The sequence below is a fragment of the Candidatus Kryptonium thompsonii genome (assembly GCF_001535985.1).
GTDB classification, from domain to species: Bacteria; Bacteroidota; Ignavibacteria; order Kryptoniales; family Kryptoniaceae; genus Kryptonium; species Kryptonium thompsonii.
This window is the reverse complement of sequence record NZ_CZVS01000001.1, coordinates 1-49,967: the sequence shown is the minus strand read 5'-3', so window position 1 is coordinate 49,967 and position 49,967 is coordinate 1. Positions and strand designations below refer to the sequence as shown.

46 protein-coding genes, 2 tRNA genes and 2 pseudogenes are annotated in these 49,967 nt (G+C 36.5%); 25 read left to right on the top strand and 25 right to left on the bottom strand.

The window, feature by feature from the left end:
- Together AWW78_RS00245 and AWW78_RS00240 are read left to right on the top strand one after the other, a co-directional pair.
- On the top strand, positions 1 to 685 hold a 685-nt coding region (locus AWW78_RS00245; protein ID WP_047133692.1), incomplete at its 5' end, for an NAD(P)/FAD-dependent oxidoreductase.
- On the top strand, positions 682 to 1,635 hold the full coding sequence (locus tag AWW78_RS00240; RefSeq protein WP_047133686.1) for a D-2-hydroxyacid dehydrogenase: 954 nt from the start codon (positions 682 to 684) through the stop codon (positions 1,633 to 1,635). The genes AWW78_RS00245 and AWW78_RS00240, both read left to right, overlap by 4 nt.
- An 11-nt stretch (positions 1,636 to 1,646) precedes the next feature.
- Here AWW78_RS00240 and holA read toward each other — a convergent pair whose 3' ends face one another.
- From holA to AWW78_RS00215, 6 genes and pseudogenes are all read right to left on the bottom strand, one after another.
- Positions 1,647 to 2,708 carry a DNA polymerase III subunit delta gene (holA, locus tag AWW78_RS00235; protein ID WP_047133685.1) on the bottom strand — a complete coding sequence of 354 codons (1,062 nt, stop codon included), beginning with the start codon at positions 2,706 to 2,708 and terminating at the stop codon, positions 1,647 to 1,649.
- Complete coding sequence (locus AWW78_RS10820; RefSeq protein WP_276325938.1) at positions 2,709 to 3,356, bottom strand: APC family permease; 648 nt, start codon at positions 3,354 to 3,356, stop codon at positions 2,709 to 2,711.
- A gap of 4 nt (positions 3,357 to 3,360) precedes the next feature.
- Positions 3,361 to 4,143, bottom strand: coding sequence for an amino acid permease (locus AWW78_RS10815; RefSeq protein ID WP_276325937.1), 783 nt, complete (start codon positions 4,141 to 4,143; stop codon positions 3,361 to 3,363).
- Positions 4,144 to 4,164: 21 nt separating this feature from the next.
- A pseudogene (locus AWW78_RS00225) lies at positions 4,165 to 4,738 on the bottom strand (peptidylprolyl isomerase).
- 15 nt (positions 4,739 to 4,753) lie between these two features.
- Positions 4,754 to 5,566: an undecaprenyl-diphosphate phosphatase gene (locus AWW78_RS00220; protein ID WP_047133684.1), complete on the bottom strand. Its 813-nt coding sequence runs from the start codon at positions 5,564 to 5,566 to the stop codon at positions 4,754 to 4,756.
- 17 nt (positions 5,567 to 5,583) lie between these two features.
- Complete coding sequence (locus AWW78_RS00215; RefSeq protein WP_141653866.1) at positions 5,584 to 6,297, bottom strand: hypothetical protein; 714 nt, start codon at positions 6,295 to 6,297, stop codon at positions 5,584 to 5,586.
- 141 nt (positions 6,298 to 6,438) lie between these two features.
- Between AWW78_RS00215 and mtaB the strand changes: the two genes are divergently transcribed.
- The 3 genes from mtaB (at position 6,439) to AWW78_RS00200 (ending at position 8,910) form a co-directional block, all read left to right on the top strand.
- On the top strand, positions 6,439 to 7,737 hold the full coding sequence (gene mtaB / locus AWW78_RS00210) for a tRNA (N(6)-L-threonylcarbamoyladenosine(37)-C(2))-methylthiotransferase MtaB (protein WP_047133682.1): 1,299 nt from the start codon (positions 6,439 to 6,441) through the stop codon (positions 7,735 to 7,737).
- Between the two features lie 30 nt (positions 7,738 to 7,767).
- Complete coding sequence (locus AWW78_RS00205) at positions 7,768 to 8,442, top strand: hypothetical protein (protein ID WP_047133681.1); 675 nt, start codon at positions 7,768 to 7,770, stop codon at positions 8,440 to 8,442.
- Between the two features lie 96 nt (positions 8,443 to 8,538).
- The gene (locus AWW78_RS00200) at positions 8,539 to 8,910 is read left to right on the top strand and encodes a Spy/CpxP family protein refolding chaperone (protein ID WP_047133680.1); all 372 of its coding nucleotides are present in this window, start codon (positions 8,539 to 8,541) and stop codon (positions 8,908 to 8,910) included.
- Here AWW78_RS00200 and AWW78_RS00195 read toward each other — a convergent pair.
- The 12 genes from AWW78_RS00195 to AWW78_RS00140 all read right to left on the bottom strand — a co-directional run bounded on the left by AWW78_RS00195 (position 8,907) and on the right by AWW78_RS00140 (position 21,828).
- Entirely contained in the window at positions 8,907 to 9,728 is an 822-nt protein-coding gene (locus tag AWW78_RS00195) for a TIGR02757 family protein (protein ID WP_047133679.1), read from the bottom strand. The two genes, AWW78_RS00200 and AWW78_RS00195, sit on opposite strands and share 4 nt — an antisense overlap.
- Complete coding sequence (locus AWW78_RS00190) at positions 9,725 to 11,275, bottom strand: FAD-dependent thymidylate synthase (RefSeq protein ID WP_082349134.1); 1,551 nt, start codon at positions 11,273 to 11,275, stop codon at positions 9,725 to 9,727. Before AWW78_RS00190 ends, AWW78_RS00195 begins: the two co-directional genes overlap by 4 nt.
- A gap of 149 nt (positions 11,276 to 11,424) precedes the next feature.
- Positions 11,425 to 11,808 carry a carbonic anhydrase gene (locus AWW78_RS00185; protein ID WP_047133678.1) on the bottom strand — a complete coding sequence of 128 codons (384 nt, stop codon included), beginning with the start codon at positions 11,806 to 11,808 and terminating at the stop codon, positions 11,425 to 11,427.
- 24 nt (positions 11,809 to 11,832) lie between these two features.
- Positions 11,833 to 14,040, bottom strand: a complete 2,208-nt coding sequence (locus AWW78_RS00180; RefSeq protein WP_047133677.1) for a bifunctional alpha,alpha-trehalose-phosphate synthase (UDP-forming)/trehalose-phosphatase — start codon at positions 14,038 to 14,040, stop codon at positions 11,833 to 11,835.
- A 183-nt stretch (positions 14,041 to 14,223) separates the two neighbouring features.
- Complete coding sequence (locus AWW78_RS00175; protein WP_047133676.1) at positions 14,224 to 15,375, bottom strand: hypothetical protein; 1,152 nt, start codon at positions 15,373 to 15,375, stop codon at positions 14,224 to 14,226.
- On the bottom strand, positions 15,356 to 16,042 hold the full coding sequence (locus tag AWW78_RS00170; protein ID WP_047133675.1) for an ABC transporter ATP-binding protein: 687 nt from the start codon (positions 16,040 to 16,042) through the stop codon (positions 15,356 to 15,358). The genes AWW78_RS00175 and AWW78_RS00170 overlap by 20 nt, the downstream gene beginning before the upstream one ends.
- 7 nt (positions 16,043 to 16,049) lie before the next feature.
- Entirely contained in the window at positions 16,050 to 17,261 is a 1,212-nt protein-coding gene (locus AWW78_RS00165) for an ABC transporter permease (RefSeq protein WP_047133674.1), read from the bottom strand.
- On the bottom strand, positions 17,258 to 18,532 hold the full coding sequence (locus AWW78_RS00160; RefSeq protein WP_082349133.1) for an ABC transporter permease: 1,275 nt from the start codon (positions 18,530 to 18,532) through the stop codon (positions 17,258 to 17,260). Before AWW78_RS00160 ends, AWW78_RS00165 begins: the two co-directional genes overlap by 4 nt.
- Entirely contained in the window at positions 18,489 to 19,238 is a 750-nt protein-coding gene (locus AWW78_RS00155; RefSeq protein ID WP_047133673.1) for an outer membrane lipoprotein-sorting protein, read from the bottom strand. The genes AWW78_RS00160 and AWW78_RS00155 overlap by 44 nt, the downstream gene beginning before the upstream one ends.
- 67 nt (positions 19,239 to 19,305) lie before the next feature.
- Complete coding sequence (locus AWW78_RS00150; RefSeq protein WP_047133672.1) at positions 19,306 to 19,563, bottom strand: hypothetical protein; 258 nt, start codon at positions 19,561 to 19,563, stop codon at positions 19,306 to 19,308.
- A 20-nt stretch (positions 19,564 to 19,583) separates the two neighbouring features.
- Positions 19,584 to 20,300: a DUF4013 domain-containing protein gene (locus tag AWW78_RS00145; protein WP_047133671.1), complete on the bottom strand. Its 717-nt coding sequence runs from the start codon at positions 20,298 to 20,300 to the stop codon at positions 19,584 to 19,586.
- Positions 20,290 to 21,828, bottom strand: a complete 1,539-nt coding sequence (locus tag AWW78_RS00140; protein ID WP_047133670.1) for a bifunctional metallophosphatase/5'-nucleotidase — start codon at positions 21,826 to 21,828, stop codon at positions 20,290 to 20,292. The genes AWW78_RS00145 and AWW78_RS00140 overlap by 11 nt, the downstream gene beginning before the upstream one ends.
- A 135-nt stretch (positions 21,829 to 21,963) precedes the next feature.
- Here AWW78_RS00140 and AWW78_RS00135 point away from each other — a divergent pair, with 135 nt between their 5' ends.
- Together AWW78_RS00135 and AWW78_RS00130 are read left to right on the top strand one after the other, a co-directional pair.
- On the top strand, positions 21,964 to 22,563 hold the full coding sequence (locus AWW78_RS00135) for a DJ-1/PfpI family protein (protein ID WP_047133669.1): 600 nt from the start codon (positions 21,964 to 21,966) through the stop codon (positions 22,561 to 22,563).
- An 84-nt stretch (positions 22,564 to 22,647) separates the two neighbouring features.
- A tRNA-Pro gene (locus tag AWW78_RS00130) sits at positions 22,648 to 22,721 on the top strand.
- A gap of 5 nt (positions 22,722 to 22,726) precedes the next feature.
- Here AWW78_RS00130 and AWW78_RS00125 read toward each other — a convergent pair.
- The gene (locus AWW78_RS00125; protein ID WP_047133668.1) at positions 22,727 to 26,152 is read right to left on the bottom strand and encodes a hypothetical protein; all 3,426 of its coding nucleotides are present in this window, start codon (positions 26,150 to 26,152) and stop codon (positions 22,727 to 22,729) included.
- A gap of 181 nt (positions 26,153 to 26,333) precedes the next feature.
- On the opposite strand from AWW78_RS00125, the gene rfbB reads away from it, so the two are divergent.
- The 5 genes from rfbB to mnmA are packed head-to-tail and all read left to right on the top strand — an operon-like array spanning position 26,334 to position 32,483.
- Positions 26,334 to 27,356 (top strand): dTDP-glucose 4,6-dehydratase, encoded by a 1,023-nt coding sequence (gene rfbB, locus AWW78_RS00120; RefSeq protein ID WP_047133667.1) that lies wholly within the window; start codon positions 26,334 to 26,336, stop codon positions 27,354 to 27,356.
- Between the two features lie 6 nt (positions 27,357 to 27,362).
- Positions 27,363 to 28,715, top strand: coding sequence for a nucleotide sugar dehydrogenase (locus AWW78_RS00115; RefSeq protein WP_047133666.1), 1,353 nt, complete (start codon positions 27,363 to 27,365; stop codon positions 28,713 to 28,715).
- 8 nt (positions 28,716 to 28,723) lie between these two features.
- Positions 28,724 to 30,394, top strand: a complete 1,671-nt coding sequence (locus tag AWW78_RS00110) for an SLBB domain-containing protein (protein ID WP_047133665.1) — start codon at positions 28,724 to 28,726, stop codon at positions 30,392 to 30,394.
- 17 nt (positions 30,395 to 30,411) lie between these two features.
- Positions 30,412 to 31,332 (top strand): DMT family transporter, encoded by a 921-nt coding sequence (locus AWW78_RS00105; RefSeq protein WP_047133664.1) that lies wholly within the window; start codon positions 30,412 to 30,414, stop codon positions 31,330 to 31,332.
- A 44-nt stretch (positions 31,333 to 31,376) separates the two neighbouring features.
- A complete protein-coding gene (mnmA, locus tag AWW78_RS00100) occupies positions 31,377 to 32,483 on the top strand; it encodes a tRNA 2-thiouridine(34) synthase MnmA (RefSeq protein WP_047133663.1) in 1,107 nt (368 codons plus the stop codon).
- Here the strand turns inward: mnmA and lptB are convergent.
- From lptB to AWW78_RS00075, 5 genes are read right to left on the bottom strand one after another with little or no spacing between them, the layout of a single operon-like run.
- A complete protein-coding gene (gene lptB, locus AWW78_RS00095) occupies positions 32,480 to 33,271 on the bottom strand; it encodes an LPS export ABC transporter ATP-binding protein (RefSeq protein WP_082349131.1) in 792 nt (263 codons plus the stop codon). The two genes, mnmA and lptB, sit on opposite strands and share 4 nt — an antisense overlap.
- Complete coding sequence (locus AWW78_RS00090) at positions 33,240 to 34,547, bottom strand: OstA-like protein (protein WP_047133662.1); 1,308 nt, start codon at positions 34,545 to 34,547, stop codon at positions 33,240 to 33,242. The genes lptB and AWW78_RS00090 overlap by 32 nt, the downstream gene beginning before the upstream one ends.
- Positions 34,548 to 35,087: an LPS export ABC transporter periplasmic protein LptC gene (lptC, locus tag AWW78_RS00085; RefSeq protein WP_047133661.1), complete on the bottom strand. Its 540-nt coding sequence runs from the start codon at positions 35,085 to 35,087 to the stop codon at positions 34,548 to 34,550. It lies immediately after the preceding gene.
- Positions 35,077 to 36,102, bottom strand: a complete 1,026-nt coding sequence (locus AWW78_RS00080) for a KpsF/GutQ family sugar-phosphate isomerase (RefSeq protein WP_047133660.1) — start codon at positions 36,100 to 36,102, stop codon at positions 35,077 to 35,079. The genes lptC and AWW78_RS00080 overlap by 11 nt, the downstream gene beginning before the upstream one ends.
- A 14-nt stretch (positions 36,103 to 36,116) precedes the next feature.
- Complete coding sequence (locus AWW78_RS00075; RefSeq protein ID WP_047133659.1) at positions 36,117 to 36,872, bottom strand: hypothetical protein; 756 nt, start codon at positions 36,870 to 36,872, stop codon at positions 36,117 to 36,119.
- A gap of 131 nt (positions 36,873 to 37,003) precedes the next feature.
- Here AWW78_RS00075 and AWW78_RS00070 point away from each other — a divergent pair.
- The 8 genes from AWW78_RS00070 (at position 37,004) to AWW78_RS00035 (ending at position 42,648) form a co-directional block, all read left to right on the top strand.
- Positions 37,004 to 37,093 (top strand) — tRNA-Ser (locus AWW78_RS00070).
- A 47-nt stretch (positions 37,094 to 37,140) separates the two neighbouring features.
- A complete protein-coding gene (bcp, locus tag AWW78_RS00065; RefSeq protein ID WP_047133658.1) occupies positions 37,141 to 37,683 on the top strand; it encodes a thioredoxin-dependent thiol peroxidase in 543 nt (180 codons plus the stop codon).
- A gap of 14 nt (positions 37,684 to 37,697) precedes the next feature.
- On the top strand, positions 37,698 to 38,894 hold the full coding sequence (locus AWW78_RS00060) for a small ribosomal subunit Rsm22 family protein (protein WP_047133657.1): 1,197 nt from the start codon (positions 37,698 to 37,700) through the stop codon (positions 38,892 to 38,894).
- A gap of 17 nt (positions 38,895 to 38,911) precedes the next feature.
- A complete protein-coding gene (locus AWW78_RS00055; RefSeq protein WP_047133656.1) occupies positions 38,912 to 39,553 on the top strand; it encodes a MotA/TolQ/ExbB proton channel family protein in 642 nt (213 codons plus the stop codon).
- Positions 39,550 to 39,948 (top strand): ExbD/TolR family protein, encoded by a 399-nt coding sequence (locus AWW78_RS00050; RefSeq protein WP_047133655.1) that lies wholly within the window; start codon positions 39,550 to 39,552, stop codon positions 39,946 to 39,948. Before AWW78_RS00055 ends, AWW78_RS00050 begins: the two co-directional genes overlap by 4 nt.
- Positions 39,949 to 39,951: 3 nt before the next feature.
- Positions 39,952 to 40,704, top strand: coding sequence for an energy transducer TonB family protein (locus AWW78_RS00045; protein ID WP_075426601.1), 753 nt, complete (start codon positions 39,952 to 39,954; stop codon positions 40,702 to 40,704).
- Positions 40,705 to 40,733: 29 nt separating this feature from the next.
- Positions 40,734 to 42,212: a DUF92 domain-containing protein gene (locus AWW78_RS00040; RefSeq protein ID WP_075426602.1), complete on the top strand. Its 1,479-nt coding sequence runs from the start codon at positions 40,734 to 40,736 to the stop codon at positions 42,210 to 42,212.
- Between the two features lie 19 nt (positions 42,213 to 42,231).
- Complete coding sequence (locus tag AWW78_RS00035) at positions 42,232 to 42,648, top strand: archease (protein ID WP_047133652.1); 417 nt, start codon at positions 42,232 to 42,234, stop codon at positions 42,646 to 42,648.
- Between the two features lie 47 nt (positions 42,649 to 42,695).
- Here AWW78_RS00035 and AWW78_RS00030 read toward each other — a convergent pair whose 3' ends face one another.
- Entirely contained in the window at positions 42,696 to 43,550 is an 855-nt protein-coding gene (locus AWW78_RS00030) for a transglycosylase SLT domain-containing protein (protein WP_047133651.1), read from the bottom strand.
- A 314-nt stretch (positions 43,551 to 43,864) separates the two neighbouring features.
- Between AWW78_RS00030 and dnaN the strand changes: the two genes are divergently transcribed.
- From dnaN to AWW78_RS00005, 5 genes and pseudogenes are all read left to right on the top strand, one after another.
- Entirely contained in the window at positions 43,865 to 45,010 is a 1,146-nt protein-coding gene (dnaN, locus tag AWW78_RS00025; protein ID WP_047133650.1) for a DNA polymerase III subunit beta, read from the top strand.
- Positions 45,003 to 46,151: a DNA replication/repair protein RecF gene (recF, locus tag AWW78_RS00020; RefSeq protein ID WP_075435859.1), complete on the top strand. Its 1,149-nt coding sequence runs from the start codon at positions 45,003 to 45,005 to the stop codon at positions 46,149 to 46,151. The genes dnaN and recF overlap by 8 nt, the downstream gene beginning before the upstream one ends.
- Positions 46,144 to 46,461, top strand: coding sequence for a DciA family protein (locus AWW78_RS00015; RefSeq protein ID WP_075425981.1), 318 nt, complete (start codon positions 46,144 to 46,146; stop codon positions 46,459 to 46,461). The genes recF and AWW78_RS00015 overlap by 8 nt, the downstream gene beginning before the upstream one ends.
- Before the next feature lie 131 nt (positions 46,462 to 46,592).
- A pseudogene (gene gyrB / locus AWW78_RS00010) lies at positions 46,593 to 48,526 on the top strand (DNA topoisomerase (ATP-hydrolyzing) subunit B).
- Positions 48,527 to 48,565: 39 nt separating this feature from the next.
- On the top strand, positions 48,566 to 49,967 hold a 1,402-nt coding region (locus AWW78_RS00005), incomplete at its 3' end, for a DNA topoisomerase (ATP-hydrolyzing) (RefSeq protein WP_047133649.1).

Sequence of the window (49,967 nt, the reverse complement as noted above, 5' to 3'; positions counted from 1 at the left end):
TCACCTCTCGAAAAGTGTGGTTTTAACACTTGGAATAGGAGCTTTCGTCCCAAGAAAGCTTGATATACCCGATGTGCAAAGGCTTGAAGGTCGCGGAATTCATTACATCATTAAAGATAAATCAATCTTCAAGGGTAAAAATATTCTCATCGTTGGAGGTGGGGATTCCGCGGTTGATTGGGCTTTAAATCTTGAGGGCATAGCAAAAAATATAACCTTGATCCATAGGCGTGATGTTTTTAAAGCTCATGAAGATAGCTTGAAAAAACTTTTAAATTCAACTGTTCATGTGAAAACATTTTATGAACTAAAACGTGTCCATGGGGATGAACATGTTGAAGGTGCTACAATTTTTGATAATCGAAATGGTGAAGAAACTTATCTTGAGGTTGAGCATATAATTTTATCTCTCGGTTTTCTCGCAAATCTTGAATTTATCCAGGGCTGGGGACTTGAAATTGATAAAAACGCGATAAAGGTAAACTCAAAAATGGAAACAAATATCCCCGGCATTTATGCGGCTGGAGATATAGCAGGCTATTTTGGTAAATTAAAATTAATTTCAACCGGCTTTGGTGAAGCAGCTATTGCGGTAAACAGCGCAAAAAATTATATTGATCCATCTTCAAAATTCTTCCCTGGTCATAGCAGCGATTTCGTTCCAAAAAAGATTAAGCCTGGATGAAGAGAAAAGTCCTTATAACCCACCGAATCCGAAGTTCACATCTTGATAAAATTATCAAAGAAATTGGAAGCGAAGCTGAAATAATTTTTGAGCCTGACAAAAGCAAAGTTGATGAATTTATTAAAGATGTTGAGATAATTTTTGGGGATTTTGAGAGAGAGCATGTTCAAAAGGCGAAAAATTTGCGTTGGGTTCATCTTGGATATGCTGGTGTTGATATGATCTTGTATCCCGAAATTGTAAACTCGGATGTTATTGTCACCTGCTCAAAAGGAATTCACCAATATCATATGACCGAGTTCTTGTTTGGAATGATCTTGACTTTGACGAGAGGGTTTAAAAAAATTTACGCCAACCAAAGGTTGAAGGTGTGGGATAAACAAGTGGCGAAGGAATTTGAATCTCTTTATGGAAAAACCATGGGAATTCTTGGGCTTGGCAATATTGGAAGGCAAGTTGCAAAAGTTGCTAAGGCATTCGGGATGTATGTGATTGGTATGAAGAGAACAAAGACAAAAGTTGAATATGTTGATGAAGTGGTGACAAGGGCGGAGATGCAACATCTTCTTGAAAATTCTGATTTTATAGTTGTAGTTTTACCGTTGACTGATGAAACACATCATTTGATAGGGGAGAAGGAATTTAATATGATGAAGAAAAAACCATATTTTTTCAACATTGGTCGTGGAGCTGTTGTTGATGAAAAAGCATTAATAAATGCCTTGAAAGAGGGAAAAATTCGTGGTGCTGGAATTGATGTCTTCGAAGATGAACCGTTGCCTTCTGATTCGCCATTGTGGGAGATGGAGAATGTCCTTGTAACCCCACACATCGCTGGTCTTTTCCCAAATTACTGGGAAGAGCCGACAAATCTTTTCATTGAAAATTTTAAACGATATATTAATGGCAAAGAACTTATCAATGTTGTCGATAAGTTGGCTGGATATTGAGAATCAGATTTTTAATTTTGATTTTGTGCTACAATTTTGTAAACCATCTGAGTTAGGACAATTCTACTGTCAATTGGGCTTGTTTTAATCAATTCATCAGCTTCAATTAGATACTTGAAAGCATTTTTTATTTCGCTTTCTTTAAACTTGTCTAATTGATTCAAATACTCCCGAATGTGATAGGGGCTAAGTTGGAGTGAATTTGCAAGTTTTTTAGGATCTTTTTCGGTTTTCCTAAGCTCATAAAGTTTCCAAAGGGTCGAAAAATATCTTGTGAGCATTGTCAATATAACTGGTGGGAATTCACCCGCTTGAAGCATTTTTTCAACTATAGTAATTGAAAGTTGTAAATTTCTTTCCCCAATTGATCTTTGAAGGTCAAACACCGTGAAATTTCTTGACATTCCAACGGCTTGTTTTATATCTTCAACATCAATAATTTTTTTCTCGCCCGTGAAAATGAAAAGTTTGGTTATCTCATTGTCAATTTCACGAAGGGAATTACCTACATAGGCTTGAAGAAGTTTACACGCTTCATTTGTTATCTCTTTCCCTTTCCACGGCGGGAGCATCCCTCGTTCTTTAACTCTCCTGGCAATCCAGCTCGGAATCTGCCAATCGTAAGGTGCTTTAAGCTCGACTACCTCAGCAAGTTCAAAAAGTTTTTTATAAATTTCCTTCTCAGAATCCACCTCGTTTAAAACAATTATTAAAATTGTGTCAGGGTTTGGCTTTTTTAAATAGTTGATAAATAGCGTCGCATCTTTTTCTTTTTTAGATCTCGATAGTTTATTTAAAAACTTCTCTGAATTTCTCATTACAACAACTCGCTTTTGACTCATCACTGGAAGCAAAAGTAAAAGCGAGAGCAAACCTTGTATATCAATTTCATTTCCATAGACGGTATCAAAGTTAAATTCGCGCAAGCCATCGTCGATGGCATTTTCAACAACTGTTTTAATCGATTCCTCAATTAAAAATTCCTCATTGCCATAAAAGACATATACTGGGGCAAACTTTTTATGCTTAACCGCAAGATGTAAAGCATCAAAGTCAAGATTTTCCTTTCCCATTTACGACGCATTATTTTTTGTTTTCGACCAATAAACATAAGCGGGAACTCCAATCAATACAAGCAATAACCCAAGCCCTGAACTTTTCGGATCGCCAATTATAATGTAAACGATAAAAAAGACAGCGACAAGTATATAGAAAATTGGAATTATGGGATAGCCCCATGCTTTATATGGTCTTTCACGATCAGGATATTTTTTCCGTAAGATGAATAAGCCAATAACTGTTAACACATTAAAAAGAAGGGATGTAAAGGCGGTATAAGTTAGAAGCGCAGAGTATGTTCCACTTAGAGTTAACACACTTGACCATATTCCTTGAAGTATAAGCGAGTTTACTGGGGTTTTATATTTTGGATGAAGTTTTCCTGCACCCTTGAAAAATAACCCATCTTTTGCCATTGCGTAATATACCCTTGGTGCTGCAAGGATCATTCCATTGTCACAGCCGAATGTTGAAATCATTATCGCTATTGCGATCAATTGTGCTCCAATTGTACCGAAAATTTTTTCAGCTACAGCTGCAGCAACCCTGTTATCTGGAACAAGCGCCATTTCTTTTATTGGCAAGATGTAAAGGTAAGCCATATTTGCAAGAACATAAACAAGCATAACACCGATCGTTCCAAGGACGAGCGAACGAGGCACAGTTTTATGCGGGTTTTTTAACTTCTTCTGCAGCAAATGTGACGGAATTCCAAGCATCGTAAGCAAATAAAGCTTTTGACATCGCGACAGCAAGCGCAGCTAAAAATCCCATTGATAAAGCTTCTGGTGGAGCGATTGGTTTGAAATCTTTAAGTGAAAAACTTGAGGAAAAGTTCGACCAATCCCCGTTCCCAATTGTAAATGCGATAAATACAAGCAAAGCTATAGCTGCTATTTTGGAGACGGTGAATAAATTTTGAACTAATGCTCCGAAAACAACTCCAAAACAATTTATACAGGTCAAAAAGGCAATCACAGCAACCCCCACAAGTTGAGCGCTGTTAAGAGTAAAATTCCAGCCGAATATATTTAGAGTTAAAATCACATTATTTTCCGAAAGAGCAGGGATAAAAACTCCAAGATATTTTGCAAATGCAATCGCAACAGCCGCTATAAATCCGCTTTGAATTACAAAGAAAAGCGTCCATCCATAGAGAAATCCAAGCAGTGGGTTATACGCTTCGCGTAAGAAAACATATTGTCCTCCAGCTTTTGGCATCATCCCAGCAAGTTCACCATACGCGATAGCTCCGAATGCTGTTAGAATTCCTCCCAAAACCCACAACAAAATCAGAAACAACGGAATGGGCATATACCCAGCCATTATTGATGGGGCTATGAAAATTCCTGAGCCGATCATTGAGCCCATTACTATCATCGTTGCATCAAAAAGCCCAAGCTTTGCTTCAAATTTTACCTCTTTTTGAGCTTCGACCGCTTGAGCCATAAATCCTCCGTTTTTGTTTTATTATTTCACTTGGAGCTTCTTAAGATAAACTTTTTTCATTTCTACTTTTTCAATTGGGTTATCTCTTTTATCTCTTGGGACTTGGGCTATTTTATCGACCACATCCATTCCCTCAATTACTCTTCCAAAAACTGTGTAGTTTCCATCAAGATGTGGCAAATCTTTTAAACAAATATAAAATTGACTTCCATTTGACCTCTTTTCTGGGTTTACATTATCTGGCTGTCTTGCTGCTCCTACGAATCCTCTTTTGTGTGGCATCTTTATCTCTGCTGGAAGTGTATATCCTGGACCTCCTCGACCATCGTTATTTCTGTCTTTATCCTTTGAAAGGGGATCACCGCCTTGAATGACAAAGTCGGGTATCACTCTATGAAAGGTTGTACCATTATAAAAACCTTCACGCGCTAACTTTTTTGAAATTTTCCGCATGTTTCGGTGCAACATCATCAAAAAGTTCGATAACTATGTTCCCAAATTTTGTTTCAATTACAACCACTTCTTTTTCTTTTGTTTTTTCCTGTGGATTTGGGATTAAAAAAAGTAGTGATAAGATAATTGTTATGGTTTTCATTTTTTCAGGGCAATTTTATTTTAGAAAGATTAGTCCAATTAAGCCAATGGTTAAGCAATAGTATGCGAATAAACTAAAGTTGCCACGGGAGATCACTTTGAGCAAAAATTTTATTGCTATGTATCCCGTGATAAATGAAATTAACGCTGAAAACAAAAGCAATGGAACTTTGTCAAACAGTGAAAATTCAAAAATCTCTTTCGTTTTTAGAATTGTAGCCCCAAGAATTGCTGGAAGCGAGAGCAGGAATGAAAATCTTGCACTTTTAACACCATTTATCCCAGCAAGCATCCCCGCACTTATGGTTGATCCAGACCTTGATATCCCTGGAAGAATTGCAAATGCTTGTGCAACTCCAACAAGAAAAGATGAAACGAAATTAAAATCTTTTTCAGGATTGTTCTTAGCAAAGCGTGTCGAAATTAAAATTAATCCTGTCACCATCAGAAATATCGATGTCAATTTCGGACTTTGAAAAACGGTTTCAATTTTATCTTCAAATAAAATTCCAATCACACCAGCTGGTATCGATGCCCAAATGATTAAAACGGCAAGCTTAAAGTTTTCATCTGCTTTTAAATTTGTTCCTAATTCGCTCACCTTAAAAATTTTTGTGAAGAACGATTTTAAAATTGCACTTATATCTTTCCAGAAGATAGCCAAAACACTTAACATCGTTCCAAAGTGGACGAAAACCTCAAATTCAATTCCACTTTTTTTCACTCCCAGCAGATGTTGAGCAAGCACAAGATGTCCTGAACTACTTATCGGGAGAAATTCCGTTAGTCCTTGCAAAATTGATAAAATCAAACTTTCAAGATAGTTCATCGGCGTTTGCGAATTTTTTAAAAATAATAACTAAATCCAAAGCGAATTGCAACACCCGTAAAATTTAATCTTAAATTTCTATCTTCTTCAAATGGTTTGCGGATTATCAATTTGTTTCCATTTGCATCTCTTGCTTCATCAGTTAGACCAATTTTAACATCAGTTGAAAGGTGGACATATACCTTTTCGCCAAGTCGAGATGAAAATATTGCTTCAAGTTTTAAAATTCCTCCGTTTGTCCCGTAAGTTACCTCTTTCCCTGAAAGTGGTAAAAATTGTGAAAAATATCCCTTGGTAAAGCCAAGCCCAGCTCCGAATTTGACGATGTAAATTTCTTGCTCCTGAAAAAGCAGATAGTTTAAAGTTAAAACTGGGTTATGAACTTTGTATGTAAATATATAATTCAACGAAACACCAGTCGATGTTTCTTCAATATTGTATTGCTTTGAGATATAAGAATAGTCAATTTTTATCGCTATATCTCTGCCGATTTTAAATTCAGTTGATGCCCAAAATTCTGGGGCGCCGTCAAATTCTTTTGTTCTTTTTCCAGTAATTGATGTTATATAATCAGAGACATCAGGGAAGTTAATATAGTTAGCACCCAATCCAGCGGATAGACATACATAGTTTCTATTTTTCAGATTTAAATTTTGCGTAGTTAAGGTATGAGTTAATATCAGCGATAGAATTGTTATAACAAGCCACAGTTTTAATTTCACTTGATGCATCGTTTTCATTTTGATATTGTAAAGATAAAAAAGGCATTTAAAATTTCAAATTAGCTTATGTTTGCGTTTTTGATTTTAATTTTGCAATTTTTACTGCAAAAGGTGAAAGGTAAAATTGAAAATTAATTATTTTCTCGATAGATGAAGAAGGTCTCATTTTACACGGTTGGATGTAAATTAAATTTTGCAGAGACATCGACGATAGGTGAGGAGTTTAAAAAGCGTGGTTTTGAAATAGTCGAATTCGGTGAGCCTTCAGATGTTTGCGTTATAAATACATGCTCCGTTACTGAGTATGCAGATAGGGATTGCCGTCGTGCTGTGAGGAAAGCCTTAAAAGTATCACCCAATGCTTTTATAATTGTCACGGGTTGCTACGCTCAGCTTCGTCCTGACGAAATAGCCCAGATTGAAGGGGTTGATTTGATCCTTGGTTCAAATGAGAAATTTAAAATTTTTGATTATGTTGGGGATTTCCAGAAAAATTATCACACCCAGATTTTTATCTCACCTGTAACTGAAACAAATGAGTTTTACATCGCAAGTTCAACCCCTGCATCTGACAGGACAAGAGCATTTTTGAAGGTTCAAGACGGGTGTGATTATAATTGTTCATATTGCACAATTCCACTTGCCCGTGGTGGGAGCAGAAGCCCTGAAATTGCTGTTGTAGTTGAAAGAGCGAAGACGCTCGCACAACTTGGTTATAAAGAAATAGTTTTAAGTGGGGTAAATGTTGGGGATTACGGTAGAAAGATTGGGACAAATCTTTTTGAACTTGTTAAGGAACTTGAAAAGATTGATGGCATAGAAAGAATAAGGATTAGTTCAATTGAGCCAAACCTTTTAAGCGAAGAAATGATTGATTACTTCGTAAATTCCGAAAAAATTTGCAACCATTTTCACATCCCTTTGCAAAGCGGTAGCGATGAAATTTTGCGCAAGATGAGAAGAAGATATAATACGACGCTTTACAGAAAAAGGATTGAGTATATAAAAGAAAAGGACCCGGAGGCGTGTATTGGAGCTGATGTGATCGTGGGGTTCCCAGGAGAAACAAGAGAACATTTTGAAACGACTTACAATTTTATAAATGACCTGCCAATTTCATACCTTCATGTGTTTACATATTCAGAGAGACCAAATACCGATGCGGTAAACCTACCTGATAAAGTTTCTATGGATGAGAGGCACAGGAGAAGCGAAATGTTAAGAAACCTTAGTTTGAAAAAGAAAAACTCTTTCTACAGGCAGATGATTGGAAAGGTCTTTGATGTTTTATGGGAGAGTGAGGTTAAGGATGGGATGATGTTTGGTTTTACGAAAAACTATGTCAAGGTTAAGATAAAATATGAACCTTCGCTTGTTAATAAAATCACACCAGTAAAAATTGTTGATGTTGAAGATTTGGTTGCAGTCGGGGAAATTGTAAAAGATTAAATTTTTTAAAATCAAAAACGGAGGTGTGCTATGGCTGGCAAAATTTTAAAAATCGTAGTTTTGTTTTTATTTATCTTTATGGTAGGTTGTGGTCCGACTTATCTGCCTGCTATTTGGGATTCTTCACCACCGATGTTAGCTCCGACTGAAGTTAAAAAAGAATCTACATTTTTAAGTGCATATTACAATAATGCTGGTGGATTTAATGGAGGGGATGAAAACAATTTTTTCAGAACAAATTTAGTGAGGACAACTGGTGGAAGTTGGTATAGACTTTCAGGTGGTGGTTTTGCATATTTTGGTAGTTATAATGTGCAAAATAAGCAAGAGATAGAGACAAATAGGGGAGAAAAATCATATTTTGGTATTGGCGCTGATATTGATGTGAATATATTTATCCCTCTTTATTTCTTTAATGTTGGAATTGGAACATATGATGGGGTAGCTGGTGAATTTGGAAACTATACTTCTTTCAGAAAGAGCAAGGGGAAAAGTGAAATTTCACCAATTTATGATGAAATTGTTCCTTTTTTTTCTGGATATACATTTTTACAGTTCAATTTTTCAAAGAGTGATAAACTTTCATTTAAAGTTGGCATGGGTTTGCCTGGGTTTGTTTTCGTGAATATTGGTTATTATAACATAAATTACGGGGGATTCTGGATAGGATGGTCATCTACAAAAAAAGGAAGAAGAGGGAGATGAGCTTCGCGCTACTTCAGTAGGCTTTTCAATTAAGATAAAATAAGATGCAACCATAGTTTACCTTAGTGCGTCAAAAAAGAAAAAAGATATTTTATCATGTCTAGAAAAGTATTCATACTTGCTTTGCCGATTTTATTTTCGTTTATTTTTATTGGTTTTGCGCTTTCTCAAGACAGAGGTAGAGGTTATGGTGGATTCCTTGAGAGGTTGAAACAGGAACTCAATTTGACGCCTGAACAAGTTACAAAGATTCAAAAAATTCTTGATTCAGCTCAAAAACAAGCCGAGATCGACAGAGAAAAATATCAGGGCAACAGGGAAGCGATGATGAAAGCAATGCGTGAAAGGTGGGAAAAGATCGATAAGGAAATTGAAGCTGTTTTAACGAAAGAACAGAAGAAAAAATATGAAGCGATAAAAAAGGAACGACAGGAAAGGATGCGCGAATGGCGCGGAAGACCAAGTTAGTATCCATGTTTTAGTTCTATCCCAAGCCCAAATATAGCAAAATCATATTTCACGGGGTCTTCGGGATCAAATTTTTTCAAGTTGTTTGTAATTTCCTCCGCTGTTTTCCATGTATCTGTTTTCCTTTGAGTAAGCCCAAGACCCCGTGAAATTTTCGAAACATGCGTATCAAGTGGTATTATCAACTTTGATTTATCAACTTCACTCCATAGTCCCACATCGACATTGTCTTTCCTTACCATCCATCTCAAAAACATGTTAATTCGTTTGCAGGGGCTATTTTTCTCTGGATCTGGTATAAGACCGCCAACGCTTTCAGGAATGCCATTAAATTTGGGCGGGGGATCAAAAGACAAAAGTTCTTTAACAAATCCTGACAGTGCCTGCTTTATTGTTGGATGTTTTTCATCGTAATGCTTTAAAAAGAGGTTTTTTAAAGTACCATATTTTTCAAGGGCTTGTTTCAAAAGGTAAAAAACCACGAGCAAGTCCTTTCCTTCAATGTTTCTGTATGCGAAGTGAACGAAATTGTTTAAAATTTTTTCATACCAGAACGGATCAAAATTTAAAACAAACTCATAAGGTTTATCCTCCATAATATTGAAAAGTCGTTCACTACTTAGCAATATTATCTTTCTGTTCCCCATGGCGAGAAGAGACGCAATAAATCCAGCTATTTCCATATCTTTTGGATTTGAAAAACGATGCACGAACTTTACCGGATCGGAATTTATGAATTCGGGAGTGTTATATTTTTTGAAAAGCCAATCAAGGTAATCCTTAAGGGTTGGGAACTCATCCGGGATTTTTATGCTCATATCAGCCTTGAATATTCGTTTAATTTTAATCTCCAAACCTTCACGCCGCAAAATCTTGGTCCTTCGGGACAGATTGGTTTTATATTTGCAAGATTTCTAATTGAGCATGGGGGCAGAAGGAAATTTCCAATTTTCGGATGGACTTCTGAAATTTGTTGGACTTCTTCAAATGAAGCCCGCCATATTTCCTCTTGCGCATTAAAGCAAAGTCGCATCGCATATTTATGGTGAAGGTTTAGAAGATCGCCCGATTCAGTAAATCTTATGCTGACGGCATTTGGCAAGAGATAAAGCGCAAATTCAGATGGAACGCCCAACTTTTTCAACTTCCCAATGCTTTCCCAAATTCTTTCCATGGTTTCAGTGTAAAGTTTAAGCGCTGAATCACTTTGCAAAATTAAACTTGGGGTTATAAAATCCGGTTCATCGGAAATTTGGCGCATTAAAATAGGTCTTGACCCTGGGGTCATTCGATGTCTTTGATCTTGCGAATCAGCTGTGTGACTTAATTTCTTTTTAAAGGTATACGAGACGTGGAACATCGCCCTTGATATTTTGCTGTGCGTTGTTAGGACAAGTGATTCGGCGAGGATTTTGTTTATAGCGGGATTCAACACGAGATTTATTGCTTCATCATCGCTTAAGGCGGTGGATGGCAAGCCGAATATTTCCCTGACGGAGTCGGCGAGAATTTTTTCCGCATTTGGTTTGTAGTCAACCAAAAGTGATATCTTTCCATTCAGTGACTTATCAAATTCATCAGCGAATTCTTTTGATAAATTATCATCGTTTAAATTTTGAACAAAGTTAAATTCGACAAGTTCATGCTCATCGATCGGTTTTTCAAGAACAATTTTATAATTTGGATCAACCCTTAAAATTTCATCAATTAACTTGTTGGCAACTATTCTTTGTTCAAGGGGGATGTCAAATTGATTACACAGTTTATAATATCTTAAAATTGTGATTGCGCTGACCGTGTGATAAAGATAGGCAAATGTTGCAATTGGAAGAACATATCGTGCGATCTCTTGAGCTTTTCGTTTTATATCCTTTTTGTATTTTTCTGAATTAAATCTTCGTGCTGGAAACCTTAGATAATATTCGTTCTCTACAACTGGTAGAAGCAGTTCTGTTAGTTTTTTATATGATTCATTTTGGAATTCAATGGTTGATATATAGATTTCAAGCGCTTTTCCTTCAAGCGGTGGTATAAAATAATTACCCGGTTTAACCTCTACATATCTTTGTGAGACTTGCTCTGAATTGTAGAAGGGGTGACTGTGAAGAAATGACCAAATGAAGTACCTTGAAACATTTTCAATAGCAAATTGAAAATATGCATGTTGAAAAGTCGTGTGATGCCCGGCTTCGTAGATGCTTTTGGCTAAATCAATGTATTTGTTTATGTCAATTTCTTCATCTTTTATAATACCCTTTGAAGAATAACAAGTTCTTGCCGTTGCTATCACATTTTTAAAGGGCTCAGGGAAATACTTTACAACTTTTACAACTGGCTCTGGTGAAAGTGGTTTATCTATCATCATTTTTGAAATTCGTTTTGAAAACTTTGAATTAATTTATCAAGACAAGGTAAAAAATCAAATTTTGAAAAAGTATCAACCTTGCCCTTGCATGATATTATTGATGTTTTAATGGCTGGATTAGTTTGATCGTTTCCCTAACTACTATAAATTCACTCAACTTTATGAACTTTCCAATTTTCATCAACCCACAGCCCTATTATATCGACATCAAGATTCCACATTTTAATTGTCTCAATAGCGGATGAAATTTGTTTCAAGTGTGTTTCTTTTTCTACTGGATTACCCGCACAATTATGATGCCCAACAATTGCGACAAGCTTTGAAGCATGCTTACTAATTGAGATTTCAACTTTTCTTTTTATTTCTTGGAGTGTGAAGTCACTTTTGTTTTCCGATAATACTTTATCCGGGCCTGGTTCTGTAATCATATCCACATAATTTACTCCATATTCTTTTTTCAACCATTCAATTACTGGAATTTGAACCCTTCCATCAATGCAGTTGATCGCAGTAGCAAATTTGATCTCGTTCATACTCTATATTAGTTTTTATTTCAATTACCCACCTAATTTCCAAAGCAGTTTCCTCACTTCTGAGTAGTCATATAGATTAAATTTTGCGTTAGATGGACCTATTCTAACTTTGATAGTGTAAGCTTCTTCTGGCAGAGCTTTAAATAAATCTTCATCAGTAAGGTCATCCCCAATGCCTAATATAAAATCAAAGTTGTTTTTAGATAGCCAATACAGAGCCGCTGAACCTTTATTTACTCCACCGCATCTTATTTCAACGATTTTTTCTCCTTGTAATATTTGTATGTCAAGATTTGCAGTAAAGCTTATAAGATATTCAATAGCATCTTTCACTACGAGAGATGATTGTTCTGGGTCAGATTTGCGGTAGTGCCATGCTACTGAAAATTCTTTCTCCTCTATAAAACTACCGGGAAGGCGATCTACATAAGTGGAAATTATTGGTAAAATTTGCCCTTTCCAATCGCTCCTCAAGGGCATCACTATTTTCCAGTCTTTTTCATGTTTCTCCTTGATCCAAACCCCATGTTCTGCTACCAAATTTATCCCAATTGTTGAAAACCATTTTTCAAGAGTTTCTTTATCTCTTCCACTTAGTAAGACTACCTCATTTTTTGCGTCATCAGTTAATTTCATAAGCAAGTTTAATAGTTCTTCATCAGGTTGGGCTTTGGGTGGGGAAGCCACGAATGGGACAAGTGTACCATCGTAATCCAGCAATATAAGTCTTCTTTCAGCTTTTTTATACTCACTATATAGTTTTTCCTGTAATCGAGGTACCAGTAACTTGGTGGAGAATTTATTTTGTTCATCTTTGATGGAAAGTAGCTCTTTTATTAATTCATCACCCCACCTAGCTATATCATATTTTCTAAGTCTGTTTTGCATTATTTTATTCCGTCTTGTTTGCTCCTCGACTGGCATTTCAAGAGCCTCTTTTATAGCGGAGGCAATTTCAGAAATATCATAGGGGTTTACCAAAATTGCTTCGGTAAGTTCCTTTGCAGCTCCTGCCATTTCGCTTAAAATCAAAACACCTTTTGCATCTTTTTTAGACGCAACATATTCCTTTGCAATTAAGTTCATCCCATCACGTAAAGGGGTAACAAGCATTACATCCGCAATATTATAAAAAACCGCTAAGTCTTCAAAGGGTAAAAATTTTGTTTGATATATAACTGGCGTCCACTCTATATTTCCAAATTCACCATTTATTTTGCCGACGTATTCGTCTATCTCGTTTTTTGTCTTTTGATATCGCTCAACCCCAACACGCCCTGGAACAACTACAATAATTAAAACAACTTTATCAAAGTACTGAGGATTATCCTTCAAAAATTGCTCATATGCTTTCAATCTGTTTAATATACCTTTCGTGTAATCAAGTCTATCTATGGAAAGTATCACCTTGTAATTTTTAAATTTTTCTTTTAAAGTTTCAACCTTGCTAAGGATCTCTTGATCTTCCAAAGCAAAATGAAATTTTTGAAAATTTATTCCCATTGGGAATGTCCCTACCTTTACCAATCCCTCATCAGTTAGGATTTTGCCCATTTCGTTTTGATATCCCAAAAATCGCAAAACAGATTGCAAGAAATTTTGTGAATACTCGTAAGTATGGAAACCTACTATATCCGCTCCAAGAAGTCCTTTAAGCAGTCCAGTGCGCCAAGCCTTGGGCAGAAGCTGGAATATCTCAAAATGTGGGAATGGAATATGAAGGGAAAAAATTATTTTGGCATTGTCGATTTCTTTTCTTAACATTGAAGGCAAGAGCATCAGATGATAATCGTGAATCCATATAATATCATCTTCTTTGGCAATTTTCAAAATTTCCTGTGCGAAAATTTTATTAACATCTATATAAGTTTGCCAGTATTCATCGTTCCATTCAACATAGCTTGGAAATGAGTGAAAAAGTGGCCACAGAATTTTATTACAAAAACCATGATAAAATTTATCCACAACCCTTTTGGACAAAAAAACAGGCCAAGCGTTATAATGTTGAAAAAGTTTTTTGGATAATTTTTCCTTTTGTTTACTGTCGACATCTATGCCGGAGAAACCAATCCATACATAATCAGGTTTCAAAAATTCAGAAAATTTGAGCCTACTTAAATAATCACTTATTCCCGAAACAAGACCACCAACACTTTGTTTAATTAACAATTCACCACTTTCTTGTTCCTCTATCGTTATGGGCAATCTATTTGATACTATTAGTAATCTCATATTCACTCTACCCCGTTAATTTTTTATTTGTAATGAAGTTATCGTACAGGAGCAGATGAGCTTTTTAAGATGCCCTCGAGTATTTTTCAATAACCCAAGGTTTGTGTGTCTAATTAAAATCTAATAAAAATCGAAGAAAGGTCAATTATTGATGCAAAAAGATTCACCCTTCTTGAAACTTCATCAAAAGAAAAATTGAAATTTTAAAAAAGCGGATGTTGAATAGTACCAGTATTCATCCAGCTTGTCACCAAAAAACATTATTATTCCAAATCCAACTTCCGAATTTTCTGTTGGGGAGTAAGAAAGTAAAGCATTTACAAATCCACTCCAATCGTTTAAATTTTGATTCAAAGAAAATGTTAAAGATAAAATTGGATTAATTGTGTAAACTGCTGAGATAAACGCATAGCTTTTGCTCAGGTTCAAAATCTCGCCCCTTGTCAACCTTTCAATTTCATATTCCTCTTTTTTGGTTTTTCCTTCGCCATTGAACTGATATTCAAATAAGGCATAGAAATTTTTGGTGAATTGGTTGTCAAACCCAAGAATAAATTTTAAGAAATTTGAACGCAGATTTTTAACATCCGCTGAAATAATTCCCTCGCCTCTTATTCCAGCATTGAGAAAATTTCCCGCGAAATCAAATCCCACAATGCCACGCTTATCAAAATATCCCGACATAAAGGAAAAATCAAAACCTTTTGCATTTGATCTGAAACGAAATCCAAAATTATTACTTTTAAAACGGTTCACCGGATTATACACGACGTGCAAGTCTGTAAAACTTCCCAAGTAAATTTTCCATGTGACAGCATCCGCGCCATCTTTTTCTATCTTGCTGAAATCTGCTGGATTTATCGGATTAAAAAGGTCTGTTGGATTCCACACTCTTCCAGTTCCCCAAGAAATCCTTTGCCTTCCGATTATCAAATTTCCAAAGTTAAAGTCTTTTCTAATGTAGAATCTGTCAATGAAATGATAAATCTCAAGTTTTTTCCCATCGTGCAAAGCCCATCTCATTTTGTAAAACTGCCTTCTTGAAGTAAGTTCCACTGGGTTAAAAAATAACTCTGAAGAATGATAAAAGCCATTCACCTCATATTCTATATAAATTTTACCAATTTTTGCAAGGTCAAATTCTGGACGAAGTCGTAAACGGCTGATATTTACCAATAGGTTTTTGCCAATTCCAAAAGTTTGAGCGAACTCTTCTTTGACATTTTGATAAATTGCAAATTCAGAAAGATAACCAGAAAGTTTAAAAGCTTGTGAAGGGGAAAGTTCATTAAGAAAAAGTAGGATTAAGAAAGTTTTACCAAATTTTTTTATCATCCTCTATCATTCCATCTCTTAATCTTATCAATCGTCCAGCCTTTTGGATCACTTGTGGATCATGTGAGCAAATTATAAAGGTTATTCCCTTTTCACGGTTCATTTTTATCATGACATCGATTAACATTCCTCCTGTTTTTGAGTCAAGATGCGCCGTTGGCTCATCCGCAAGAATTATTGAAGGTCTTGTGATGATCGCCCTCGCAATTGCAACTCTTTGTTGCTGTCCACCGCTAATTTCGTTTGGTTTCTTATTCGCTAACTCACTTATATCAAGGAGGTTTAAAACTTCCATAACCTGTTCTTTTCTTTGCCTTTCAGGGATTCCAAGCAAAACGAGTGGAAGTTCAACATTCTCAGAAACAGTTAAAACTGGAATTAGATTATATGTCTGAAATATAAAACCGATCTTTCTGAGTCTTAGCTCTGCAAGCTCATCTTTTTTCATCTGTGTTATATCCTTCCCTTCAAGATAGACCCTTCCTTCTGTGGGTTTATCAAGTCCACCAATTTGATTTAGAAGTGTTGTCTTTCCAGAACCAGATGGTCCAGCTACAACGACAAATTCGCCCTGCATAATTTCAAGGTTGACATCCCTTAAAGCTACAACCTCAACTTTTCCATCGGAATAAATTTTTGTTAAGTTTTCTGTTTTTATTATTGTCATAGGTTTTTCATATGTGTTTTATAGCTTCAACCGGTTCAAGCTTGATTGATTTAACCGCTGGATAGATCGCCCCAATTAAGGACATAAAAGGCATTGTAAGTGATACGAGAGCAAGTGTGAAATTGGTTAAAACCGGATATATGATCCTCCCTGTTCCAAACCACGCTAAGCTTTTGGCAAAAAAGCCAAGATCAACCCCTGATTTTGAAAGTGGTATATAGAATGCAAATCCAAGCGCAAGCCCGATGATGGTTCCAAGAACACCGATAATAAACGATTCAGTCATTATTAGCAGAAAAATGTTTTTATTTTTCATTCCTATTGCTTTAAGAACACCAAATTCTCTAACCCTTTCAAAAACGGACATAAGCATTATATTTACTATTCCAAAACAAACTGCGACCCCGAAAATAAAATAGTAGATCCATATCATTTGATAATACATATCCAGCATAATTCTTATAAATGGAGCAACATCAGCATAGGTTAAAACTTCATACAAATCCCCAAGCTTTTGTTCAAGTTTTTCCTTAATGTGATTTACATATTTTTGATCTTTAACTATTAAAGCAAACTCGATGACCTTACCGTCAAGCTTTAAAATCTTCTGCGCGTCTTCAATTGTGATGTACGCATTGATTTTGTCAAATTCTGAATGTGGGGATTCGTAAAGTCCAACAACTCTGAAAAGTTCTGTAGAAATGTTCCCATCAACATCTGAAACCATAAGAACAACTTTATCTCCAACTTCAACATTTAATTTTTGAGCAAGTTTCTCACTTAGCAGAATTTCTCCTTTGTTTTCGAGGTATTTCCCCCGTGATATTGAATTTGATATTATCGTTATGAACTTTTCTTTATCGGGTTGGATCCCAACTATGATCACCGCTGAAGAGTTGTATGCGCTATTTATCATTCCATAAGTTATTACACGCTTGCTGTAAAATTTTATCTCTTCTATTTCCATTATTGCTTTTTCGACCTTTAGATCATCCGGGATATAATTTTTTACTGTTTTATCGTCTTTGAATCCCTTTTTATGAATTTGTATATGTGAAATGTGAATGTTTATCTGGTTATCAAGCATTTGCTTCATCATACCAACTGACAATGTATCCACAAGTAAAAGGACCGCGACGCTCACGATAATTGAAAGCATCACAACGATAGTTCTTCGCTTATTTCTCCATATGTTTCGCCATGCGAGCTTGAAAATCATATGAATCTTATCCCCTTTAGTGGCTCAAGTTTATAAACCCTATAAAGTGGAATTATACTTGAAATGATTGATACGATCAAAATGGATAATCCTGTGTTTATAAAAATCCTCGGTTGCAAAGAGGAAATAAACTTTGGTTCAAATCCAAATTCTTCGTAAGCTGAGGCAAATTCACCCGTGAGAACGATGGGATTTTTTATAAGATAGTAATTGAAAATTCCTCCAAGTAAACATCCAAGCAATATGCCTATAAGGGCAATAAAAATTATTTCAAGAAAAACGATCAAAACCAACTTTTGATTTTTAAAACCTATCGCAAGAGATATACCGAATTCATTAAATCTTTCAACAACGGACATTGATATTGTATTAAGAATTCCAAAAGCAACTATTATAATTAAAAATGCCAAAAACAAAACTCCGCTTGCATTGTCAAGATCGATTGATTGTTTCAATTCAACCATTACATCTTCCCAAGATAAGGCGACCAATTCTTTTTGAGTAAGCTCGCTTAAAAGCTTTTGCCTAACTTTTTCTATCTTTCCAAGTTCTGGTAATAAAATTGCTATGACGCTAACTCTATTTTCTGCCGACAGAAGCTCCTGAGCATCTTTCAAATTCATAAAGATAACTGAGTTATCGAGCTCTGTGTATCCAAGTTTTACAACCCCAACGACTTTGAACTTCATATCCCATAGTGCTCCGTCAAAACCTTGGGCAAGTATAACAATCTCATCCCCAAGTTTAATTTTTAAATTTTCAAATAGTTTATATCCGAGGATAACTTCGTATGAAGAATCTTTATTTAAAAACCTACCCTGTTTTACCTTCTTGTGAAAATTTGAAAAGTTTAATTCAATTTCTGGATCAATTCCGTAAATTATTCCGCCATAAGAATTTTCACCTGAGCTTATCATTACATCAGCATACAACCTTGGGGCATAAGCTATGATATCCGAGATTGATTCAATTGTCTTCTTTATTTCGTCAGAATATATGAATGTTTTGCGAAGCGAAGGATCATCTTTGTAACCTTCCCGTTGGATTTGAATATAACCAGAGTAATCACCTGCTATTGTTCGTATGAAATACTCATAACTTCCAAGTTGGATTCCCCTCATTATAATTGTTATCATGGTAGCAAAAGTAATAGCGGTAATGGTGATGATTGTTCTTCGCTTATTTCTCCAAATGTTTCTCCATGCAAATTTTAAGAAAAACATAATTTCATCTTCTTTTTTCAAGTTCTCTGAATGAGAAAATTTTTTCATCTATTTTTATGTCAAAAACGATATCTATCAAAGTGAACTCCGTTCTTCTCCCTTTTTCAATATTGTTATACATAACCCATCTTGTGGGAAGCTTTCTACCTCGGATTTCCTTTACATTATAAAATTCCATATATCTTATGAGCTTTCCTTTCTCATCGTAGTATTCAATCTTCGCTGGAAGATAATCGGACTTTCTAACCCAATAAAAAATTTTGCCCCAAACAACTGGAGCTTGTGGCTTGGGGACAAGTTCTATTTTCCAGCATAGCTCTGAGTTTATAGTTTCATCAGAAGAGATAATTCTCATATCATAATCTCTTTCAAGGTTTGACTCCCGAACGAGATCATCGTAAGTGAAATCAGAGCCGTTCCATGACTGGAGCATCATTGATGGGGGTATTTTTGTCAAACTTTCTGTATTTCGCAGGTAAAGCCAGAGTTCGTTTCCGATTTTGAGGGTTTTATTTCCTTCTTCCTTTTTTGGATATTTTATTTCAATTAAAGCCTTTTCATTCCCTACCCACCATCCTTCCATTTTCAAAGTTCTTTTAAAATCAGGTGTAATGATGTTCATCTCAACGATGCCGTACGATGTTCGCCCCTTAATTTGGTTTTCAGATTTTTTAATAATTTCCTGCGGGGTTTGCGGAAAGCCAAGAGAGACAAGGAGGGATAGAAAAAGTAAAGACGACAAAAGGGTGCGCATTTTTGAAACCAAGAGATTTTTTATTTTCCAAAACCGTAAATTTGACGGTTTAAACTATCTACTTGTTTCAAGTTTTAGCTTTCTCGATGTTAAAAACTTTTTTGATATCTATTTTTAACTCGGTGCAAATCTTTTGAAGTGAGTCAATTTCATCTTCAAACAATTCTTTTAGAAGTTCAAGTATTGCCTCCTTTTCCTCGCCATTTTTACATGTGGTCCAGATATAGCGACCTTTGAAATCTATCTCAATTCGTGTGAATTGTTCATTTAACTTTTGAGTACGAAGTTCAATGAAGCCGAATTTTTTCTTTACGACTTTATCCATTTTACCTCCTTGTTTTAATTTTAAGTTGTCAAAATTGATCTTGTTCTAGTTTGGGTTGCTTTTTTGTAAAGTTCACCATAAAGATAATATTGAACGACACTTGCCCAAAATCCAGTTAAAAATATTCCTATAAAACAAAGCGCAAGCCCAAGCGAAGCGAGAAGTTGAAGGAAAATCGTCAAAAGAAAAACTATGATCGCCTCACCGATATTATCTCTGAGCATTGAAAATATGTCTGATATTGCAAATGCATCACTTATTGATTCACTTTCAGCAAATTTTCCAACGACGAACGGCAAGATTAAAACAAAGAAAAGAATGTAAACTAAAGATGAAATAGCGAATAAAATTGAAATACCTGTCAACTCTGATTTGAAAAATAAGTTTGATAGAAACAGCATGATAAATGCAGTTATCTCTCTGCTTTTAAAATTTTCAAATTCTATCTCAGCAAATGGGAGTGAAATTACGAGCAAAACAAGGAAAGGGATAAGGTAAACTATAATGATCACTAAAAGTTTAAAACCATTGGCAATTTTTTGCCCTATGTCATCCCAATCGGGAAGAAGTTGTGGTTCTTCTTTTATCGTTCGTCTTGTAACATCAACGAGATAGCCGTAATAAATCAAAAGGGGAACAATCAGAAAAGAAAATAACAGCATCAAACCGCCGACAACAACTTTACCGAACCAGTTTTTTTCTTGAAAGACAAATTTAAAACCTCTTTCAATATTCATTTTTTATTTCCTCCTTTTGTTTGGCGAGATCTATTATTCTCCCTTCAACTTCGGATTTTATCACTTTTTGTTTTTTCACGGCTTCGATGAAAATATCTCTATCAACCACGCCGAGATTTTTTATTTTAACGCTATTTTGCGGGATTCCAAATAAATCATAGAGATGGTCAGCAACCCAATTATTTGTAACTATTGAATATATTCTGTTTTCGTCGAGCGGTTTTCCACCAACTTCAATTGAGATAATTCTCTCGCCAATCTTTTTTCTTGAATCAAACACAACTTTTATCCCCGAAACCTGCATAAGTTCGGCTTTACCTGACGCTTGCCACTCCATCATTTTTCTTAATGTTTTCCCATCGACTTCAAACACGACAAATGTGTTTCCAAATGGATTTATCTCCCATATATCTCGAACCTTTATATCTCCCTTTGGTAAATCTTTTCTTAAGCCACCCGAGTTTTGAAATGCTATATCAGTTTTTGCAAACTCTCTCATCACATCGGCTTCCCAATTTCCGAGATTGCTTTCACCATAAAAGTTTCTTTTCCAATCAACTTCAAGTTTCCCGATAACTTGTCCAAATTCTTTATCAACCATTTTTTCGAGTTCTTCAACCTTTTTCAAAGCGACTTCATCTGGTTTAACAGTCCCCTCAACTACTCGAATTAATTTACCTTTGTAAGAGTAAACCGAATCACCGTCGACATCAATCATAGCTTCAAGATATCCAAGATATTCTCCCCTTGAGCCTGCTTGACAAATGATCACACCATTTACAATTTTTGGCTCCTTCAAAACGGTATGGCTATGTCCCCCAATTATAATTTTTATCTCTGGAAATTTAACGGCAAGCAGTGAATCAGCTTGTACTCCAAGGTGTGTAAGTGCAATTATTAGATCAACCTTTTCTTTAGTTTTTAGCTCATTTATATACTGTCTTGTGACTTTTTCGATGTCAAGGAGTTCAAGGTCTTTAAGATTTTCTCTGAGTGAAAGTTTGAAAAGCTCTGGTGTTGTAAGACCTATTACGCCAACTTTTGCTTTACCGAGATTTTTCACAGTGTATGGTTTGGTGAAAAGATTACCTTTTCTTTTATCCCAAAGGTTGGCACAGATGACCTTAAATTTTGCAAGCTTTAAATTCTCTTCAAGTGCATCTCTCCCGTAATCAAATTCATGGTTTCCGAGCGTCATCGCATCTGGATTTATCAAATTCATAAGTTCAATTTGCGATCGTCCTTTTGTAAGTGAAGAAATTGGCGTTCCTTGAAAATCATCCCCAGCGTTCAAAACAAGCACATTTTTTTCTTCAGTTCTAAATTTATTTATTAATCCGAGCAAATTCGCAGTTCCGCCGACATAGCATGGCGTGTCACTACAGATTGAACGCATCGGGACATTTTGCGAGTGAAAATCATTCCAATGGAGAATTAAAATTTTTTCAAGATTTTGAGATAGTAAAATTTGACTTAAAACAAAAACAAGAAAAGTTAACAGTAGGCGATATACTTGTTTGAACTTCACTTTAATCTGCGAGTTTTGTTTTTGTTAATATATAAAATTAGAATTTTTCAATCAAACGGGAGACCCCCTTGACATTGTTGTTTAAACTTTTTAAATTATCTCCGTAAACAAGTTAAACAAAAATGGAGGTTTGCTATGCCGGGGAAGAAAATTTTGATGCTAGTTGGAGATTTCGTGGAGGATTATGAAGTTATGGTGCCGTTTCAGGCGCTTCAAATGGTTGGACATACTGTTCATGCAGTTTGCCCTGGGAAGAAGGCAGGGGAAAAAGTGAGAACAGCGGTTCACGATTTTGAAGGAGATCAAACTTACAGTGAAAAACCAGGGCACAACTTCACACTTAATGCGACATTTGATAATATCAAGCCCGAGGAATATGATGCGCTTGTGATTCCGGGTGGAAGAGCGCCTGAATATATCAGAATGAATGAGAAAGTTCTCGAGATTGTGCGTCATTTCGCTGAGAATAATAAGCCGATTGCTGCTGTTTGCCATGGTGCGCAAGTCTTAACAGCCGCTGGTGTTGTCAAAGGGAAAAAGATAAATGCGTATCCCGCGGTTGGTCCAGAGGTTAAAGTTGCCGGCGGTGAATATGTTGAATTGCCGTGGGATAAAGCAATCGTTGATGGGAATATTGTAACTGCTCCAGCATGGCCAGCTCATCCTGAATGGCTTGCAAAGTTTTTGGAACTTCTTGGGACGAAGATAATTCATGAGGAAAAGGTGGCTGTGTGAGAAGTTCAAGCCCTTCCCCAAATTTGGGGAAGGGCTTTAAATTTGTAAGTTTATGAGAGTTTCTTTATTTTTTAATTTGAAGAACGGGGCGTAGCGCAGATGGTTAGCGCGCTTGGTTCGGGACCAAGAGGTCCCCGGTTCGAGTCCGGGCGCCCCGACTTCATTAAAAGTATACCCTCACCTCTGCTTGCGCGATGTGAATTACCCCGGTTGAAAGAAAGCGACCGTTGTAGTTCCCGCTAATCTGAATATAATCGCCAATGCTATAGTAAAAATTCAATCGCAAGAATATACTTCTACCCGGATAATTTCCCTCCATAAGTTCATAACTTGCGATTCCCGAAGTGCCCTTCACTAGCACCTCATTTCTTTCAATCTCAAACTCAGCTCTTCCCTTGCCCATCAGAAGCCAACTTATCTTAATGCTTTCACGATTTAAATCCGCGCTTTTAACCGCACCAGCAAAATCTTTATTGCGACCAACGCCAGTTTTTAGGCTCAATTCAACATTGTTAGATGGTTTGTAAAAAATTTCAAAATTTAAACTTTGCCCCTTTATGTCAAAAACATCGTTTTCTTTGAATCCGCCGACAGATGTTTTATTTTTTATTGTTCCCTCTACTTGAAATCCAAGGTCAAGCTCCGGATACCATCTTATTCGCATTGAGTTTTCGATGCCGAATGTTTTTCTCGTCGCAATGTTGTAGCTGAACATTGAACCAGTTTTTAAAAATCTGTATCTTAAAGAAAACTTTCTGCTGTTTTCAAACATGTAAATATCTTGTCTAAATGTGATCATTCCGTTTATGGTTTTATCCTCGCGTTGGAAATATTTTAACTTCAGCAGGTAAATTTTCTCTTGCGATTCAAGACTACTTTCCGAAACCTGGAAGTATGTATCACTTGAAAATGGGGATAAAAGCTTAAGTAATCTTTCTGGATAAAAGCGTAGATTGAAGCTTGCCTCAACATTTGCCGTTGGAATGAGCTGATCCCCGGGCAATGTGAGCATAATATAATCTCCATCGAACTTCGTTCGTTCAAATTCATTTGCATCTTGGATTCCGTTGCCATTTAAATCCCCAAGATATCTGTAATTCCCTGTGCCCCTTTGAACCTTTATGAAAACAGGTTCAAGCCTCGAGACCATTCTCGTCATCGCTCGATAGATCAAATTTACCCTTAAAGATCTTTTAAAAGCTTCCATTTTACCCTGTGATCTTATCAAGATATTGTTGATGGTCTTTACCGAATCCAAAAGAAAAGTTTTTTTGTTTAAAGTTAAATCGCCGTTAAATTCAAATCTTTTATCGACGAAATTTATTTTATAATTTTGGTTTCGCATTACGCTTAATCGAGCATAGCTTCCATTTTTTACAACATCATCAAATCTTAACTCATAAGAAAACGCGGTTTTGAACTTTCCTACCCCAAGTTCAATCCCCGGGATTAACCTTAAAAATCTAAAGCTTCCCAAGCTTATGGAGTCACCTTCTAAATTTTCCTTGGACTCCATTTCATAGTTTATAAATGGTAGAAAGGGTCCAATTTTATATTTACCCGAGCCTTTATTTCTTATCCATTTTGATTTGAACGTGTCTGATTTTGATAATAAAATTTCAAATGTGTTGTTAATTTCAGGAAAGTTTACCTCATTGATCGTCAGGCTAACCACACCTCTGTTCGTTCTAAATATGTTTTCATTTTTTAAAGATCCATAACCGAAATTCACAAAACTTTTTTCAAAAAGTTCGGCTTGCAAAGAAGACTCAAGGATGATTTCATCAAATTGTGAGGTTTCGGGACCGAGGTTCCATTTTCTATTGAATTCGATCACATTAAATCGATCAAGGCTGGTGAAGTTTTTATTTCTATGTCTTTGATAAATGTTGAAGTCAATTTTTCTTAAACCTTTCTCAAAAATTTTTCCACTTGAATAGTTGAACCCATATTTTAAAGCAAAACCTTTGTTATCTTCATTATCTATTGAAGAAAACTGATTTTTATCAAAATTGCTAAAGCCTGATTCGACGAAGAAATTGAAGTTTTCTGTTTTATACTTTGCCCTGATGTCAAAAATTTGCGACGATTGTGGCATTGGTAAAAAGATCACAGGAAGGTACTCACCCTTGCCTTTTCCAATAAATTCATATTTTCCGATTCCACGGCGCGCATAGTCTCCCTTTCCAACGCCGACATAAGAAAAACTCACAGAGTAAAGAGCATTTTTATCCCCCGGGGCATATACAAAGATTTCGTATCTTTCTGAATCGATCATTGTATCTTTCTTAACGTACTGTCCCTTCCCAATTCCTTTGATTGAATCAAATCCAACATAAATTATCCCACTTTTAACCGCCTTTAATGAATTATCACCACTGTTTTTTAAAATTTCAATATCCGATTGTGCGAGGACGAAATCAATTGGAGCGTTTTTATTGTCTGAATCATAGAAGTACGAAAAAGACAAATTTAACCTGTCATTGAAAAGAAAATTATCCGAGACAAAACCAAAAAAGTTTCTTGCATATTTTCTGTCAGTATATTGAAAGTCAACTGTTATTCTTGACGCGGATGTTATCAAACGATTTGAAGTAAATGTTATTTCAGCGGTTGAATAATCAATTACATAATCATTGCTTTCACCCCGCGTCATTAACTCACCATCGATGTAAACCTTTTCGGTTCCTGCAATTACAATTATATCTCTTTCACCATTTTGCCCAGTCAATCTATAGGGACCTTGAACGCCATCAATTCCGTTAAAATAATTTGTTGCAAACTTGCCACGAGATGAAGCAATGGCAATTGTATTTTTAGTTTTTGCAAAATCAGTTTCATAATTTGCTTGAAACTTTCCACCTTGCAGCCTTCTTCTTATGTTAGCAAATTCGGGGGTTTCTGAAAAATATAGATTTTGTTCATCACTAAGTTGATAGCCAATGTCATAGTCCCCAAAAGTCGCAAATAAGTTTTTTGACTTTACTCTGATGAAAATTTTATCAATTTCTTGAAGTGTTTGTGTGTTTCCTTCAGGTTGAATTGGTATATTTTCATCCGTCAATGAAGCCGTGATTTCTATATCTCTTGTCAAGTTTCCTGATAGCTGGAGATTAAAGCCAGATTGAAGCGTGGGGTCTCGATTGCTCCCAAGCGTAAAACCACGAACAATGCTTCCGTTTTTTTGTATATTTCCAGCAAATGAACTGTGTTCTTCAATGTTTTTTTCAACTTTTAGAATTTTTTCTATTGGTTTGTCAATTTCTGTGAGTTCGCTTCTTCTATATTTAAAGAATATCGTATCAATTGGCAGGGTTCTGTAAACTGCTTTGAATTTAAATCTCGATGAGTCAATTTTTGAGATGACTGAGTTATGGAGATAAACTTTCCCAAGATTATAATTGATTTGATAATGGATTCCCGGAAGAAGAACAAGCGTGTCGATTTTTAAAATTTCGCTTTGTGGAATAATAAAACGGTGCGGAAGGTTAACTATTGAATCGCCTTTTGAAATTTCAAATTCAACACTTTGAATTTGTGCAAAACATAATCCTGCAAATAGTAATAAGGCATAAATTGCAAAGCGCATAGCTTATGAAAAGTTGTTATATACCTTTGTCTGTGCTGGGCTTGTTTTAATGCTTACAGGTTGTTCAATTGATTTTTTAAGCGCATTTTCATAGATTTATTTCTGGCATTTTCACCTCCACCATTTTCATTAGGTGGGGGTTAAGTAGAGTCAAATTCAAATTAAAAAGGGAGTTTTTTAAATGCAAAGTATTTTGGTGACGGGAGGCGCTGGGTTTATTGGAAGTAATTTTGTCAGGTACATGCTTCAGAATTATCCGGGGGTTAAAGTTATAAATTTCGACAAGCTCACCTATGCGGGTAACCTTGAAAATTTGAAGGATGTAGAAAATAATCCGAATTATCATTTTGTAAGGGGTGATATCTGCAATCAAGAACTTGTTGAATATGTGGTTCAAGAGTTTGATATTGATGTAATCGTGAATTTCGCCGCTGAATCACATGTTGATAGAAGCATACTTGGTCCGGAAATTTTTATAAGGACAAATGTTCTTGGGACTCAAGTTTTGCTTGAGGTGACGAAGAAATTTGGGATTGAAAAGTTTATACAAATCTCAACAGATGAAGTATATGGTTCGCTTGGCTCGGTTGGAAAATTTACTGAGGATATGCCACTTTTGCCGAACTCGCCTTATGCAGCAAGCAAAGCAAGCGCTGACCTTTTGTGTAGAGCTTACTTTAAAACATTTGATGTCCCTGTTATCATAACGAGATGTTCAAATAATTTTGGACCATATCAATTTCCAGAGAAACTCATACCTTTGATGATAATAAATGCCTTGAACGACAAGCCATTGCCCGTTTATGGGGATGGAAAAAATGTTCGGGATTGGATTTATGTTCTTGATCATTGTCGTGCGATTGATTTTGTGATTCAGAAAGGTAAGCCTGGGGAGATTTACAACATCGGTGCAAGCAATGAATGGCAGAACATTGATATTGTAAAATTAATTTTGAAAAAACTTGGAAAGCCGGAATCGTTGATAAAATTTGTAAAAGATAGACCTGGACACGATAGAAGATATGCGATGGATTGGACGAAGATTAAAAATGAACTTGGTTGGGAACCAGTTTACACTTTTGAGGAAGCCATCACAGAAACTATAAACTGGTATATTCAAAATGAAAACTGGTGGCGGAGGATAATTTCGGGTGAGTATCAAAAGTATTATCAGGTTTGGTATGAAGAAAGGTTGAAAAATTAATTTTGAATTAACCGTTTGATGCAATTAGAGGAAAAGATAATCAAGAAAAAGGCAAAAATTGGCGTCGTTGGGCTTGGGTATGTGGGACTTCCGCTTGCAGTTGAATATGCTTCAAAGGGTTTCACAACGATTGGCATTGATATTGATAAAAGTAAAGTTGAGAAGTTGAACAGAGGGGAAAATTACATTCTTGATGTTGATTCGGAGAAGGTGAAAAAACTTGTTAAGTCAGGTAGACTTTCGGCTGTAAGCGATTATTCCGCTGTTGATATACTTGATGTTATTTTCATCTGTGTTCCAACACCTTTCAACGAAAATAAAGAACCTAACATTTCACATATCCTGGATGCGGTTGAAAACATTGCCAAAAAGTTAAGACATGGGCAGCTTATAATTTTGAAGAGTACGACCTTTCCAACGACAACTGAAAATTATGTCCTTCCCATTCTTGAAAAAACTGGCTTAAGGGTTGGGAAGGATTTTTTTCTTGCCTTTTCACCCGAGAGAATTGACCCCGGAAACAAAGAATGGAATCTTTCAAATACTCCTGTGATCGTTGGTGGCGTTACGCCTGAATGTGCCCGTATGGCTGAGATAGTTATAAAGCAAATCTCAAAGAATGTGCATCTGGTTTCATCGCCACGTGTTGCGGAAATGGCTAAACTTCTTGAAAATATATTTAGAAGTGTTAACATAGCTCTTGTCAATGAGCTAGCTCAGCTGTGCGATAGGATAGGTAATATTGATATTTGGGAGGTTATCGAAGCAGCGTCGACGAAGCCTTTTGGTTTCATGCCTTTTTATCCAGGTCCAGGGATTGGTGGACATTGCATTTTGGTTGATCCATATTATCTTTCGTGGTTTGCAAAAGCGTATGACTTCCACACTAATTTTATTGAACTTGCAGCTGAAACAAACGAGTCGATGCCATTTTATATCGTAAATTTAATTTTGAGAGAGTTAAGTTATTTGCCAAAAACACTGAAAGATGCAAACATACTTTTTCTTGGGGTTGCTTTCAAAAGAAATGTCAATGATACGCGACTTTCCCCTGCTATTAAAATCATGGAACTTCTTATGAGGGAAGGTGCGATAAATATATTTTACAACGATCCTTATGTTCCCGAGATTTGGGTAAACTCAAAAAAATTTGAATCAATTGAGCTGAATGAAAGGAAATTACAAAAGTTTGATATAGTTGTGATCACGACCGATCACAGCATTTACGATTTTGAGTTTATAGTTAGAAATTCAAAGGTTATAATTGACACAAGAAATGCTACAAAAGGTATTGAAAACAGCACGGCAAAGATAGTCAGGCTCGGTGCTGGGATGAACCGCAATGAAAACAAAAATTGACTTTTATTATGAAAAAGTTTTTTATTCTAATCTTTGTCTTCTATGTTAACCTCTTTTCGCAAATTCCGGAGATAAAATCTGAAGCTCCAACGAAGGAACTTGGGATAAAGTTTGACGATTTGCTTAAACAAGCTCAAACTTTTCAGTATCCAGTGTTGGACCCATCCCTTCTTGCACTTGAAAAGCCAATCGACCCTGAAACTTACATTGTTGGACCAGGCGATATCTTAAGTGTCAATATATGGAGCGCACCCCCGTTGAATTTTACCGTTCAGATAACCACTGAGGGTACAGCAATAATTCCAACTGTTGGCGAGGTAAAAGTTTCTGGTCTTACGCTTTCCGAGGCAAAAAGGAATATAATTCAGAAGATAAAATCAAAGTATATAGCCAGTGAAATTACAGCAACCCTTATAGTCCCTCGCTCGTTTAATGTCACTGTAACCGGATATGTTTTAAATGAAGGTAAATACAAAGTTCGATCTGTTGATAGAGTTTCGACGGTGCTTGGGCTTGCTTTTTTGCCGATAGATTCATTTCAATTGATGAGGAAAGCAACAATGATTGATAGCGTTAACTTTAGAAAAATTTTATTAAAAAGGAACGGGAAAGTAATAAATGTTGATTTGCGGAAATACTTTGCAACTGGAGATGATAAATATAACCCATATCTTCTTGAGGGTGATTGGATTGTTGTACAGCGTCGCGATTTGTCCTCATTTGTTGCAATATACGGCGCTGTGAATAAGCCAGGGGCTTATGAATTTGTCCAAGGTGACAAGCTTACTGACATCGTTGAAATAGCTGGGGGGACAATTGAGAGTGCCGACCTTGAAAACGTTGAAATTATACGGCTTGATGAAGAGGGGAAACTAAAGGAAAAGTTAAATATAAATTTGAGAAAAATTTTGAACGGTGAGACAAGTGATTTAACACTTGAAAACAACGATAGAATTTTCATCCCCGAAAAGAGAACATTGAAACAGAATTATACCGTTACGATCGCAGGTGAAGTTAAATACCCTGGAACATACCCGATTTCAAGAAATGGAACAATGTTAAGCGAGGTAATTAGCAAGGCTGGTTTATCTGTTTCTTCCGATTTAGATAATGCTTATATAATAAGGGGTGGAGTACAATTTGATCCACAGCGAGAGTTCATTTTCAGCTATTTTCTTCTTAAGAACTTCTCGCTTTCAAAAGAGGATTCTATAAATTTTGCTCAGGAGGTTGGGCTTTTAGATTCTGTAAAATTTGTATCGATTAACATTAAGGAGGTGATAAATAAAAATTTGGATTTGGAACTTCAGGATGGTGATTTTATATTTGTGCCTCGGAAGCAACCATCGATGGTTTATGTTTTCGGTCAAGTGAGCAATCCTGGGTTTGTACCTTATGAAGCTGGAAAGAATTACAAGTATTATATTTTGAAGGCTGGGGGGTTTTCTCAGCTTGCTAGAAAAGGTGATGTGAAAGTTATAAAGAGAAAGACGTATCTTTGGTATGATGCGGGAAGTACTGAAATTGAACCGGGTGATTTTATATTTGTTCCAAAGAAGATAGTAAGAGAATCAATTTATTATTGGAATCTCACGAAAGATATAATTTCAACGGTAGGTGCGGTTGCGTCAACCGTCGCGACAATAATTTTGATTTACAATCAAATTAAACAGAAATAATTTTACTTTATCTATAGATGAAGCAGCAATACAAGGCCGAATTACTTCTCTTGCTAATCACATTTATTTGGAGTGGGACATTTAGTATAGTTAAAAAAGCACTTGATGATGTCTCGCCTTTAATTTTTCTTGGGGTGAGATTTGGGATTTCAGCGGTTTTATATATCTTCTTTTTTCACAATTCTTTTAAGCATTTTAATTCTCTTGCTTTTAAGCATGCTTTAATTGTTGCTTTCTTTTTATTTGCTGGTTTCGCATTTCAAACCGTCGGGTTGAAATACACGACAGCTTCAAAGTCTGCCTTTATAACTGGTATGCTTGTAATTTTTACCCCCATAGCTCAGTCTATAATTGAACGCAAGCCACCGAAGCCGGGAAACTTAATTGGAATTTCGCTTGTTACCTTAGGTCTTTTGTTGCTTACTTCAAAGGATGATTCGATCGAAAGTTTTGTTTATTCACTTGGGAAAAATTTTACAATTGGAGATTTTCTGACGCTTCTTTGTGCGGTGATGTTTGCTCTTTACATTGTTTATATTGATATATATTCAAGGCAACATCCAACCCATATTCTTGTTTTGGTTCAACTTGCTTTAACTTCGGTTTCTTCGTTTTTGATTGCATTTATTTTTGAAGAACCGAAGATAAATTTAACAACAGGTTTGTTTTTCGCTTTGATTTATACTTCTTTGCTCGCCACTGTATTTGCAACTTATGTCCAAACAGCGTATCAAAAATTTACAACCCCAACTCGCGCAGCTGTCATTTTTACAATGGAACCAGTTTTTGCTGGGATTATAGCGTGGATATTTTTAAGTGAAAAACTTTCACCTCTTGCTGTATTTGGTTCTATTCTGATGCTTGCAGGTCTTTTAATTTCTGAGTTGTCGGATGTTATTTTTAAAGGTGATTTTAGAAATTTTTTAAGGCGAAAATAAGTTTAATTTTATATGAGAAGAAAACAAACTTTGTTTTAAAATAGATGAGAAATTCAAAGGAGAAAACAGTTGTTGTAGCGATGAGCGGAGGAGTTGATTCATCAGTTGCTGCTGGGATTTTAAAGGAGCAGGGTTATAATTTAATAGGCATAACGATAAAGACATACAATTACGAGGATATCGGCGTTCAAAATGAACATAGTTGTTGCTCGCTTGAGGGAATTAATGACGCTCGAATTGTTGCGGCAAAGCTTGGGTTCCCGCATTATGTAATCGATTTTACGAAGGAGTTTTATCGTGAGGTGATAAATTATTTTATCAAAGAGTATCTTGAGGGGAAAACACCAAATCCATGTGTGATTTGTAATCGAAAGATAAAGTGGGAAGCTTTGATAAGAAAAGCACTCTCACTTGGGGCTGACTACATTGCAACGGGTCATTATGCGAGAATAAGGTTTGATGAAAAGAGCGGTAGATATATCCTTATGCGTGGTGTTGATGCGTCAAAAGATCAATCATACGCCTTGTGGGGTTTGACGCAGGAAAGTTTGAGTAGGACGATTTTTCCACTTGGAGAATTGACAAAGCAGGAAGTAAGGGAGCTTGCTAAAAAGTACGGGTTAAAAACTGCAAATAAACCTGAAAGTTTTGAGATTTGTTTTGTTCCAGAAAATGATTATACAAAGTTTCTTGAAGAAAATGTCGAGGGACTTGCTGAGAAAGTTAAAGGTGGTGATATAGTTATGAATGGCAAGGTTATTGGGAAACACCGAGGATATCCTTTTTATACAATTGGGCAGAGAAAGGGTTTGGGCGTTGCTCTTGGCTATCCCGTTTATGTGATCGGCATTGATCCCGAGAGAAATATAATTGAGGTTGGGAGCGAGGAAAAACTTTATCATAATGCTTTGATAGCTGGAAATGTTAATTTAATCTCAGTTGACAAAATTGAAGATGGGATGAGGGTTACGGCAAAGATAAGGTACTCTGACGAAGGAAGCCCAGCGATACTTGAAAATTATGAGGGCGGAAAAATACTTGTTAAGTTTGAAAAACCAAAACGTGCAATTACCCCTGGACAGTCAGTTGTATTCTACGATGGTGATGTTGTTGTTGGCGGTGGTATAATTGAAAGCGTGCTCGATGTTTAGTATCTATCAAGTCTGAATTTTTCCCCGAGATACAATTTTCTTGCTTCGGGATCGTTTGCGAGAAATTCTGATGTTCCTTCTTTTAAAATTTGTCCTTCAAATAAAAGGTAAGCTCTATCCGTAATTGAAAGTGTTTCATGGACATTGTGATCAGTTATTAAAACGCCGATATTTCTATTTTTTAAATTTGCCACTATGTTCATCAAATCTTCAACTGCTATAGGATCAATCCCAGCAAATGGTTCATCAAGGAGTATAAATTTTGGATCCGTTGCAAGTGCCCTGGCAATTTCTGTTCTTCTTCTTTCGCCACCGCTCAACATATATCCCTTGCTTTTCCTTATGTGTGCGATGCCAAAGTCCTCAAGTAACATTTCAAGCTTTTCTTTTCTCTGTTGGGGGGTTAAATCCATCACTTGGAGAACAGCCATGATGTTCTCTTCAACGGTCAGCTTTCTAAATATGCTTGCTTCTTGTGGTAGGTAGCTTATCCCTAGACGTGCCCTTTTATACATCGGCATTTTCGTTATCTCAACATCATCAATAAAAACTTTGCCAGAATTTGGTTTTATCATCCCGACGATCATGTAAAAAGTTGTCGTTTTCCCAGCGCCGTTCGGTCCGAGAAGCCCAACAACTTCGCCTTGCTTTACTTCTATACTGACATTGCGGACGACATACCTTTTCTTGTATCGCTTGTAGAGAGAGTCCGCCCTTAAAATACTATTGTTTGAGCTTGTTTTTTCTTCGTCTTTTTTATTTAGCCCAAACGATTTCAAGCTTAGCATTTTTCTTCGGCTTTCTTTTTACATAGTTGAAACCTTCAAGGTTAAAACTCGATTCCTTGCCAGCAATAAGCTCCTCAGGATAGTAAACCCCTTCAATTCCGCCGACAATTTTTATCCTTTGCATTTTTCCATCTTTAAACTTAATCCATACGCTATCTCCGCTCACATGGTTAACTCCATTTGGCTTTTTTTCACCTGTTTCACCAGTTTCAAAAATATAATACAAACTCACTGCGTTTTTTTCAACATAAACCTCGTCAATTTTATTTTCCTTGAACTTAATTCGCATTGTTTTCCCCTTTAATTGATTAAATCTTTCCGGATAGGCGGAATCAGCTGGATCAATGGCGAAAGCAGAACCATAGATAAAAACCTCATCAATTTTCCGATCGATTAATTTAACCACAATTGAATCACCAGAAATTTGGCTGTTCTCATACCACACAATTGGGTTTCGCCACAGGATTATTAAATCTTTTTTATCGTAGTAAAAGACATCGCCACAAACTGCAGAGAGATCACCTCGAACTATCACAACGCTATCTGTTGCTGAAAACATACTTACACTTGTGTCTCTGAATGCTTCCATAAATTTTCCGATAACTATCAATGTATCGACTTTTCCATCAGAAGAAGTATCAATTTGAACAAGCTTTGGATTAGTTTTTATAACGCTATATTTTGCGCTATCGTAGTTCTCGAAGTAGCCCCCATAGATTGTAATGTTGTTTTCAAGATTTTTGATGGCAACATTTCCAACTGCAATTGATTTTTTATCTGTGCGATAGTAAAAAAGTTCATCTGATGTTATTATCGTGGTTGAATCAACAAGTTTTACATTTGATTTAAAAATGGCAAGTTTTTTCTGAGTGTCGTAGTTTCCATATTTAGCTTCAAGGCTTGTTCTTCCATCGGTTAATTTTACATTTCCTTCGCATATCGCAATTTTTTTATCGCCGAGATAAACTCCTTGATCCGCTTCAAGTAAGAGTGTATCTTGTTTAACCTTTAAGTTTCCGTAAGCTTCAATTCTGTTTTCATCAACATATTGGATTGCCCTATCGCACCAAACATATATGTTTTCATGTTTTAGTTGGACATTACCTATTAGTTCTCTTACTGTTTTTGAGTCGTATTTTCTTCCGACCAAGCTGTCGGCATGAATGAGCTGGATGAGCTTGGATTGTTGTGAAAGCATTTGAGCGATTGAGAAAAGATTGAGCAAAAGAAATATCGTTCTGTATTTTAAAAATTGCAAGAATGCGTTCATAAACATTTATTTTTTCTCTTCCACTTTGGCTTGACCACTTACTCTATAGACAACATAATTTTTCAAATCTTGGTCTGCTTCAAACCCATAACCTTGAAGTATTTCATTTGGTGAAGTTACTTTTACAAATGCATCGGATCTTACTTTACCTCGCTCATTATCCCAAAACAGTCTGCTTGTTTCAACCTTCGTTCCCTCGTTTGAAACCGCTATTATGTTTCCGTATGCCTCAAGATTTTTATTTTTTTCTATAACTCGTCCGCTGTCGGCGATAAGAAAAGATGTGTGCTCGCCAGCTTCATTATAAAAATCAACCCTGAAACCTTGATTTAAGATTGTAACTTCTTGTTCTTGAAAGACCATGATGTGATTTGCTTTCAAAATTGCTCTTATCCTGCCCGAATCACTGAAAGTTATCGTCGCATTCCATGATTCCTGGGCTGGGATTTGTTCACGGGGTAGTTGAATAATTGAAGGTTTTACTTTTTCCTCGCAAGAAGAAAATAACAAAACCGATGCAAGGAATATTAAAATTTTAATCGTCATTTCTTGTTTCGTTGTCCGTTTCTGATGAACTTAATCCAGCTTTTACAAGGTCGTGAATGTGTATCATTCCGATCGGTTTTTTATCGTCATCGATCACTACAAGTTGGGTTATGTTATATGTCTCCATTTGTTGAAGTGCGGTTACTGCAAGTGCGTCTTTTTTAATCACCTTTGGATTTTTCGTCATGACTTCTCCAGCTGTCAAGGCAAAGACATTTTCAGTGCGTTGAAGCAATCTTCTAAGGTCGCCATCAGTTATTATGCCAACAAGTTTTCCATCTTCATCAATTACACATGTTGCTCCAAGTCGTTTTGATGTCATCTCGATGATTGTTTCCTTCATCGGTGTAGTTGTATTTACAATTGGCACTTCTTTCCCAGATACCATAAGTTCTTCAACTTTTAGAAGTAATCTTTTGCCGAGAATTCCTCCCGGATGGAAAAGGGCGAAATTTTCCTTTGTGAAGTTTCTTTTTTCTAAAAGTGCGATGGCAAGGGCATCACCCATTGCGAGCGTAGCAGTTGTTGAAGCAGTCGGCGCAAGGTTATATGGGCAAGCTTCTTCTTTGACTGAAACATTTAAGATATAATCAGAAAGTCGAGCAAGTTGCGAATTCATATTTCCAACCATGGAGATGATTGGGACGCCGATCCGTTTAAAAATTGGGATTAATTGAAGAACTTCAATCGTATTCCCACTTTTTGAAATACATATTACAACATCTTCTTTTCTCACAACGCCAAGGTCGCCGTGAAGTGCATCTACCGGGTGAAGATAAAGCGCTGGTGTACCTGTTGAATTTAAGGTAGCAACAATTTTTCTTGCGATGATCCCTGATTTTCCAACGCCAGTTATTATAACTCTCCCACTTGAGTTTAAAATTAAATCCACAACTTTCGCAAAGTTTTCATCAATTCTTTTCTCAAGTTCAGCAACTGCAGAAGACTCAATTCTTATAACTCGTTTTCCAATTTCAATTACATTTTTTTCCGCTACAACTTGCTCTTTTTCCATAACATTGTGGCGCTTTATTTTCTAAATTTTCGCTTTAAAAATTGAATGAAGCCTTTTTTCTCCTTTATCTCATCGTAGGAACTAGTATCAACTTTGGCGAAGAGTTTGCTATAATTTACGAATGCATTATTTATATCCGCATCTGAAAATTTATTGATGTTTTCAAATATAAAGTTAGTATTTAAAGGAGCGGTTCGATCAAGAAGCTCTTTCCTTTGTCTCAAAAGCTCGTTGAAGAAATTTGTGACAGGGATGATATAGTTTATTCCGGTCGTTATTTCATGTAGCCATATTTTTTTATCAAATGGAGCTATCACAAGAATTAAATTGTGCTCGGTTTTTGAGAAAATTTTAACTTCACGAACTGGTTGTCCTGTTGCGGGTGATTTTTCGCCGGGGTTCCAATAAGCGTAAGACCATCTTTTTATCTCTCTTAATTCACCAGGAATGAAATCCCCAAGCAAGTTTACAATATCAATTTGGATTTGATTGTTGTATGGCTTATGTATCAAGATTTGAATTTTGGCTTTTTCAGTTTCAATTTGTCCAAGCGAAACAATGGGCATGAAAAATGTTTCTTCATTTGGTTTATCATCCGGTTGCCCAAGGATCAGGTTATCAGGTTCAAATTTTCCGTAACCTATAACCATCATCTCTTTTATCATTTCACGATAAGCTCTATAACCAGGTTTGCTCTCTGGTAACATCCAAAGTATCCAATCTATTTCATGCTCAGTTAATTTTCGGGGGAATTTGCCGTTTATGTTCATTTAGTATGGAAGTTTTAATTTTTCAAGTTAAATGTAGTAAGACATAGTTAAAAATCAAAGTTGCGTGTGTTTTTAATCACTTTGCTTTTGGTTTGACTTCAAAGGATTTATTTAGTATATTAACAAAAAATGGAGAGGTGCCCGAGAGGCCGAAGGGAGCCGCCTGCTAAGCGGTTGTACCGCCAAAAGCGGTACCGAGGGTTCGAATCCCTCCCTCTCCGCTGATTTTTTTATTTGTTTGTTCATAAAAACATAAAATGGAGGGAATATGGCTAAAAAAACGAAAGCAACAAAGACAGCTAAAACTGGGAATAAAGCCGCAAAGGCAATAGAGTTGAAAGTTGGGCAGAAGGCTCCGGATTTTACACTTCCATCCGACACGGGTGAAAAAGTTTCCTTGAAAGATTTCCGTGGTAAAAAGGTTGTTCTTTATTTTTATCCAAAGGATGATACGCCGGGTTGCACTAAGGAAGCTTGCTCTTTTAGAGATAACATAGATCGGATTCTTCAAAAGGGTGCTGTTGTGATTGGTATAAGTGCTGATAGCGTTGAATCACATAAAAAGTTTAAAGAAAAATATAATCTTAACTTTCCGCTTTTAAGCGATGAAAAGCATAAAGTGCTTGAAAAGTATGGAGTATGGAAGGAGAGAAGTCTTTATGGTAAAAAATTTATGGGGACGGAAAGAACTACATTTATAATTGATGAGAACGGCAGAATCGCTCATATATTTAGAAAAGTTAAAGTTGATGGACACACTGATGAAGTTCTTCAAAAGCTCGATGAGCTATCACAAAAAGTTATTGCTTAAGTTGTGATCGCGCCGTGCTTGAGATACCAAAATTTTATGAAAGTTTTCTCTCTAAGGTTTCGAATGTAAATTTAAACTCACCGCGCCAGCTGAAGAAGGTTGCGGAAATAGTTGCTGCGATGTCCGAATACTTTACCCGCAAGAACCTTCGGAAGGAATTTGTTTTTTATGATTATTTAAGCAATGGGGAGGTTCAAAAAGGTTATCTTGTTTATTTTACAACTACAAACCTTTTAAAAGTTTATGTGCCTTTAAATGAAATTTCTCATTCCGGATTTTTCAGAGGGAAGAAAAAGCTTGAAATACTTGATATCGGTACAGGGCTTGGAACGGTTGTAATGGGGACGATAATCTGGATGCATGAGAATATTAGATACTTTAGAAATACCGAAGTTAAATTTGTTGCTCTTGATAAAGTTGAGCAAAACATCAGGAAATTTCAGGAGAATCTTGAGTTCTTTTTGAATGAACTTAGAAATCACTACTCGGAAACGATAAAGGTGGAAGTTGAACCAGCAATTTTTGATATTGAACATGCTTTTGAAATGTTTGATAAAAGGTTTGATTTGATAACGGTTGCAAATACCCTGAATGAGGTCGTGTATGAAAAAAGAAATAAACTGCTTCGCCTTATAAACTCTGGGATAAAAGATGATGGCTTTGTAATTTTAATTGAGCCAGCTTTAATGATAACATCCCGTGATCTTCTCGACTTCAGGGATAAAATGATAAAGCAAGGCTTTTATATTTACTCACCGTGTTTGAGAAATTCAAATTGCCCAGCACTTGAAACAGATAAAGATTGGTGCCATACGGAAGTTGAGTGGAAACGCCCTGAATTTATAAGACAAATTGACCTTGTTGCAAAGAATTATCGCAAGACACTTAAATTTTCCTATATAGTTGCAACTAAAAAAGATATGAATCTAATTGATTTTGTTGCTGGCGAGAGAAATTTCAAGGATTATTTTAGAGTGGTGAGTCAGCTTATCGTTGAGAAAGGGAAAAAGCATTGTTTTGTTTGTAACGAAATTGGAAGATTACATTGTGTTAAGCTTGATAGAGTTGATTCGCCCCAAAACCAAATTTTTGACGAGATTGACAGATATGAAATTATCACAATGAAAAATTTTGTAAAGTCAGATAAAGAGATTAAAATTACACAAGAGACAGAAGTTAAAAAAGTTCTAAACAACGAAGGCAAAATTTAAACAAAAAGGCGAGAGCTATGAGAGTTCTTGATCTTTATCTCAAAGGTGGATTGATAATGCATTTGATTTCAATCACGCTTGTTATTATGATCTATGTCATAATTGAAAAGTTTCTGGTCATCAAAAGGGCAAAGGCAAATGTTAAGGAGTTTATCGTCAGCATTAAAGGGCTCGTTAAATCCGCCAACATTCCTGAAATTATAGATTATTGCAATTCTCATAATACCCCAATTTCGAGGATATTTAAGCAAGGGTTGCTGAAGCATGGTTTTGGAGATGATAAAGTTCGTGAAGCGATCGAAATGGCTGGAAGAAGCGAAGTTTTTAATCTTGAGAAAAGACTAAGCATTCTTGCGACTATCGCTGGGGTTGCGCCACTGCTTGGATTTCTTGGAACAGTTACAGGGATGATAAACGCATTTATGACAATTCAAGCACTTGGAGGAATCGTATCTCCTTCTGACCTTGCTGGTGGGATATGGGAGGCACTTCTTACAACTGCTTATGGCTTGATTGTTGGCATACCTGCCTATGGGTTTTACAACTATTTCGTCACGAAAATAAATCGCCTTGTCCACGAAATTGAAATCGCAACGACTGAATTTATCGATATTTTAAGCTCAGAAGAATTTAAAAATCAGATCAAGTCAGAAAAATGAAGTTTGAGCTGAGAAATAAACCACTTACAATTTTTACATTCGCATCGCTTACTGATATAATTTTGCAACTTTTAATTTTTTTCCTTTTAACATCTTCCTTTATAACTCAATCTGGGATAAGAATTCAATTGCCCATTTCTGAAACCAGAGAACAGATAAGTGATAGACATATTATAATTACATTGACCGCCGAGAACGAGATTTATGTCTTTGGAGAAAAAGTTTTAAAAGGAGATTTGCCTACAAAGTTGAAAGAGGTTTCAGATGGGAAAACGGATAAACTCGTTGTTCTTCGAGCCGATAAAAATGTCCCAATTCAGGAAGTTATAGATGTTATGGACATTTCAAAGTCGGTTGGGTTGACAAGGTTTGTCGTTGCAACACAGGTGAGGTAAATAATGATGGATGAAAAAATTCAAATAAGGGCTCTGCTTTATACGGCGATAATTTGTTTTGGGGTTTTCCTTTTAATGTTGCTTTATAAGATCACAATTGAAGTTAAGGAAAGCGTTAAATTTGCTGAAGTTGTTTTCGTTCCACCCGTTGAAGAGCAAGTTCAAAGAGTGAGCCGAGGGTCGGGGTTTCAAGGGCTTGGAAAGTCAGCAAATGCGGTAAGAACAGTAAATCTTCCCAAGATAAATTTGCCATCAAGATTTGTTCTGAGTGAAGAGGAAATTTTGCTGCAAAAGTTTGCTGAAAAAATTGATGTGATTGAAAGGGAAGGTGAGATCAAAGGTTTGGGTTTAGGGGTTGGTAAAATTGGAGAGGATGCGAGTTTGGGTAAGGGAATAAAACCAGAAGTTGGCGTCTCAGGTTCAGGGAAAGCAGGGATTGGTGAGATAAAAAGAGACTTTGGGGCTGGATTTTCACCGAGGCTTTCATACAACATTGAATGGGAAGGGAAAGTAAATCGGATTAAAACTGGTGGAGAATTGCCAAGATTTCCGCAAGGAGTAAAGGAATCCGCCATTGTCAGATTTAGAGTCGTTGTCCTTCCAGATGGGACGATTGAAAGGATTTTCCCACTTGAAAAGGCGAATCCAGATTTTGAACGGGCTGCATTTGAAGCATTGCAAACATGGAGATTCAACCCGATAAAAGAAAATGTTAAACAAAGTGGCGTAGTAACATTTAATTTCAAAGTTGAATAAAACTTTCCCATAAAAGTGGAGGGTTGAAATTGGAATGGATAAAAGCAATTTTGCTTGTCCTAGCGATTTTCGGGGTTATCGGGGTTTCTGAAATTTTAAGGAAAATTTTTCAATTTGATCCTGAGGTTACGAGGAAAGTTATTCATATAGCTGTTGGTGTTTTTGTTTTTCCAGCACCGCTTATTTTTAAAAGCTCGCTTCCAGTTATTTTAATTGCTTTATTTTTCATTGTTCTCAATTTTTTGAGTTTGAAGCTTAAAGTTTTTAAGGGCATGGACTCCGTTGAGAGGCAAACTTATGGGACTGTTTATTATCCGCTTGCTTTCTTGATCCTTGTTATAGCCTTTTGGAATAGCTATCCTGCTATAATTTCAATTTCAATGTTAATCCTTGCGCTTGGGGATGCCTTTGCTGCAATTGTGGGCGAAAGTGTAAAGAATCCAAAACTTTATAACTTAACTGGCGATAGAAAGTCTGTTCAAGGTTCGCTTTCCATGTTTATTACTTCGTTCCTTGTTGTGTTGACTTTTTTAATTTTGACGGATAATTCGAAATTATGGTGGGGCGATGTTTTAAACCTTCCTGTTGAAAAAATTATTCTGATCTCTTTGTTGACCGCTTTATTTGTTTCAGTGGTTGAGGGGATTGGATCATATGGATTTGATAATTTATTTATTCCCCTTGGCTCTGCGTTTATGCTTCATTTGCTTGTGGTTGCTGATAAATTAAATCAATCTTTGTTAGCTTTCAGTCTCGCTGTTTTAATTGCCGTTGTATCGTACAGGTTAAAATTTTTATCCTTGAGTGGTTCGGTTGGGACTTTTTTGCTTGCAGTTATAATCTTTAGCGTTGGTGGGTGGAAATGGACAATTCCAATTCTTGCGTTTTTTGTTTTGTCAAGTATAATTTCAAAAATGGGAAGGAAACGAAGGGAGAAATTTGATTTAATTTTTGAGAAAACAAGCACACGGGATATTTATCAGGTTTTGGCAAACGGTGGAGTTGCTGGATTAATTGCTTTGATTTATCATTTTTATCCGAGGGAGCTACTTTATTATGTTTATCTTGCTTCTGTTTCCGCAGCGACATTTGATACATGGGCAACTGAGATAGGGACATTGTTTCTCTCAAAGCCACGGCTTATCACAAATTTAAAACCTGTCGAGCCAGGAGTTTCAGGTGGTGTTTCGCTTAAAGGGACTTTAGGCGGTCTAATTGGTTCAATTTTCATATTTTTAAGTGCAACCATTTGGATCAAATGGAGTTTGTTTAAACTTGTGTCAGTTGTTCTCGCTGGGTTTATTGGAAGTTTTGTTGATAGCTTGCTTGGTGCGACGATTCAAGCGCAATATAAATGCAATGTTTGTTCAAAAATAACTGAGAAAGTATTTCACTGTGGGGAGGTCACAGATTTGATCCATGGGAAGGTATGGATTAATAACGATTTTGTTAATTTTGTCTGCACAACATCAGGTGCGCTGGCTGGTCTTATCATCATGATTGTTTAAAATAAAAGTTTCATTGGTGATGCCGTTTAAATTTAACGAGGATGTGGCAATTGCCGATATTGCGGTTGAGGTATGGGCTAATACGATAGAAGATTTGTTTAAAGATTCAGCACTTGCTGTAAGTGAAGTTATGGTTGATACGAAAACAGTTGAACCCCGAATTGAGAGAGAGATTATTTTAAATTCTGATTCCATTGAGATGCTTCTCTTTGATTTTTTGAGCGAGGTTGTTTATTTCAAAGACGCTGAGCGATTGCTCTTTTCGAAATTTGAGGTTGAAATTGTTGATTCTAATCTTAGGGGAAAATTTTGGGGTGAGGAAATAGATAGGGAAAAGCATGTTTTACGGATCGATGTGAAGGCTGTGACTTTGTATAGATTTAATGTTAGAAATGAAAGCGGTATTTGGCGAGCCGAGTTCGTGCTTGATATTTGATAAACCTCGGGGAGACCTTTTGAATTTGGTCTCCCCTTTCTTCATTCTTATTTGAACAATTTTTTATATTTGTTGTAGTTCTCCATAATCTTATCAACATAGTTTATAGTTTCCTGATAATTGTTAAAGTATCCACTCCGGGGTCTTCCAGCGGGCCAGATGTATTTGTGAAGTGTGTAGTACTTGCTCGAGAGCAGAGGTAATATGGTTTTAATAGTTTCCCACTTATTGGGGTCTTCGCCAAGGTAGATAGCAATCTGTTGTGCGTCAAGCACACGCCCCGGTCCAGCGTTATATGCGGCAAGGGCAAGTTTTAAGCCTTCGGTTGAATCCATGCCTTTTGAATAAAATCGGTTGAATTGTATCCATAAATAGTGTATCCCGGCAATGATATTTTGTTCAGGGGTTCTGAAATCATAGATATGTGAAACATTTATAACAAGTTCTTCTCCTGTTTCTGGCATAATTTGGAGAAATCCGTAGGCACCTTTCGGGCTTACGGCGTCGTGTCTAAAGCTTGACTCTTGTTGAATTGTAGCTATAATCAATCTCCAGTCAAATGTGTATATTTTTGAATATTTTTTAATCAGGGGTAGATATTCTTTTATAGTTTCCGGGATAGGTATAAATGTGGCGTTTTTAGAGGGACTTAACGAGGGGTCTTCGCTTTGTTCTTCGGAGGATAAACCGTCATTAGACTGTACGTAGCCAGCATATAGAGGGTGAGTAGAAGGAGATTTAGCTTGGAAATTAAATCCATGGAAGCTCATTGCCATTGTTAAACTGAAAAGAAAAATAATAATTTTATGCCCTCCTTCATTTAAGAGTTTTTTGTCGAACCTGCGAATTCTCCTTGCTCGTTTGGGCTTGGATTTATTATTTTGAACGAAAAATTTAAGCATAAAAAGTCCCATATTTTGTTTTTAATCCAGGTAAAACAAGGGTTAAACCACTTACCTTTAAATTCAAATGAGGGTATACTAATTTAACCCTTGCAATTATAAAATGCAAAATATCGAGCTTAAAAACTGTGACCAAGCTAACCCCTAATTGGAACAATTCTTTAATAACGCCCTTAAACTTTGTTTTTTATTGATTTTCAATCAAAATTTTTTGTAAAAACTACAGTTTTAAATTCCTTATCACTTGAATTTTATTGGATATTTTGGTAAATTAACTCAGTTGAAATTTAAAATAGGAAAGTTGGAGGTGTAAGATGCGCTTTTCAATCTCAAGTGACAGGTTAAAAGAGGCACTGTCAAAGGTATCTGCTGTCGTTCCTTCAAAAACGACCTTGCCCATTCTTCAGGATATTTTATTTGAGTTAAAGGGTAATGCACTTTACTTAACAGCAACCGATCTTGAGATATCGGTTCGAATGACGATCGAGCCTGTGGATGGCGAGGAAGACGGGGCTGGAGCGATCCCTGAGGATAAGCTTACAAGCGTTGTTAAAGCATTGCCCGAAGGTTTACTTTTAAAGTTTGAGTCGCTTGATTCAAACAGGGTGTTAATTACTACAAACAAGGGCGGAGAATACAAGATGAGCATTGAACCTGCGGATTCATTTCCCGCTATACCAGAGTCAATTGGGGAAACCGCAGGGTTTGGGGTTGTTATTTCAGGTGGAGTTTTAAAAGAGATAATTGAAAACACAGTTTTTGCAACATCTAAGGAGGAACTTCGCCCGGCGACGATGGGGGTTTTATTTCAGTTTAAAGGGGATGAGTTTATTGCTGTTGCCACGGATGGATATCGGCTTGTTAAGATAGCCCGTAGAGGTGTGGTAAATTTGAAGGGGGGAGCAGATTTTTCTGGTGTTATAGTGCCTGCGAAAACGCTTCAGATAATAGCTAAGTCAATTGAAGATGAGGAAACTTGTGAGATTATGATCAATGAAAAGCATATTCAATTTTCAACTGAAAGGATCACAATTATTTCAAGGTTGATCGATGAAAAATATCCCAATTATGAAAGCGTAATCCCATATGAAAACAATAAGGAACTCGTCGTTGAACGTGATTTGTTCCTTTCGACTGTTAAGCGCGTTTCTATATTTGCGAATTCGACCACGAACCAAATAAAATTCAAACTTGATCCTTCTGGGTTTGTTGAGGTTTCAGCTGAGGATGTTGATTTCGGTGGTTCTGCTAAAGAGAGGTTGGATTGCGCATATAATTCCGAGCCGATGGAAATAGCTTTTAATGCGAAGTTTATCACCGATATTCTTGGTCATATTGATTCTGAAAAGGTTTTATTTAAATTTGGAAGCCCGACAAGGGCAGCTATCGTTCAGCCGTATGAAGATTCGGAGGACAGGGAGATGTTGATGCTCGTTATGCCAATGAGATTAAATGCCTAAGAAATTCGAAATGGTTTTGAAATCGATAGAGATAAAAAATTTTAGAAATCATATACACACTAAACTTGAGTTCTCTGAAAACTTGAATTTATTTGTCGGCGGTAATGCCCAAGGTAAGACGAGCATACTTGAAGCTATTTCATATCTTTGTTTGACCAAAAGTTTTAATGCGAACTCTGATTCTTATGTTTTAAATTTCAATGCAAAGTTTTTTGAGGTCTTGGGGACATTTGAGCTTGATAATGGGAACGAGGTGACTGTTAAGGTGAATTTTGAGAACGGTCAAGGTAAAAGGATTTTTTTAAATAAAGAGAATGTAGAAAAGTTTGCGATAGTTGTGCATAAATTTCCAATTGTTATCCTCTCCCCCAGGAGCAAAGATGTTGTCCAGGGAACCCCCGAGGATAGACGGAAATTTTTTGACCTTGCGATAGCCCAATTAAGCTCTGTTTATGTTGACGATATTCTTAACTATAAAAAAGTTTTAAAGCAGAGGAATAGAATTTTAAATGCGATAGCAAGTGAAGAGGTGAAACTTGAGCAGGGACTTGATCTTCTTAATGTTTGGGATGAAGAATTTATCAATTATGCGGCGAAGGTGACTTTTAGAAAGGTTAAATTTATGAATGACTTTATACTTTTTTTCAAAAAGGCTTACTCAAATTTTTCTGCAGGTGAGGATGCAGAAATTAAGTATCTGACGCAAGTTGAGGTTGATGTGCAGGATGATTTTGAAGTAATAAAAAATAAATTTGAAGTGGCGCTTAAAAAGTTAAGATCTGAGGAGATAAGGCGAGGCGTTACGTTGATTGGTCCGCACAGGGATGAATATGTTTTTGAAATTAACGGTCATGAGGTAAAACGGTTTGCGTCTCAGGGACAGATGAAAACATTTTTAGTTGCTTTGACGATGGCGAAATTTTTTTATTTAAAAGAGAAAAAATCTGAAACACCTATTTTACTGCTTGATGATGCGTTTGATGAACTTGATGTTGAAAGAGCTAAGAAGTTGATTTCATTTGTTGGTAATGTTGGTCAGGTTTTTATAACTGCTACTGATCTTAATGTGTTATCAGGAATTGAAGGAGAATTTAAGATGAAAAAGTTTATTGTAAAATTAGGAACGGTGAACGATGCGTAGAAAAGGTCCTGTTTTATTAGGTGCCGTGTTGGATGAATTTTTGAAAAACATAGGTGTTGAACGCAAGGTTAAAGAAGGGATGGTGCTTGAGCGGTGGAATGAAGTTGTAGGTCCTTATATAGCGAAGGTTTCAAAAGCGGATAGAATTGAAAACGGAGTTCTCTATGTCAAGGTGATAAATCCATCTTGGAAACATCACCTTTTTATGTTTAGGCGTGAAATAATAAAAAAGTTAAACGATTCTCTTAAACTTGATGTTGTTCGTGAAATTGTTTTTATCGATTCTGGGGCTGATTTTTTAAAAACATAAGTATGATTCTAAAAATGCCGAAATCTAAGTCAGCGAAGAAAATAAAGGGTACAAAAGATTCAAAAACGGCGCAAGTTAAAGTTGATGGTAAAAAGAAACTTGATACTGATTTGAAAAAGAAAGAAACGAATATTACGAATGCTTCGCCATCAAATGGCAATGTGAGCGACTATACCGCTGAAGCTATTCATGTTTTGAAAGGTCTTGAGGCGGTAAGGAAAAGACCAGCAATGTACATCGGTGATGTTGGGGTTAGAGGATTACATCATTTGGTGTATGAAGTTGTTGATAATAGCATCGATGAGGCGCTTGCAGGATATTGCAAAAACATTGAGGTTACGATAAATAAAGATGGCTCGGTCAGCGTTCTTGATGATGGACGTGGAATTCCTGTTGACATTCATCCGGAGGAGAAGAAATCCGCACTTGAAGTTGTGATGACGGTTTTACATGCTGGAGGTAAATTTGATAAGAGGGTTTATAAGGTTTCAGGCGGATTACACGGAGTTGGCGTCTCGGTTGTAAATGCTCTTTCTGAATGGCTCGTTGCCGAGGTTTATAGGGATGGAAAAATTTATAGGCAAAAATATGAGCGTGGGATCCCTGTCACACCAGTTGAAGTTGTTGGAACGACGGAAAGAAGGGGTACGAAAGTTACTTTCCTTCCGGATAAATTAATTTTCAAGAATATAAAGTTTGATTTCGAACGACTTGCCGAAAGGATGAGGGAACTTGCGTTTTTGAATCCAGATGTCACTATTACGCTTGAGGATAAAAGGACAGGGCAGAAAGAGGTTTATCATTATGAGGGCGGAATAGTTCAATTTGTTAAGTATGTTAATTCAACCAAAAAGCCACTCCATCAAGATGTAATTTATATATCTGGAGAAAAGGAAGGCGTTTATGTTGATGTTGGAATTCAATACACGGATGAATATACGGATACAATTCTTCATATGTTAATGACATTAACACTATTGAGGGAGGAACGCATGTAAGTGGTTTTAAGTCGGCGTTGACGAGGACGCTCAACACTTACGCTCAGAAGAACAACCTTTTGAAGTCAAAGATCGAACTTACAGGTGACGATTTCAGGGAAGGATTGACTGCGATAATAAGCGTCAAGGTTCCCGAACCGCAGTTTGAAGGACAAACAAAGACGAAGCTTGGAAATAGCGAGGTTAAAAGCATTGTGGAGTCAATAGTTGCTGATGGTTTGATGGAGTATCTTGAAAGGAATCCATCGACAGCGAAGAAGATACTTGAGAAATGTATTCGTGCAGCTGAAGCCAGGGAGGCGGCTCGTAAAGCAAGGGAACTTGTAAGAAGAAAGAATGCCCTTGATTCGGGCGGTCTTCCGGGTAAGCTTGCTGATTGTTCTATTAATGATCCTGAGCTTACTGAGATTTTTATTGTTGAGGGTGATTCTGCGGGTGGAAGTGCAAAGCAAGCGAGGGATAGACAATTTCAGGCGATTTTGCCTATAAAGGGTAAAATTTTAAATGTCGAGAAAGCACGGCTTCACAAAATTCTCGAAAATCAAGAAATAAGGGCAATTGTTCAAGCTCTTGGGACAGGCATCGGTGATGAAGATTTCAACCCGGACAAGGTCAGGTATGGAAAAATCATATTGATGTGCGATGCCGATGTTGACGGGAGCCATATAAGAACTTTGCTTTTGACTTTCTTTTATAGATACATGAGAGAATTAATTGAAGCAGGTAGAGTCTATATTGCTCAACCACCGCTTTATAAGATTAAAAAAGGTAAGCTTGAATTCTATGCGTATAGCGATGAGGAAAGAGATGAAATAATAGAAAGGTTAAAGCAAGAAAAAGAGCCAGGGGAAATTACCATCACACGCTTCAAAGGTCTTGGTGAAATGAATCCGGAGCAACTTTGGGAGACGACGATGAATCCGGAGAAAAGAACTTTGCTTCAGGTTACAATTGAGAATGCAGCTGAGGCGGATCGAATTTTCTCAATACTTATGGGAAGCGATGTTGAGCCGAGGAAGGAATTTATAGAGAAGAATGCGAAGTTTGTCAGAAACCTTGATATTTAACTTTGAAGTAATCAAAAATAAAATTTTGGAATTAAGTAAATGGCAACGCTTCAGGAAAAAATTCAACCTGTTGAGATTGAGGAGGAGATAAAGTACTCTTATCTTGACTATGCGATGTCAGTTATCGTTTCAAGAGCTTTGCCTGATGTAAGAGATGGTTTGAAACCAGTTCAGAGAAGAGTTCTTTACACGATGTATGAACTTGGACTTTTGCATAATAGACCTTATAAAAAATGCGCAAGAATAGTTGGAGAGGCGCTTGGAAAGTATCATCCGCATGGGGATGCTGCGGTTTATGATACGCTTGTTCGCCTTGCACAAGACTTTACAATGAGATATCCCCTTGTGGATGGACAGGGTAATTTTGGGTCGATAGATGGGGACTCACCTGCGGCGATGCGATACACAGAAGCCAGGCTATCTGAAATTGCAGAGGAGATGCTCCAAGATATTGAAAAGAACACGGTTAATTTCCGACCCAATTTTGACGAAACATTGAAGGAACCTGAGGTTCTGCCGACCGTTCTTCCAAATCTACTTGTAAATGGTTCAAGCGGTATTGCTGTTGGAATGGCTACAAATATCCCGCCGCATAATCTTAACGAGATAGTTGATGGATTAATAGCGCTTCTTAAGGATCCCAACCTTCCTGTTGAAAAGTTGATGAAGTATGTAAAGGGTCCTGATTTTCCAACTGGTGGAGTAATTGTTGGTTTTTCAGGAATCAAGGAAGCTTATACAACTGGCAGAGGAAGAATCGTTGTTCGTGCGAAGGCAAGCATTGAAAATTATAAAGGGCGTTCAAGGATCGTTATAACTGAAATCCCATATCAGGTTAATAAATCTTCACTGATTGAGAAAATTGCTGAGCTTGTGCAGAACAAAAAGATAGAAGATATATCGGACATAAGAGATGAATCGGATAAAGATGGGATGAGGATTGTCATTGAGTTAAGGCGTGATGCACAGCCTGAAGTTGTTTTGAATAATCTTTACAAGCACACGAACCTTCAATCAACATTTGGCGTGATAATGCTTGCGCTTGTAAACGGTGTGCCGAAGATTTTGAATTTGAAGGATATGATGATGGAGTTTATCAATTTTAGACTTGATGTGATTGTTAGGAGAACGAAGTTTGAACTTGAAGACGCTGAAAGGAGAGCGCATATACTTGAGGGATACAAGATCGCACTTGATAACATCGATGAAATTGTTGAACTGATAAAGAAGTCAAAAGATCCAGATACTGCGAAGGTAAACTTGATGAAAAGATTTAAACTTACGGAGATTCAAGCGAAAGCAATACTTGACATGCGTTTGCAGAGGTTGACAGGGCTTGAGAGAAGCAAAGTTGAGAGTGAATATAAAGAAACGATAAAATTAATTGAGCGTTTGAAAAGCATTCTGAGAAGCAAAGAATTGCAGAAAGAATTAATCAAGG

Coding starts and splice junctions, on each gene's coding strand:
- AWW78_RS00240 (WP_047133686.1), top strand. CDS start 682: ATGAAGAGAAAAGTCCTTATAACCCACCGAATCCGAAGTTCACATCTT.
- holA (WP_047133685.1), bottom strand. CDS start 2,708: ATGGGAAAGGAAAATCTTGACTTTGATGCTTTACATCTTGCGGTTAAG.
- AWW78_RS10815 (WP_276325937.1), bottom strand. CDS start 4,143: ATGGCTCAAGCGGTCGAAGCTCAAAAAGAGGTAAAATTTGAAGCAAAG.
- AWW78_RS00220 (WP_047133684.1), bottom strand. CDS start 5,566: ATGAACTATCTTGAAAGTTTGATTTTATCAATTTTGCAAGGACTAACG.
- AWW78_RS00215 (WP_141653866.1), bottom strand. CDS start 6,297: ATGCATCAAGTGAAATTAAAACTGTGGCTTGTTATAACAATTCTATCG.
- mtaB (WP_047133682.1), top strand. CDS start 6,439: ATGAAGAAGGTCTCATTTTACACGGTTGGATGTAAATTAAATTTTGCA.
- AWW78_RS00205 (WP_047133681.1), top strand. CDS start 7,768: ATGGCTGGCAAAATTTTAAAAATCGTAGTTTTGTTTTTATTTATCTTT.
- AWW78_RS00200 (WP_047133680.1), top strand. CDS start 8,539: ATGTCTAGAAAAGTATTCATACTTGCTTTGCCGATTTTATTTTCGTTT.
- AWW78_RS00195 (WP_047133679.1), bottom strand. CDS start 9,728: ATGAGCATAAAAATCCCGGATGAGTTCCCAACCCTTAAGGATTACCTT.
- AWW78_RS00190 (WP_082349134.1), bottom strand. CDS start 11,275: ATGATGATAGATAAACCACTTTCACCAGAGCCAGTTGTAAAAGTTGTA.
- AWW78_RS00185 (WP_047133678.1), bottom strand. CDS start 11,808: ATGAACGAGATCAAATTTGCTACTGCGATCAACTGCATTGATGGAAGG.
- AWW78_RS00180 (WP_047133677.1), bottom strand. CDS start 14,040: ATGAGATTACTAATAGTATCAAATAGATTGCCCATAACGATAGAGGAA.
- AWW78_RS00175 (WP_047133676.1), bottom strand. CDS start 15,375: ATGATAAAAAAATTTGGTAAAACTTTCTTAATCCTACTTTTTCTTAAT.
- AWW78_RS00170 (WP_047133675.1), bottom strand. CDS start 16,042: ATGACAATAATAAAAACAGAAAACTTAACAAAAATTTATTCCGATGGA.
- AWW78_RS00165 (WP_047133674.1), bottom strand. CDS start 17,261: ATGATTTTCAAGCTCGCATGGCGAAACATATGGAGAAATAAGCGAAGA.
- AWW78_RS00160 (WP_082349133.1), bottom strand. CDS start 18,532: ATGAAAAAATTTTCTCATTCAGAGAACTTGAAAAAAGAAGATGAAATT.
- AWW78_RS00155 (WP_047133673.1), bottom strand. CDS start 19,238: ATGCGCACCCTTTTGTCGTCTTTACTTTTTCTATCCCTCCTTGTCTCT.
- AWW78_RS00150 (WP_047133672.1), bottom strand. CDS start 19,563: ATGGATAAAGTCGTAAAGAAAAAATTCGGCTTCATTGAACTTCGTACT.
- AWW78_RS00145 (WP_047133671.1), bottom strand. CDS start 20,300: ATGAATATTGAAAGAGGTTTTAAATTTGTCTTTCAAGAAAAAAACTGG.
- AWW78_RS00135 (WP_047133669.1), top strand. CDS start 21,964: ATGCCGGGGAAGAAAATTTTGATGCTAGTTGGAGATTTCGTGGAGGAT.
- AWW78_RS00125 (WP_047133668.1), bottom strand. CDS start 26,152: ATGCGCTTTGCAATTTATGCCTTATTACTATTTGCAGGATTATGTTTT.
- rfbB (WP_047133667.1), top strand. CDS start 26,334: ATGCAAAGTATTTTGGTGACGGGAGGCGCTGGGTTTATTGGAAGTAAT.
- AWW78_RS00110 (WP_047133665.1), top strand. CDS start 28,724: ATGAAAAAGTTTTTTATTCTAATCTTTGTCTTCTATGTTAACCTCTTT.
- AWW78_RS00105 (WP_047133664.1), top strand. CDS start 30,412: ATGAAGCAGCAATACAAGGCCGAATTACTTCTCTTGCTAATCACATTT.
- mnmA (WP_047133663.1), top strand. CDS start 31,377: ATGAGAAATTCAAAGGAGAAAACAGTTGTTGTAGCGATGAGCGGAGGA.
- lptB (WP_082349131.1), bottom strand. CDS start 33,271: ATGCTAAGCTTGAAATCGTTTGGGCTAAATAAAAAAGACGAAGAAAAA.
- AWW78_RS00090 (WP_047133662.1), bottom strand. CDS start 34,547: ATGTTTATGAACGCATTCTTGCAATTTTTAAAATACAGAACGATATTT.
- lptC (WP_047133661.1), bottom strand. CDS start 35,087: ATGACGATTAAAATTTTAATATTCCTTGCATCGGTTTTGTTATTTTCT.
- AWW78_RS00080 (WP_047133660.1), bottom strand. CDS start 36,102: ATGGAAAAAGAGCAAGTTGTAGCGGAAAAAAATGTAATTGAAATTGGA.
- AWW78_RS00075 (WP_047133659.1), bottom strand. CDS start 36,872: ATGAACATAAACGGCAAATTCCCCCGAAAATTAACTGAGCATGAAATA.
- bcp (WP_047133658.1), top strand. CDS start 37,141: ATGGCTAAAAAAACGAAAGCAACAAAGACAGCTAAAACTGGGAATAAA.
- AWW78_RS00055 (WP_047133656.1), top strand. CDS start 38,912: ATGAGAGTTCTTGATCTTTATCTCAAAGGTGGATTGATAATGCATTTG.
- AWW78_RS00050 (WP_047133655.1), top strand. CDS start 39,550: ATGAAGTTTGAGCTGAGAAATAAACCACTTACAATTTTTACATTCGCA.
- AWW78_RS00045 (WP_075426601.1), top strand. CDS start 39,952: ATGATGGATGAAAAAATTCAAATAAGGGCTCTGCTTTATACGGCGATA.
- AWW78_RS00035 (WP_047133652.1), top strand. CDS start 42,232: ATGCCGTTTAAATTTAACGAGGATGTGGCAATTGCCGATATTGCGGTT.
- AWW78_RS00030 (WP_047133651.1), bottom strand. CDS start 43,550: ATGCTTAAATTTTTCGTTCAAAATAATAAATCCAAGCCCAAACGAGCA.
- dnaN (WP_047133650.1), top strand. CDS start 43,865: ATGCGCTTTTCAATCTCAAGTGACAGGTTAAAAGAGGCACTGTCAAAG.
- recF (WP_075435859.1), top strand. CDS start 45,003: ATGCCTAAGAAATTCGAAATGGTTTTGAAATCGATAGAGATAAAAAAT.
- AWW78_RS00015 (WP_075425981.1), top strand. CDS start 46,144: ATGCGTAGAAAAGGTCCTGTTTTATTAGGTGCCGTGTTGGATGAATTT.